Origin of the sequence: Steroidobacter agaridevorans (assembly GCF_009932555.1) — a bacterium.
Lineage (GTDB): Bacteria > Pseudomonadota > Gammaproteobacteria > Steroidobacterales > Steroidobacteraceae > Steroidobacter > Steroidobacter agaridevorans.
Genome location: NZ_BLJO01000004.1, coordinates 529,179 through 586,849, shown reverse-complemented (window position 1 = coordinate 586,849; position 57,671 = coordinate 529,179). Strand labels below are relative to the sequence as shown.

Below are 57,671 nucleotides of genomic sequence, written 5' to 3'. Positions count from 1 at the left end.
GGGCGACGTGATCGGCGACATGAACCGTCGTCGCGGCATGATCCAGGAGCAGTTGGAGCGTGGCACCAACATCGCCGTCGTGGCCACCGTGCCGCTGTCGGAAATGTTCGGCTACATCGGCCATCTGCGTGGCATGACCTCGGGTCGCGCCTCGTACACGATGGAGTTCTCGCACTACGATCCAGTGCCGAAGAACGTCGCCGACGTGGTCATCGAGGAAGCCGCCAAGGCGCGTTCGGCGCCGAAGGCTTAAGCTTCCCGCAGCTCGGGATGAGCCAGGGCGGTGTCGAAAGACACCGCCCTTTTTATTTGCCCGGCCGCATCGCCGGCAGCAATCGATCCCTCAGCCAGAACATCGGCTCGAGCATGTCCGGGCGGTTGAAACGCGTGCCGGTGGTGACCATCACGGCGCGCAGCTCCGGCATGACCATCAGCAGCGAGCCGCCGTTGCCCTGCGCCCACCACAGCTTGGTTTGCGGCAGGTTCGGATCCTTGGTGTGATCCAGCCACCACAGATAACCATAGCGCTGGTTCATTCCGGAAATGCCGGTGCGCTCCTGAGTCATCGCGTCGATCCAGGCTTCGGAAACGATGCGCTTGCCTTTGTATGCGCCGCGCGCGAGCACCAACTCGCCGACCTTCAGCAGATCATCCGGCTCCAATCGCAAGTGCCCGCCAGTGTCGACGCCGCGCTTGCCATCATAGTAACGCCATTCGGCGCGTCGCGCTTCGAGCGGGATGAATAAATATTTCAGCGCGAAAGCATCGGCTGACATGCTCACGGCGTCCGCCAGGATTTCGCCCAGCGCCACCACGTTTCCGGTGCAATAGGAAAATTCCTTGCCCGGCTCGGTGCGCATCTTCAGCTCGCTCCAGAAGGCGACCCAGTCCTGCTGCCGGTACATTTTGTCTTCCTGGCCCGGCGACTTCGGATCCCAATCGTTGCAGTCGAGCCCGCTGCGCATGGTGAGCAGATCTTCGAGCGTCATCGCCGCCTTACGCGGATCGTTTTCGAACGCTGTGCGCAGGCTGGGCAGCAGGTCCATCACTTTGGACTGCACCGAAGGAATCGCCCCTCGATCGATGGCGATGCCGATCAATAGCGCAGTGATGGATTTGGTCGCGGAGCGAAGATCCGGCGGCCGCTTCGCCAACGTCGGATCGACCGTGCGACCGACGATGACGCCGTCGACCTGCATGATGAACGATTCGAACCCCGGATGAACGCCGCTCGCCACTTCAGCGGCGATGGTCTTGGCGGGCTCGAGCGCCGCGTCCGCGTGCGCGAGCGCGAAACAAAGCGTCAGCATTACGGACGTTGAGATCGACTTGAACACCGGCAGCCTCGGCATTTCATCGCGGCGGTCGATCCTAGTCTATGTCGATTGCTGGCACCTTGCCGACCCGGCTGATTCGCAACGCATGCTTCAGCGCGGTAATTGCCGTTTACCAGCTGAAGTCGACATCGACCAACTCCACCTTGCCGCCGCGGCCGATGCGGAGCACGTGCTTCACGGCGGGTACGATGTCTTCCGGATCGTGCACGGCCATGACGATTTGGGTTCCCTTCTCCGCCAGCTGCTCGATGAAACCGAGCAGGGTCGCACGCACGTCGCCGTCGAGGCCGGTGCAAGGCTCATCGAGCAGCAACAATTCCGGATCGTTCATCATGGCCCGCGCGAACAGCGCCATCCGCATCTGGCCATAGGACACCTGTCGCGGGCCGCGAGCCCGCAGATGTTCGATGTTGAAGAACTTCAGCCAGCGATCGGCGGCTTTGCGATCGGCAGTCGTCGGTGCGTCGTTCAGGCCGACACTGGAATAGCGGCCCGAGATGACGATCTCTTCGATCGAAGTGGCCAGGTAATGATCCGCCTGCAGCTCCGGCGACACCCAACCGAGCCGATGTTTCCAAGTCTCGATGTGAGTACCGCGCGGCACGCCCTCACGCTCGATCGTCCCGCCGAGCGCGGGATGCAGGTCGCCGTAGATCATATTGAGCAGCGAGCTCTTGCCCGAGCCGTTGGCGCCCAGAATCGCCCAGTTCTCACCGCGCGCCAACGTCCAGTTGAGATCGCGGATGACCGGTCGGTAGTCGCGATAGATGTCGGCGTTGCGGATGACGAACAGCGGCGTGGACGAGGGCTTCCTCCTCGGCTTCGCCGCTACCAGCACCCTGTGTTTTGCTTTCTGCTCTTTGCGGCCGTGCGCAACCTTCCGTTCATGGCCCACCGGGCCCGCCGAAACGATCCGGCCGTGCTCGATGTGCGCCACGTGCGTCACATTCTTCGGCAACTCTTTCGGCCGATGCGAGGTGATCACCCAATCGTGTCCGCCTCTGGGCTGCTCGAGCGCCTTCTTCAACTTCTCCTTGGCTCGCACGTCCAGGCCATTGAACACCTCATCCAGCAACAGCACCGCCGCGTTGCCAGCAAACAAACGCGCCACCAGCGCCAGGCGGCGCTGGCCATAAGACAACGTGAGAATGCGCCGCTGCCTCAATCCCCACAGACCGAATCTCTTCAATACCCGCGCGACCCGCTCCTTCTGAGCATGCGTCGGCTGCGTCAGCGGAATGTCCTCGTCGAACAACCCCGTCGTTACAACCTGCGTGACCGTGAGATTCCAGTCGTAGCGAACGTACTTGTCCTGCCGCTCCGGTCCGACATAGGCAATCTGCTCTTTCGCCAACGATGCAGTACGACGCTGACGTCCCGTAGGCGTCGGCCAGACTTCGCCGCGAAGCATCTTCAGCAGCAGGGTCTTGCCGGAACCGTTGGCGCCGATCAGCGCCCAGCGCTCGCCCTTGCGCAACGTGAAGCTGACTTCATCGAGCGCCTGGTGCGCTTCGAAGATCAGCGAACAGTCGACGAGCTCGATCAGCGGGACGGACTTGGAGTGTTTTTCAGAGACCACGGGGCGTTGATGTCCGGCGAGTCGCGCACGACCCGGCCGTCTTCTTCCAGTTTCAGCAGATGGGCCAGCAGCGAGCCTTTCGCCACCGGATGCAAGCGGGGATCGACGTCGTCGTAGACGCTGACGACCAAGGTATCGAGGTTCGAGACACCCAGGTCTCCAAGCCGCGCGACCACTTTTGCTTCGCGCTGCAGGCGATGCGCGATGATACGAACGATCTCGGCCTGCGCGTCTTCGATGGTCAGGCCGTGGCCGGGCGCGAGACGGGTGACCGGCAAGGTCTGCAAGCGCTCCAGCGAGCGCAGGTATTCCGTCATGCTGCCATCCGGCGGACCGATGACCACCGTCGAGCCTTGCATCAAATGATCGCCAGTGAACAGCAAGCCCGTGCCTTCGAGCAGATAACAAAGATGGTTCGACGCATGCCCCGGCGTATGCACGACCCGCAACGTGAGCGAATCGATCGTCACTCGATCGTCATCCTGCAACTGTTTGCCCGGCGCGAATGCCGCGTCCTGACGCCCATGCACGGGCGCCGCCTTGCCCATCACTTTCGCACCCGTCGCCTCGGCCAGCGCCCTGGCGGCGGGCGAATGATCCGGATGCGTGTGAGTCGCGAGCACCGCGTCGATACGACCGCCCGTTTCCTTGACGATGCGCTCGACATGCACCGGATCCTCCGGCCCTGGATCGATCACCAGATAACGCTCATGGCCGACCAGATACGTGTTCGTCCCCGGCCCCGTCATGAACCCGGGATTGCGCGCCACCAGGCGGCGCACGCCAGGCGCGATCTCGTCGAATTGTCCGGAGCTGAGCGGCATCGCACTAGGTTATCACCACTGCTATCTGCCCTGCTCGCCGGGAGGCGTCAGTGGCTGCAGCGTCAACGACACACCAACGCACCGATTGACGCGCTCGCGCCGCAAGATTGACCGCCCATCGAGGTTCACGTATTTTGCGTGAAACAAGATTGGATACGTCAGAATGGCCGACAAACAGAACATCACCGTGGCAATCGAGCCTGCACTGCTCAAGCAGGCCCGCGCCATTGCCGCGCGCCGCGGAACGAGCATCAGCGCGCTACTAGCCGATGAATTGCGTCGTCTGGTCGCCGACGACCGCAGCTACGAATCCGCACGACGGAAAGCCCTGGCCTTGATGAAAACGGGGATCGGTATGGCTAGCGGTCGCATGGAAAGCCGGGACGAGATTCATGACCGCAATCGTTTTCGTTGATACAAATATCCTGGTCTACGCGTACGACCCAGCGGCCGGCGAGAAACATATTCGCGCAACTCGCGCACTGGAACGACTGTGGGAAGAACAGCTTGGGCGCGTTTCCGTGCAGGTGCTCCAGGAATTCTATGTAACGGCCACACAGAAGCTGAAGACTCCTCGCGCCAACGCACGTGAGGTCGTTCAAACCTACGCGCCGTGGGTTCAGTCTCCGACGACGCCTGAAATCATCATGCGAGCCAGTGATCTCTCCGAATCTGCACGACTCTCTTTCTGGGATGCGCTAATCGTCGCCTCGGCCGAGCAGGCCGAAGCATCGCAGCTCTACACCGAAGACCTCAATGCGGGCCAGATCATCGCCGGCGTCAAAATCATCAATCCGCTCGTTCAAACTGAGTACGATCTGTCGCCTGCGACGCCAGGCTCCGTGCATGAGCCCACGCCGCCGACGTATGCGCGCCGCCGCCGGGGGCGAGCCGCTGGTTGAAACCGGAGCGATGCACCGGCGCAGCGAGCGAAGGTATCATCGAGCCAGCAAAGAGCTTCCAGAATAGGAGCAAGGTCGAGCGTGACCCTCACCATCATTCTGATCGCAGTCATGGTCGGGCTGGCTGTGTTCATGTTCGGCATGCGCGGCTCGACGAGCTCATCGAATCGCTCCTCGGTCACCGCGGCGCCTCGCGACGCTGTGCGCGCCGTCACGAGCTCGCCCGGCGGCGACGGTCCGCCGTTCGAAACGGAAGCAACCGCCAGTGCCTATGCCGAATGTTACAAGCTCGCTTTCAGCGTTCCCGGTTTCGACTACGCGATCTCCGGTGAGCACGCCGACGTCCTGGAGAAGGTGAACGACCACGCCGCGGCGGCCGTTCATCAGCGAGAGTATTTCCCGCGCCGTCCGATGCTGCTGCCCAAGCTCATGCAGGCGCTGAACGACGATGAAAGCACGCGGCGGGAATTGGTCCGGCTGATTCTCGAAGACCCGGCACTGGCCGGCAGCACTCTGCAACGAGCCAACAGCGCCGCGTATCGTTATTCGCCCGAGCCGGTGGACAGCCTCGATCGCGCCGTCGTCGTGCTCGGCACCGATGGGCTCCGCAGCTTGCTGGCGACGGCGCTGCTACAGCCGGTGTTCCGGCAACCCAGAGGTCACTTCGACAACTTCGCCTCGGTGACTTGGGAACATGCGCAACGGACGGCGGCCGCGTCCGAAGTGTGCGCGCGAGCGATCGGCAATGCCGATCCTTTCATCGCGCAGCTGATCGGTCTGCTCGGCCCGCTGGCGCGCATCGTGCTGTTTCGACTGACGATGGAAACATATCGGGAACACCAGGACCTGCAGCCCCGCGCCGAAGTGTTCATTCGCGCCATGCAGATGGAGGCGCCGAATGTCGCGGGCTTCATCGCGGCGACCTGGGAGCTCTCCGATCCTTCCATTCGCGCCTTGCAGGAACAGACGGACAAAGTGCCCCCGGGACACATGAGCGCGCTCGGCCAGGCCATCTATTTCGGCGAGCTGTGCGGGGCGCTGACATTGCTGACCAGGCGCGGCACTTATTCCGAAGAAGGCGCACAGGCATTACTGATGGAACAAGGCCTGACCCGGCGGATCGTCCAGGAAATCTGGACCGCGGCGAACAAAGCCGTCGAGGAATAGCGCCCGGAACCGTGCCGCGACGGCAGCCGTTCATTGCATATCGCAGTGAATGAGGGGACTGCCATGGCTCACGAGCCTGCAAACATGCGCAAGCGTCCGCCGCCCGGCCTGCACCGAATGCTGAATTACGGGCGCGAGCGGGGTAAAGTAGGTTGGATCCTGCTGTGGCTGCTGGGCGTGCCGATTCCGATCCTGTTCGTGCTGTTTCTGGTTCGGGGCTGCACCTAGCTCATCTTTTCCTACTCGGAGCAAGCTCGCACATGTTGGTCACGTTCCGCTCCACCGCGACTGAATCCATCACCATGTTCGAGGACGTTGCGGTTCAGTTGCTCAAGCTGATGGGCGCCACCGGGCGCATCCCCGGTGCGCTCGGCCCGGACGACGTGCCCCTGGCCCTGCGCCAGCTGGAGCACGCCACCGAGCAGATCAAGGCCGGCACGCACGTCACCCCGGCCCGCCCGGCCGACAACGAAGATGCCAAGAATGAGGACGAGGACGACGAAGACCGCGAGCCGCCGGTGGACCTGGCGACCCGGGCCGTGCCGTTGCTCAGCATCCTGAAGCGGGCCGCGGCCGCCCAGGCCGAACTGGTCTGGGAAGCCAAGGGTAAATAACCCGCCCCACCCCTTCTGTCATTGACCACCGGCCGCCAAGCTCGGTGGTAAACTGGCCCGCTTGGAGTTCTGGAGAGCTATCCAATGGGCCGCATTTTCGAAGTCAGAAAGCACGCGATGTTCGCGCGCTGGAACCGCATGGCGAAGCAATTCGCCCGCATCGGCAAGGACATCACCATCGCCGTGAAGAACGGCGGCCCCGACCCCCACTCCAACCCGGCCCTGCGTCGCGTGATCCAGAACTCACGCGCCGTCAACATGCCCAAGGACAAGGTCGAAGCGGCGATCAAGCGCGCCTCCGGTAAGGACGCGGCCAACTTCACCGAAATCCTGTACGAAGGCTACGCACCGCATGGCGTCGCCGTGCTGGTGGAAACCGCCACCGACAATCCGACCCGCACCGTCGCCAACGTGCGCAGCATCTTCACCAAGCACGAAGGCAATCTCGGCACGGCGAACAGCGTGAGCTTTCAGTTCAAGAAAATGGGCGTGTTCCGCTTGAATCCCGAAGGCATCGATCAGGACGACCTGGAGCTGTACCTGATCGACCACGGCCTGGAGGAGATGGGCGAGAGCACCGGCGAAAAGGGCGAGCCGCAGATCGTGGCCCGCTGCAACTTCCCCGAGTTCGGCCAGATGCAAAAAGCACTGGAAGATCGCGGCATCACCCCGCTGTCCGCCGAGCATGAATACATCTGTCTCACGCCCACCGAGCTGCCCGAAGCGCAGGCCACCGAAGTCCTGGAAATGATCGACAAGCTCGAACAGGACGAGGACGTGCAGAAGGTGTATCACACGCTGGCTTGATGGAGTAACCACGTGTCTTTGGCGCGGCTACAGGTCGCGTTTGGCGACGACCTGTATCAGGCCGCGGAGAAACTGGTCCGCGGCGGCGCTGTCAGCGAGCTGCGGATCCTGCAATCTGGCCTGGTCGTGACCGGTGTGGTCGCCGATGAGAGCGCGGCGGCCAAACGGCAGCGTGTTTACATTCGACACGCGAAGCCGAACGACGCGCAGATCACGGAAGCCGAATGCAGCTGCGGCAAGCCAAGCCCGTGCGTGCACATTGCCGCTGTATCCATCGCGGCGGTGAGCAACGCGCCGAGCGTTGCCTCGCCTCAGCGGCCCACGTCATCACTGCAACGCGCGACCTCAGCGCCTGCCGGGCCGCAGTTACAACAGCGGCTCTACTATCTGTTGCAGGCAACGTCCGCCGGCGAGTTGCAACTCTCGACCTGGGTCGGCCAGACATCGCCCGGCTCCAGCAAACTTACGCGCGGCAGCTCGAGCATCTTCGTGCCACGAGGCAACGACTTCCCTCGCTACGTCGACTCGGAAGATCGGCAGATCCTGCAATCGTTACTCTCGCAGCGAACCGACGGTCCCTGGCTGCTGCGCGACACCGAAGGCACGACCGTGCTGAACCAGGCGATCGCGACCGGCCGCGCCCGCTGGCAGACGCTGGATACTCCTTCGCTGAAAGCAGGCAAGCTGCGACAGGCCAAGCTGTCGTGGCAGCAGCTGGAAAACGGCGATCAGTATTTGCAATGTGAAGTCGCCGAGCGCGGCGACGATGCGGTCGCCACCTTCTTCGATCTCGATGTCGCGACCTACGTCGATCCGGCGAGCAAGGAACTCGGTGCGCTGGCTCTGCCCTGCCCCATCGAGGACTTCCGTCGCTTCTGGAACTCGCCGCCGGTCGCGCCGGAACAAGTCGCGGAACTGAATGAAGAAATCGTGCGCAGCTGCGCCGCTTTGCCGAAGCTGCGTGAATTGAAGGCTGTCCGGCGCTCACGCAAGAGCGTCGGCGCACAGCTGTATCTTTCCGAAGATCCCATCGCGACGTTGTACTTCGTCTACAACGGCCTGCCCGTTTACAGCCGCTCCCTTCCGGACGACATGACTCACGTCCGCATCCTTGCGGACAACAAGCTTCACGAGATCCCGAGGGACCGCGCGACCGAGCGCAAGATCCAGCAGCGCTTCGATACAGCGCTCGCAAACAGCTCGCACGGCCGCGACTTCTGGCTGGCGTTCGTGCTCGACGGCATTCCCAAACTGCGCGCCGAAGGTTGGGACGTCGTCATCAACGACGACTTCCCCTATCGCCTCGCCGATGCGGGCGAGTGGTATGTGGACGCGGACAGCGGGCGCGATCGCGAATGGTTCGACTTGAAGCTCGGCCTCGTCGTCGATGGCGTGCAAGTGAATCTGCTGCCGGCGCTGGTCGACTATCTGCAAGGCGCGCTCGGCACCGGTGAAGCCGGCGTGCATCGCATCGGCGATCAGCTGTTCGTGCAGCTGCCCGACAAGCGCTATTTGCCCGTTCCCATCGATCGGATCAGGCGCATCGCCGATACGCTCGTCGAGCTGTTCGATCACGACGCGCTCAACAAGCAGCAATCGCTGTCGCTGCCGGCATCGCAGGCGAGCCGCCTTGCGCAGCTCACGTCGGAGCCGGAAGCACCGGTGCTGCGCTCGAAGAATGCGGCGCTGCTGGAGTCCGTTGCCGAGCTCAAGAACTTCTCCGCGATCACGCCGCTGCAACCGCCGGCGCGGTTCAACGCGACGTTGCGTCCGTATCAGCAAGAAGGTCTGGGCTGGCTGCAGTTCCTGCGACGCTGCCATCTCGGCGGCATCCTCGCGGACGATATGGGCTTGGGCAAAACGGTGCAGACACTGGCGCATCTCGCGCTGGAGAAGGAAGAAGGCCGGCTGACAAAGCCGTCGCTCATCGTTGCGCCGGTCAGCGTCATCGGCAATTGGCAGCGCGAGATCCAGCAGTTCGCGCCGCACTTGAAACAACTGACGCTGCATGGTGCGCGACGTAAGGAATTGTTCCCCTCGATTCGCAACGTCGACATCGTCATCACCGCGTATCCGCTGCTGCAACTCGACAGTGAGGTGCTGACGGCGCACGAGTTCTACTTGGTCGTGATGGACGAAGCGCAGGTGATCAAGAATCCTCGCGCCAAGGTTTCTCAAGCGGCGCGCGCGCTCAACTCTGAGCATCGACTGTGCCTCACCGGCACGCCCATGGAGAATCATCTCGGCGAGCTGTGGTCGCTGATCGATTTTTTGCAGCCGGGCATGCTGGGCGACGAACGCGACTTCCAGCGCCAGTACCGCACGGCCATCGAAAAGAGCAACGATCGCGATCGCGCGCTCTCGCTGAGCCGGCGCATCGCTCCATTCGTGCTGCGACGGACGAAAGATGCCGTCGCGCCCGAATTGCCGGCGAAGACGCAGATCCTCGAAACCATCGCACTCGACGAGAAGCAGCGCGACTTCTACGACGGCGTGCGCCTCGCGTCGCACCGTCGGGTCCGCGAAACCATCGAGGAACGCGGACTCGCCCGCAGTCAGATCACCGTGCTCGACGCCTTGCTCAAGCTGCGCCAAGCCTGTTGCGACCCGCGCCTGGTCGCTTCGGCGGAGCAGCCCGAAGAAGCCGTTCCCTCGGCCAAGATGGATTGGCTCAGCAACGCCTTGCCGGAAATGATCGAGGAAGGCCGGCGCATCCTGCTGTTCTCGCAGTTCACGTCCATGCTGGAGCTGATCGAGGAGCAGATGCAGGAGCTGGGCATTCCTTATCTGTTGCTGACGGGCGATACCAAGGACCGCATGCCGTTGATCGAGAAATTCCAGAGCGGCGCCGTGCCGCTGTTTCTCATCAGCCTGAAGGCCGGCGGCACGGGATTGAATCTCACCGCCGCGGACACCGTCATTCACTATGACCCTTGGTGGAATCCTGCCGTCGAAGCTCAGGCCACGGATCGCGCGCATCGCATCGGCCAGCATAAGCCTGTGTTCGTGTACAAGCTGATCGCGCAAGGCACGGTTGAAGAGCGCATCGTGCGGCTGCAGGAACAGAAACATCAGCTGGCCAGCCAGCTCTACACCGAAAAGAACGCTGCACCGCTACAGCTGGATGCGGCCGATCTCGAAATGCTGTTCGCTCCATGATCAAAATCGACCCTGGCCTGCAGAAGCAGGTCGACGACCAATTGTTGGAACAAGGCGCGTTCACGGTACTGGAGCTGCTGCTCGCCACCGGACGCCTTGCCTACAGCGACTACGAAAGCTGGCGCCGCCAGGAGATCGAATTCCTCGACGGCGTGCTGATGGGCAGCCCGGAAAAGATCCGCGCCCAGATCGAACAATCGGTGAACTACGCTCGCAGCATCGGATTGGTCGAGCAGCCGCAGGAGTTCACGGCCTGGCACACAGACGCGCCGGCTACCAACAAGCCGCTGCGCATCAGCACGCAGACCGAGCTGCATCGATTGATCGCGGGACGATTCATTCCAGCAAAGCTCGCCCCGCAGATGGATTTGTTCTTCGACAATCCCGTCGCCACGCTCACCAACGGCATCGCTCGCGCATTGGCCGCGATGAATGCCGCCGACGCGCAGCGTCAGTTGGATCGTTTGTATGAAATCGCGCCGACGCACTCAGACCTGGCCGGATACGATCGATTGGTCGGAACGCTCGCGCGTCTGGGCCAGCCAATCGACGATGCGCGCCAGGAACTGGAGTTTCTGCAGGAAACAGCGCCGACAGCCAAGCGATTGCTGGGGTCGCAGTGGCGCGAACTGCTGACGCCGCTGTGGCGACAACTCGCCGATGCATTGATTGATCAGCCGTTCTCCGTCGATGAACCGCATCTTCATCGCAGCTATGCACTGAGTCAGGCGCAGGATTGGGCTGGCGTGAACGCCTGCGTTCAGCAGGATCCAGAGTGGTGGCGTCACCCTGCCCTTTGCCTGGCCGTCGCGCAGAGCGGCGCGTTTCAACATCGTCGCATCGAGTCGCTGACGGGTTGGTTTGCGCTGTGCTGGCACGCACCGTCGGCCGCAGCGGACGCATTGAGCAAGCCACAGCAGCCCGATGCTGGCGTCGGCAAAGCATGGCAGGAATTTCTGGCCGCGGAAGACGATCTGGCCGATGACGACGCGATTGACGCGGCGCTCGCTCCCGGCGATTTCCCTGCGTGGATGCTGTTGCACGAACCCGGTTTGGCGAGACAAATGCCCGTCGATCTTGCCCGGACCGACACCGCCGGCGAACGACACTATCGGTGCGTGCATCGCTGGCTCGAAGCCCGCCGCGCCCAGAAGAAAGATGACGAGCTGGCCGAGCGCAAGGCGCTGCAGGCGGGACATCCTTTGTTGTTTCGTTATCTGAAAAGCGTCGTCGGCTGAGGACCGCCACGCCGCAGCAAATTGCCGCGGCGCGCCTCGCACCCCACGGCGCACGTTACGTATTTGCGCTCCGACTCGACGGCGTATGCTCGCTCGCGCCGAACTACCAGTCAGCTGACATCCAAGGGGAGCGCCATGAACAGATTCCTCGTGCAGTTATCGACCGTGCTCGCTATCGCCGCGAGCACGAGTGCAATCGCCGACGATGCGAAAACCAAACCGGCGGCAAGCGATGCGGAGATCATCAAGAGCGCCATGGCCGCCGCTCCTGCCAAGGTCTCGCAGAACGCTTCGGTCGTGGCGATGGATGCCAAGGGCCAGATGCGCACGCTGCGTAAAGGGACGAACGGCTTCACCTGCATGGCTGACAACCCGGAGACGCCGGGGCCCGATCCGATGTGCATGGACAAGAATGCGATGGAATGGGTGCATGCCTGGATCGGTCACAAGACGCCGATGGGCGGCAAAGTCGGCTTCATGTACATGCTCGCTGGCGGTACCGACGCCAGCAACACCGATCCGTATGCGACCCAGCCAACCTCAGCCAATCATTGGGTGAAGACCGGTCCGCACGTGATGATCGTGGGCGCCGACGCCGGCTTCTATGGTCAGTATCCCAAGGACGCCGACCCCGATACGTCCGTGCCGTACGTCATGTGGCCGGGAACGCCGTATCAGCACTTGATGGTGCCGGTGAAATAAGCGCTCCGGGTCACTCGCACGACTGGCGACAATCTCGCAGTTCGTCCAGGCACAGCTGGTCGGACTCGCGAGCATTCTCGTCGCAATCCTGGCGGCGTTGCGCCACCGTGCCGCCCAGCACGTCGATGCAGGCTTTGTATCGTGTGGTCATGCGAGCCAGGCAGGCTTCGCGATTGAAGGACGAGTCGCAGCGTGACTGCCCGAAGTAGGCGCAGCTGGTTGCGGCGGGATTCGTCGTTGTGATGCGTCCCGGGGTCGCGCCGAAAGCCACTGCCCGCATGCACTCCTGCTTGCCACGACGGCCGAGGCTGCGACACTCGCCATCGTCGCGCTCACACTGGGCGATACATTGCTGACGTCGCGCATCGATGCCGCCACCGGCGGATGCGGATGATGCAGTGTTGGATGGCGTCGCTTTCGCCACTCGCTGCGGCGCTGGTGACGGCGCCGGCGCAGCGGGCAAGGGTGTCGAGCTGATCGCATCGGCCGCCGATTGTTCTGGCGCCGGTGTCGACTGTTCAGGCTCGGGCAGCGCAGCGGCAACGGTTGATGTTTCTTCCGGCGGCGGTGGCTCTGTCGGCGCAGCTCCATCCGTTCCTGCCGCGCCCGATGATTGCGTCGAGCCCGATGCGGGCGTGGACGTTGTTTTAGCGGCCGGCGCCGATGCGACGGCCGCCTCCGGCTGCGGCGCGCGACCTTGATTGCTCACGATCACGAATGCACCGGCAGCTGCGGCCGCGAGGCCCGCGCCGATCAGCACGATGCTGCCATAACGAAACTTCTTCGCCGGCGGCGCTTCGATCTCGGCGAGCAGCTCATTCAGCGACTGGAAGCGGTCTTCCGGCATCACCGCCATGGCGCGCATCAACGCGGCCGCGTACCGCTTCGGCAGATCGCGACGGAGCGTTTCGATGGGCTGCACGGCTCCGGTCGGCAGCGTGCCCGCGAACAATTCATACAACACGACGCCGAGCGCATATTGATCGGTGCGCCAGTCGACTTCCTTCGAGCCGATGCGCTGCTCCGGCGACATGTAGTAAGCGGTGCCGAGCGCCATGCCGGTCTGCGTGAGCTGTGAATTTGCGAAGGCGCGAGCGATGCCGAAATCCATCAGCTTGACCGTGCCGTCTTCCGCCAGCCAGATGTTCTCCGGCTTGATGTCACGATGCACGATGTAACGATGCGCATAGCGAAGCGCGTCGATCAGCTGTCGCGCGATGTCTGTGACCTCGGCAGTGGTGAACGCGCGATTGTTCTGACGGTACTGCTCCATGCGCTGACGCAGCGTGTGTCCTTTCAGCCGCTCCATGGAAAAGTAATAAAGCCCGCCGCTGATGCCGACATCGTGCACGCGTACGATGTTCGGATGAGACAGGCTGCAGGAAACTTTCGCCTCGGCGAGAAAACGATCCTTGGCCGCGATGCTGAACTGCAAGTCCTGGCGCAGCACCTTGATCGCGACGTCCTCTTCTTTCAAACGATCGCGGGCCGCATACACATTGCCCATGCCGCCCTGGCCGAGCAGGTTGCCGATCTCCAGCCGATCCGCGATCACGGCGCCCGGCTCCATGCGAACAAACGTGTCGCCCGACGGCGCAGGTGTCAGCGTCGTCGCGGAGCGCATGACCGTGGCGCTCGCGTCGCTGGAATTGGTGTAGCGGCCGGTGCCGGTGATGTATTCGTAAGCCTCGCTCAGCTTGGCAAGCTCGGCGCCCTGCGTGTTGCGATCGGCATCGGACTGCGCCGACAGCAGCCGCTCCTGGACGACGGCCAACCGCTCGCCGTAGACCCTCGCCACGGTGGCGTGATCCTCGTTTCCCTGCAGACCCAGGCTTGCCAGCGCCGCTTCTTTGTTCATGGCCCGATTGTATGCCCGGCCGGCTGGATCCGTGCCCGGCCTCGCCCTTAAGGGAGGGTCGGAGAGTGATCGAGTGCACATTCCGTCGGGCGGGCGGCCCGGCAATTGGGTAAATTCACGCTTTACCTGTCGTCAGTCGAGTGTATTTCGTGCGGTTCAGCTGTTTCTCGATTCCTTTCGTGGTCACCGGCGCGGCCCTGCTCGCCGGCCCGGCGGTCGCCGCCGATTTTCGTGTCCTGGATTTCGGCGCGCCGTGCGATCGGGTCGTGGCGCTGGAGGAAGCCCGCGGCTCCGGGCCGTTCGATGGCAAGCTCCCTTCCGGCTATCAATTCGCTTTCCGCATTCGCGAGCTGGATCGAGATGCGCTGGCGGTTTATTCCTGCGATGGCGGCAAGCTGTTTCGCGGCGGCTATATCTTCGACGTCAAAGATGAAGCCGACGCCGCGGCTCTGTACGCCACGATCAAAAAGCGCGTTACTCGCGAGCGCGGCACGCCGTCTTACGATTTCGCATCAGCCGCCCACCGCAAGAAAATGAGCGATGCCGGCGCGACGCTGTCTCGCGTCGACATGATGGTCGCCTTCTGGGACGGCCCTACCTCCGAAGCCCACGCCTCCGTCGCCGAGCCCTCCAAGGACCGTGGCTGGCGAGTGAGCTTGAGCTACACGGCGAACAGCCACGTCAAGGAATAAGGGACTCGATGGCGCGCTCAATGCCTGAGCGCGCTGTCTTCGGCGCGACCCGTGGCGCCGGTTTCCAGGAACGATTTGAATCGCAGCAAGTCTTCGTCGATTTGATGCTTTGGATCCCGGGCGAACATCCACGCCGCCGCGTGTCCCACCAGGTTCGCGGGCGGCCGATACCACATTCGCACCTGAATTCGCGTGCCGCCGGTGCTGGTGGGTTCGAAGTGCACCTCACCGGAGCTCTGCACGGACGCTTCGGGCACCGTGCGCCACGCGATGAGCTCGTTGGGAATGTCGTTGGTGATCTCGGCTTCCCAAGTCACGGGAACACCCGCTGGGCCATCGACCACCCATTGGTAGCGCCGGTCGCCGGTCGGCGTGACCTCGCGGACGTGAGTCATGAACTGAGGGAAATTCTCGAGCGCGCGCCAGGCGGCATAGACCTCGTCCACTTCGGCGTACACCTCCAGCGTTTTCTGGATCATGAAGCCCTGCTCGGCGTCCGCGCCGAAGCTGACCAGGCGAGTCAGTGGACGATTGATGACTGCACGAAGGAGCAAGGCGGTACCTGTCGCGCTGAGCGCCGCAGACGCGATGCTCGAGCGAGGCCCCGTGAAACCGCTCGCCAATAAACCCAGTCCCATCGCACCTGCGAACACGCGCGGCGCGGGCGACCAATTTTCCTGGAGATATTCGGGCTCGCGCTCGCCGGGCGACTCGGCCCGGCCTTCCGCCGGGCGCTCATCTTCAGTCGCTTCGCGGTGCACGGCAGATCGTGCTTGACGGTAGAGGCCCGATGCGCGGTTCCGGGCGTCAGTGCGCACTTTCCTGGTGAATTCGCGGCCGGATTTTACGCCTCGAGTCATCTGATCCGTCAGCAGCGCTCTGCGTCGCCGGCCGGAGCGTGGATCCAACAGGAACATCAATCCCGCTCCCAGCGCGATTCCGGCTGCAATGGCGAGGGCGGAGCGGCTGGTCGTCGCACCTTCTGAGTACATGACATCGGTCCTATCGGGAGGTCAGGCCCATAGAACCCACAGCTGGAGCAAAGGTTCAGCTGCTGCCGTTGCGGAAGATGCGTCGGCAATCGACGGAGAAGTGGCGCGCCCGGAGAGACTCGAACTCCCGACCACTGCGTTCGAAGCGCAGTACTCTATCCAACTGAGCTACGGGCGCGGAACCGACATTGTAACGTGACTCCGGGGGCGCTGGCGATAGTGGCCTCTCGCCGCTCGACTTCCCGCCACACTTGTTACTCCCGCCCCGCCGCCGCACGGGGCCATACTCCTCCGCGAAGATTCGAGCAGCATCGATTCGGAGGTTGCAATGACCGCATCACCTGAGAAAGGCCTCAAAGAACTGCAAAGCCTGGACACACCGCCCATCGTGTCGGCGCAGGAGTGGGATGCCGCCCGCGAGCGCATGCTCGCCAAGGAAAAGGAGCTGACCCACGCGCGCGACGCGTTGATGGCCGAGCGACGACGCATGCCCTGGCTTGCCGTCGACAAGAAATATTGGTTCGAGGGCCCGAAGGGCAAGGTGAGCCTGCTCGACTTGTTCGAGGGCCGTCGTCAGCTGATCGTCTATCGCGCGTTCTTCGAGCCCGGCGTGCATGGCTGGCCGAAGCATGCATGCGTGGGTTGTTCGATGGTGGCCGACCAGGTGTCTCACCTCGCACATCTGCACGCGCGCGACACGACGCTGGCCTATGTCTCCCGTGCCCCGCAGGCCGACATCGCGCGACTGAAAAAAGAGAATGGCTGGACCATGCCCTGGTACACGCTCACCGACAGCTTCGACCTGGACTTCGGTGTCGATCAATGGCACGGCCACAACGCGTTCATCCGCGATGGCGAGCGCATCTTCCGCACCTATTTCATCAACACTCGCGGCGATGAGGCGATCGGCACGGTCTGGAGTTTTCTCGACATGACGGCACTCGGCCGTCAGGAAACATGGGAAGACTCCCCGCAGGGCTATCCGCAGAGCCAAACATACAAATGGTGGAACTGGCACGACAGCTACGTGCCGGGCGCTCCGCCCGATCCGAAGTGGATCGAGGTGTCGGATGCCGGCGAGGCCGCCTTCCGGGATAAACAACCGTAACGATGAATCCGCACCGGTGGGCAGGTCGAACCGAACAATCGCCTGCCCGCTTGGCGAGCTCGACACCGAGGATGGGATGAAAGCCGTTCGACTGAAAGCACCCGCGAGCGTGGCCAACCTGTGCTTGATCGAGGAGACTCCGCCGCAGCCCAAGGCCGGCGAAGTGCTGGTGCGCTTGCGAGCGAGCTCCATCAATCCCCACGATGATTTCGTCGTGCGCGGCCTCATTCCATCGGCAGCCGGCCGCATTCCCCTATCGGATGGCGCGGGCGAAGTGGTTGCGTGCGGCCAGGGCGTGACGGCGTTACAGGCAGGCGATGCCGTCGTGAGCACATTCTGGCCGCACTGGCTGTCGGGCGAGATCGACGTAGCAAACCGACGTGATATTCCCGGCGAGCTCATCGATGGCTATGCACGTGAGTACGCCTGCATGCCGGCGCATGCGTTTGTTCGCGCACCGAAGGGCTTCAGCCACGCAGAGTCGGCAACGTTGCCATGCGCGGGAGTCACAGCCTGGAGAGGGCTCGTGACACAAGGAAAGGTGAAGCCAGGCGACACCGTGCTGATCATGGGCAGCGGTGCGGTATCGCTGTTTGCGCTCCAGTTCGCCAAGGCAGCGGGAGCCAGAGTGATCGCTACCTCCTCCTCCGATGCGAAGCTCGAAAGGCTGAAACAACTGGGCGCCGACGAGCTGATCAACTACAAGACCACCCAAAACTGGGGCGAGCAAGCCAAAGCGCTCACCGACGGCCGTGGCGTGGATCATGTCATCGAAGTCGGCGGGCCCGCGACGCTCGCGCAATCGATGGCGGCATGCAGGCTCGGCGGACACATTGCGTTGATCGGCGTGCTGTCGGGCTTCGCGGGCGAGTTGCTCATCCCAGCGCTGTTCTCCGCGCAACTCCGCGTCAGTGGCATTTCGGTGGGCAGCAGAACGGATCTGGAAGACATGATCCGCGCGATCGAAGTGAACGGCCTGAAGCCGGTGATCGATCGAAGCTTCGGCCTGGAGCAGATCGTGGCCGCATTCGAGTACTACCAGGCGCAGCGTCACTTCGGCAAGGTCACGATCCAGATCTGAAGCCGGCATCCGGGGCAAAAACACGCCGGCCGCCCGCCTTAAACCTTTTGCGGGGCTGCCGCGTCCTACCCCGTAACCAAGGCATTTCTGGAACCAACCATGATCGCGAGCCGCGCCGGTTGCGTTGGGCTGCTGCTGGCCGTGCTCGCCACTCGAGCCTTCGGCGTCGACATCGACGGCCGGATCGATGCCGATGAGTGGCGGGAAGGCAGGCACATTACGGACTTTCGCAAGACCCAGCCGTTGAACGGCGAGCCCGGCTCGCTGGCGACGGAGGCCTGGATCCTCGCGACGCCGGACGGCCTCGCGGTCGCGTTCCGGAATTTCCAGCCGCCGAGCGTGCCCAGAAACCTGCAACGCGTCCAGCGCGATTCCGAAGAGCAGGTCGATCGCATCAATGTGATGATCGATTTCGACGGCGACCGGCGCACTGGCTATAACTTCCGGGTGACCTCGACCGCGGGCATCTACGACGCCACCCTCACCAACGAAACCGAATTCAACAAGGACTGGGACGGCAACTGGCGGCACGCTGTCGGCGGCGACGCAAATGAGTGGACCGCCGAGGTCCTGATCCCCTGGCACATCGCGCCGATGCGCGAGAACACCGGCGACGTTCGCACTATCGGCATCTATCTCGATCGGGTCGTCGGCTCGACCGGCGAACGGGTCGCATGGCCGCTGGCCAGCTTCGAGCGGCCACGATTCCTCTCCGACTTCGCGCCGCTCGAAGTCACCAGCTACAAACAATCGCTGCTGGCGGTCACGCCGTATGTTTCCAGCCTTTATGACGCCATCGACAGGGACAACGAGCTCGATGCGGGCGTCGATCTGTTCTGGAAGCCGAATGGACAGCTGCAGCTCAGCGCCACGGTGAACCCCGATTTCGGCCAGGTGGAAGCCGACGAGCTGGTCGTCAACTTCGACGCCACCGAAACGTTCATCAGCGACAAGCGCCCGTTCTTCACCGAGAATCAGGGCATCTTCGAGTTCACCACCCCGTCCGACTTCAGCCAGCTGCTGTACACGCGACGCATCGGCGGACCGACCGATGACGGCCAAGGCGCCGCGGATATCATTGGCGCGTTGAAATTGAACGGCAGCATCGGCGCGACCAAATACGGCGTCTTCGGCGCCGATGAAGCCGACGCCGCCGGCCGCTCATTCGGCGCACTGCGCCTGGTGCGCGACTTCCAAGAGCAGAATCTGGGAATACTCGCAACCCGGGTCGAGCGGCCCTATCTCGATCGAACCGCCAGCGTGGTGGGCATCGATCACAACTGGCGGCCGACGGCGCGTTGGAATGTTCGCACCCGGCTCATCGGCAGTGAGATCGACGAGGCTGGCACGAGCATCAGCGGCGACGGCGCCACGGTCTGGGCGGACTACGAAATGGACCATGGCTGGCGCCAGCAATGGATCGGCATGCACTTCAGCAACGATCTGGAGATCAACGACGCCGGTTATCTCGAGCGCAGCAGCACCAACTATGCGCACTGGCAGCTCAACCGTCGCTTCACCCAGTTGCCCGCCGAGTCGCGTTATGCATCGAAGGACTGGCGCTGGCGAGTCAGCACCTCGTACAACGATGCCGGCCAGCTGATGAATCATCAGTTTCGGATCAGCCGCGAAAGCCGGCTGCGAAATGGCAGCTACGAGTACGGCCAGATCAATATCAACAGCGCAGGCGTCGATGACCTGCTGACGCGCGGCCATGGCGTGGTGAATCTCCCGCCCAACTTCAACAGCTATTTCGAGTACGAGCGACCGCGCCAGGGCAATTGGGCCTATCACGTGGAGCTCGAAGCGAACAGCGGCGGGCTGTCGGGCAACGACAAGGTGGGCTACAGCATCAATCTCGAACCGACCTATTTCATCAGCGACGCCTTGAATGTGTATCTCGGGTTGTATACGAGCCGCACGCCCGACTGGCTGGTGTGGCAGCGGGACAATCTGATCGGCAGTTTCGACGGCGAGGAATCGAACTTCAACGCCGGCTTCAACTGGGTGATGACCAACCGGCACGAGCTGCGCCTGAAGCTGCAAGCCGTCGTAGTGAACGCCGACATCCGTCAGGGCTATCGCGTCGATCCCGCGGGCAATGCCGTGCCTACCGATGAGGTCGTCGAAGACTTCAGCGTGCGCAACCTCGGCGTGCAGCTCCGCTATCGCTTCGAGATCGCCCCGCTTTCCTATTTGTATATCGTGTATGGGCGCGGCGGCTACGAACAGCGAGCGGAGAGCGACGATCGCGGGCGCCTGCTGCGAGATACCTTCAGCTTGCGCGATGACGATCAGCTGCTGGTCAAGCTCAGCTATCGATTCGAATCGTAGCCGGCAATTCACCGCCGGACTTTGATAATGTAGCGGCCGTCAAAGAATCCCGCCGACGCCGCATGATCGATATCGCGATTGCCACCTGCTCGTACCATCCTGACCTGGGGCCCCTTGATCGCGGCGTGATTGCAGAGCTCGCCGAGCTTGGCATTCGCGCCACCCCGCTGATTTGGACCGATGCGAAAGCCAGCCTCGACCCGTTCGCAGCCGTCGTCGTGCAATCGACCTGGGACAGTCATCTCGATCCGCAGGCCTTCGTGACCTGGGCGCGTCGCGTGCACGCCCAGACCGCATTGTTCAATCCGCTCCACCTGCTCGAATGGAATCTCAACAAACGTTATTTGCTGGAGCTCGAGCAGCAAGGCATCCCGATCACGCCGACGCTGTGGGTCTCGGCTGGCAGCTCCGTCGATCTGCGTAACGAAGTGACCGCGCGCGGCTGGACTCGTTTCGTCATCAAGCCGGTCGTATCCGCTGGTGCGACCGAGACGCACGTTTTCGGTCTAGCCGAGATGGAGACGGCGCAAGTAACGGTGGATCGGCTGGTTGCGCGACTGGACCTGATGATTCAGCCCTATCTGCTTGCGTTCGAGACCGAGGGCGAGCGTTCGTATATCTTTTTCGACGGCGTCTTCAGTCATGCGGTTCGCCGGCCACCGACGCTGAAATCCGCGCCGCGCGGCTTCGATCAATCTCACGAAATGCCGCCGATCGAGGCCGAGTTGCAGCTTTCGCGTCAGGTGCTCGCAAAGATCGGCGAGACGCCGGTGTATGCGCGTGTCGATCTCGCAACCAACAACGACGGCGTCGTGCGCTTGCAGGAAGTCGAGCTGGTCGAGCCCTGCTTGTTCACGTCGCTCGCGCCAGGCGCGCAACAACGTTACGCTCGGGCGATCGCACGTCGGCTGCCTAATGCACCAAAGTAGTTAACGGCCACACATACGCCTGACCCAGCACCAGCAAACTCACCAGCAGCGCCAGTGCGATGCTGTGGAAGAAGACGTAGCGCAAGATCTCGCTCTCGTGGCCATACCAACGCGTCGCGGTCGACGCGACGACGATGCTTTGGGCATCGATCATCTTTCCCATCACGCCGCCGGAACTGTTGGCGGCGGCCATCAGCACGGGATTCAGCCCGAGCTGTTCGGAAGTAATTCTCTGCAAGCCGCCGAACAGCACGTTCGATGCAGTATCCGAACCCGTGAGCGCGACGCCGAGCCAGCCGAGCATGGTGCCGAACAGCGGATACAGCCAACCCGTCTGGGCGAAAGCCAGGCCCATGGTCGCGTCGGCGCCCGAGTAGCGCGTGACGTAGCCGAGCGCGAGCATGGCCGCGATGGTCAGCAGCGACAACCGAACGACCACCAGCGTCTGGAAATATTCACGCACGAACTCGCGCAACGAGAATTTCATCAGCACGCTGCTGAGGATCGATGCGACCAGAATCCCCGTACCCGTCATCGACAGGATGTTGAAGTTATAAACGGCCGCTTCGGCGGTGGGCGCGGCCACGACCGGCGGCACTTTCTGCACCAACTCGTGCAACCCGCCCACTGGCAACTTGATGATGAACAACGAGTCCAGCCAGGCTTTGACTTGTGGAATGCCCCACATGAAGACGCACACGCTGAGCACGATCCACGGCAGCCATGCCTTGAACACCTGCTCCGATGTATGGGTCGCCGCTGCCGACTCGGTCGCGACGGTGCCGTCGGGTTCGCCGCGGTTCGTTGAATGCCAGATGCTGGCCGGACGCCACAGCCGAAGAAAAAGCGTCAGCGCCCCCATGGAACACAGCGCCGCGATGATGTCGACCAGCCACGGTCCGTGAAAGTTGGAAACGAGATATTGAGGAATGGCGAACGCCACACCCGCGACCACGATGGCTGGCCAGACCTGCACCATGCCGCGCCAGCCGGCAAACGCCCAGATGAGCCAGAACGGCACGATGATCGAGAAGAACGGCAGCTGCCGCCCCACCATGCCGCTCAGCTCATGCAGATCGAGGCCGGTCACACTGGCGAGTGCGATCACCGGCGTGCCTAACGCGCCGAACGCCACTGGCGCAGTATTCGCGATCAACGACAACCCCGAGGCCGCGAGCGGCGAGAATCCCAGCCCGATCAGCATCGCGCCGGTCACCGCTACGGGCGTTCCGAACCCCGCCGCGCCCTCGAAGAATGCGCCGAACCCGAAGGCAATCAGCAGCAGTTGCAGGCGTCGATCGGGTGTGACTCCGGCGATGCTGTCCTGAAGAATGCGAAACTGGCCGCGCTGCTCGGTCAGTCGATACAGAAAAATCACATTGAGGATGATCCAGCCGATCGGCATGAGGCCGTACGCCGCGCCGAATGCAGCGGCACGCGTCGCCATGCCCGTCGGCATTCCGAACGCGAGGATCGCAATGGCCAGCGAACTGGCGATGCCGAGCAGCGCCGCGACGTGCGCTTTCATTTTCAGGAAGGCGATGCAGCCCAACAGCACGACCACCGGTACGGCCGCCAGGAACGTGGACACAATGGAGTTGCCGAATGGATCGTAACCTTGTGACCACATAGCCGCTCCCGGTTATGAAATATCGGTTCCCGCGAGACCTGCGCCCTGCTGCCGGCGACGAAATGCTTCGAGACCTGCGATCCACGCCGCGACCCAGGCCGCGCCGAACGCGTAGCCGCCGAGCACGTCGCTGAAATAGTGAACCTGCAGAATCACTCGACTGAATCCCACGCAGACGATCAGCGTCATGGCGAGCGCCGCGACGGGCAAATGCCAGCGTGGCTTCGAGTTGATCACGATCAAATAGGCGAGCAGGCCATAGACGATGAATGAGCCCGACGAATGGCCGCTCGGAAAACTCCAGCCATCCGCGGCTGCGAAACCGTGCAGACGCTCGGGGCGAGAACGTTCGAAAATCGCTTTCAACCCCACGTTCAGCAGTCCGCCGCCGGCGGTGGCGACCAGCCATGTGGCCGCCAGCATCCAGCGGCGTCGGAACAGCATGAGCACGGCGATGGCCGCCGCCAGGGGTATGAGAAATTTCTTGTCGCCCAAATCGGTAACGGCCGCGAAGATGCGCAGCTGCTCATCGCTCGCATGCTGGCTCAAGGCGGCGCTCAGCGCGACATCGAACCGGCCGAGATCGTCGTCGACGCCGATCTCGTCCGCGATCTCCACGAAGCCGACGCATGCGGCAATCGCAATCGCCATGCTCAGCAGGACCTGCACTCCCAGCTGCTTCGCTATTTGCCCAGCACCGTGCACGACACGGGGCATCGGCAGACGGTCGGCATGAGGACGAAGGCGGTCGAGTAACTTCTGCAGCAGCGCGACGATTCGAGCGCCATGGCGCTGCAGCCCGGCCCAGAGCAGCCACGCGCCCAGCAGCATGCCGAGCGTGATGACGAACAGCACGACCCAAAGATTGACGGCCAGCAGCTCTGCAAGTTTTTCAGTTGTCATTGTCAGCCTGCGATCTGCTGGCGATCGTAGGCTGTTCGCAGGGATCAGGGAAGGTTCAGCGTCGCCCGATAGTCCTGCAGATCGCGCTCACAATGCACGCGTTCTTCTTCGAGCTGACGGATCTGGGTCTTCAATCGCCCGACCCGCTCACCGAGATTCTTCACGTCCAGCACTGCCTGCGCACGCTCCTCGGCCGTGCCCTCGCTGCTGATCGCCACCGCCGATCGGGTGACGATGTCGGACTCGGCGGCACGTAAGTCACTGCGCCGCGAGTCGAGTTGATGAGAAACGTTCGAGAGCCGCGATTCGAGCGTATAGAGCTGGCGACCGGAGTGATAGGCATCGGCAAAGGCCTGATCGAGATCGGACGGACACAGGCCGGCGTAGCTGCCGCCTTGCGAGCCCAGCCGGAAACCATTCGCCGGCACGCAATACTCGCGCAATCCCTGCGCCCGGCCTTCCTGGTAAGCGGTGAGGTCCGGAGTCACGCCGTGCTTCGCGCATGCCTTGCGATGCTGGCCGATGCGATCGCCGGAATATCCCTGCGCGCCGTCCTCGAAACCGACGGTGCGCCAGTCCACGGTCAGGCATTCCTCCCGATCCATGGTCGCGCAACCGCCGATAGCCAGCAGCAGCATTGCCGCACCAGCACGCGCCATCGACTGGTATTTTGCCGTTCGCATGTGAGTCTGCCCTCGAGGGAGGCCAAGGCGCTAAAGTACCGGGGCGGCAGGGATTGCTACGTGAGCTATGTCACAATCGCCCCTTGTTGAATTGAGCAAGGGCACGGAGCGTCGACCATGACCCAGATCGCACTACTCGGCGTCCCGCACGACGAGAACTCCTCTTATCTCAGGGGCCCGGCCGAGGCGCCGGATCTGATCCGTCGCGAGTTGCACAACGATGCCTACAGCCTGTGGAGCGAAACCGGCGTCGATCTGAGTGCGCCGGGCCGGCTCGTGGATCTTGGAAACATCCAGTTCGATGGCGCCACCGACCCGTGGGATCTCATCGAGCGGTCCGTTGACAAGGCGTTGGCATCGGGCGGCCCGCTGATCTGTCTCGGCGGCGATCATGCGGTGACGTATCCCATCATGCGCGGGGTTCGAAAGCACCATGCGAGCCTGACGATTCTTCATATCGACGCACATGCCGATATCTATCACGCCTACCAGGACAATCCTCGCTCGCACGCCTCTCCGTTCGCGCGAATCATGGAAGAGAAGCTGACGGACCGGTTGATCCAAGTCGGGCTGCGGACCATCTGCGATGAGCACCGCCAGCAGTTCAAACGTTTCAACGTCGAGGTGATCGAAGCCGGGCGCTGGAGCGATTGCATGCGGCTGGAGTTCGAGACGCCGGTCTATATCTCGCTCGATATCGACGGCCTCGATCCCGCCTTCGCCCCCGGCGTGTCACATCGCGAGCCCGGCGGTCCGTCGCCGCGCCAGGTGCTCGATTTGATCCAGTCGATCAAGCAGCCCATCGTCGCCGCCGACATCGTCGAGTACAACCCACGGTGCGACATCTCCAACCAGACGACCCTGGTCGCCGCCAAGATGCTGAAAGAAATTGCCGGGATGATGGTCAAGAACCGAGCCTAAGCCCGACGCTTCGCCGTATGATGCGCTCCTCGGCACAAGCGCCGGCATGACGCCGCGCGTGACATAACCCGCCATCGTCAAGGGTGCACGGATGTTTCATTCAGAATGGCTCCCGACCCGCGCCACTGTCCTCCGCACATTCGCACTTGCGTTCAGCATCGGACTGACCTGGCCAGCATCGGCCGGCACCAACACGTTCACTCCCGTCGGCCCGGAAGGCGGCGGCGTGAACGACCTCGCCTGGCACCCCGCCGATGCAAACATCGTCTATGCAGCGACCAACGGCGGCATCTATCGCTCGACCGATGCCGGCGCGCACTGGCAGCTGGTGCACGATCGGATAAACGAAGCGCCGCGCGCGCTCGCCATTCATCCTTCGCAGCCGAATCGAGTATTTGCCGCCGGGCTCAATTCCCACGTGCTTGCCAGCACCGATGCCGGCGCAACCTGGACCACCCTCGACAATTTCTCTGAACCGGCCTGGGACATCGAATACAGCCCCGACGGCAGCGTGCTGTACGTGGTATCCATCAGGCATATCTTTCGCAGCACCGACCATGGCGCTACCTGGCAGCAGGGCGGCGAAATATCGCCGACCATCAACATGACTCATACGCTGCTCATCGACAGCGCCGATCCGCAGGTGTTGTATGTAACAGCGTCGACCGAAGGCTTTCGGAGCAACGACGGAGGCCAGACCTGGGCCCCCTGGCTCATGCCGGCCACGACCGTGGAGGATTTCGCCATGGTGGGGTCGCGCATCTGGGCGGCGACGTATCAAGGCACCTTCTTTAGTGACAACCGTGGCACGAGCTGGACCGCGGCGCTGGCAGGGACTTCGATGGCAGTGACCGTCGATCCCAACGATCCGCAAATCGTTTATTCGGGCACGCTCCATGGCCTGCAGCGCTCGACCGATGATGGCGCGCACTGGACCCACATTCGCGGCAGCGTGCCCGGCAGCACCAGCGATGACGCGGGAACGACGCGGGCGATCGCCGTCGACGCGTCGGATCCAGACCATCTGCTGATCGCGGGCTCCTCCGGCATCTCGGCGACATCGGATGGCGGTGCAAGTTGGAACGCGAGCCACAGCGGTATTCGTGCACTGGGACAAGCCAAACTCATCAGCGCGCCGGGCTCGGATCGCATCTACGTGCAGGCTCCCTACGAAGGTTTGTTCGCGATCTCCGCCGCCGATGGCAGCAGCGTGGGACTGAACAATCCGCAGTTGCGCCAGCTCGACGGCATCGACGCCGACACGATCGACGCTTACAGCCTGCTGGTGGTGCCGGGCTCGCCCGATCGACTGTTGGCTCCGATCGTTCGAGGCGTGGCGCACTCCGCCGACGGCGGCATTTCCTGGACCGCGCACCACGATCCCGACTTCGTCAACGAGTACGTCACCGAAGTCGTCTCCACCTCCAACGACAATCGAACGCTGCTGGCCATGACGCTGACGCGGGGCCTGTTCGAAAGCGTCGACGGCGGGATCGACTGGACGCCGCTGAACCCGTTGAACGGTTACGAGGTGATGAATGCCCTCGTCAGCGCGCCTTCCAATCCGCGGACGCTCTATTTGATTGCTCGCGTCGAGCTCGCTGGCGGCCAGCTGCCCACGTTCGAAAATGTGTTGCTGCGTTCCTTGGACGGTGGCGCGAACTGGTCGAGACTCGTCACCCCGGATCCACAGTTGGTGGCGGTGGCGGTCGACCCGACCGACGATCGGACGGTTTACCTGAGCTCCCTTCTCAACGGTCTCTCCAAATCGACCGATGGCGGCGACCACTGGGCACGACTGCCGGTGCCGCCACCGTCCCCGCTACCCATCTACGCCATCGCCATCGATCCCCAGAACCCGAGCATCGTGTACTCCGGCGACACGGAGTCCATCCATCGCTCGGTCGATGGCGGTCAGTCCTGGGAGACCTTGCTCGATGATGGGCCGCGGGTCGGCTATTTCTGGTCATTGGTCGTCGATGCACAGCGACCTCACAACCTGTACGCATCCATTGCCGGACAGGGCGTGGAACAAATCAGCATCGAGCCGGATCTCGAGCTCACCGCGACATCGGCGTCGACGCGCGTCGGTTCCGGAATCAGCGCCGCTTATTCGTTCCGCGCAAGCAATGCTGGGCCGTTCGCTGCGACTAACGTTCGCACGCAGGTGCAATTGCCAACAGGTGCAACCAATGTGAGCGCGACGAGCACGAATGGCACGTGCTCGGTGGCAGCCAACGTCGTGACGTGCGTTGCTTCAGCACTCGCCGTCGACTCGCACGCCGACATCACCATCAACTCGACACAACCGAGTGTCGGCAACTACGCGCTGCAGGCCTCGATGGAAGGCGATCAACCCGACACCGCGATGGCAAACAACACCGTGACGACTAACATCACGGTCGTCGAACCAATTGGGGGAGTTATCGTGGAAGGTGGCGGCAGTAACGGTGGTGGTGGCGGTGGTGGCGGCGGCAGCACCTCGCCATGGATGCTGCTCGCCTTGTTGCTGCTGCTGGCCGCACGCCCGGCGCGGCGGCCGCAGCCGGTGGGTTAAGGAATTTCCGGCTCGACCAGTTTGGCGAGCTGCTCGAGCGATTCCTGCCAGCCGAGATAGCAACCGTCCTCCGGGATCACCTCGGGAATGCCTTCCTGCACGATGTTGATCGCCACGCCGCACGACACCGGCGTGATGACGATGGTCGTCGGCATCTCGCCCGGCAGATTCGGGTCGTCGAAGGTGCTGACGTAACTGATCTTCTGGTTCGGCACCAGTTCCTTGTACGTGCCGCCGAAGGAATGCGCCTGCCCGGTGTTGAAGTTGGTGAACGACGCGCGGTACTTGCCGCCCACCTTGGCATCCAGCTGGTCCACCTTGCAGGTGAATCCATACGGCGGCAGCCATTTCGCGAACGCCTGGGGCTCGAGGAATGCGCGATAGACGCGCTCCGGCTTGGTACGAAGTACGCGGTGCAATCGGACTGTGCCTGGCATGACTCTCTCCTGTGAATAATTGGGGGTTCGAGCCAAGGACGGCCCAGCACGGCCGCCGCCGACATCGCCACCCAACTATTCGATCATACCGGCGCCCACAGCGGCGCCCGCGCACAAAACGACGGGCGCGCCCGAACAGCCTCAGTTCGCAGCAGGCAGGAACGTAACGTTCGACGGCTGATTGATCGGTAGCCACGCCTCGCCCGGCGTCAGCTTGCCGCTCGCGGGATCGACGGAGAATACGTTGATCGAATTGGACGCATTGTTCGCCACGAGCAACCAGCGACCCGTTGGATCCAGAGAGAAGTCCCACGGCGTCTTGCCTGTCGCCGAAATGCGCTGGACTTCCGTCAGCTTGCCGGTCTGCTCGTCCACTGCATACACCTGCATGGAATTTGCGCCACGGTTGGACGCGTAAACAAAACGTCCATCGCTGCTCGCTTGAATGTGTGCGGCATTCCTGGCGCCCGCGAACGACGGCTCATCCATCGGCACGATCTGCACCTGCTGCAAGGCGCCGCTCTCGGCATCCCAGCGATACGAAACCAGGTCGGCGCTCAACTCCGTCACCAGGAACACGAATCTTCCACTCGGATGAAATGCCAGGTGTCTCGGCCCCGAGCCGGGCGCCAAAGAAACAAACGGTGGCGTGCCCGGAGTGAGCTGATGTGTCGCCGTATCGAAGCGATAAACGAACACTCGATCCGCGCCGAGATCGGCCGCCAGTACATAGCGATGCGAAGGGTCGACCACTACACCATGCGCATGCGGAGAGGTCTGCCGGCGATGCGGACCGGTGCCGTAGTTGCTTTGCTTCGCATATAGATCGCCGAGACGCCCATCGTTCGCGACTGGGAACCAGCTCACATGCCCTGTGCGGAAGTGAGCAACGAAGATCGACTTCGATTCTGTATCGAACGTGAGATGCGTAGCGCCGCCTCCCCCAGAGGCCACACTGTTTAGCGTGCTCAGCTTGCCGGTGGCCTTATCCGCACTGAAGGCGAACACGTTCGATTCGCTTTGTGCCTCGCCGGTCGGATCGCTAACGGCGTAGATCACGGGAAGGGTTGGGTGCGCGAGCAGCCACGTCGGCCGGTTGACATCGGCCACCACGCCGGCCGGCGTCAACCGCCCGGTCTTCGAATCGAAGCGCGCAGCCGCGATGCCCTGCCCTGGCTCGGTGGATCGGTTGCCAAAATAGACCCAATGCTCCGCAGCGCGCGACGGCGCAGCGGCGAACACCATCGACAGCAGCAAAGCGCGCCACATCGTCATCGACTCCCCCTTTCAACGATCGAACTCACATACGCAAACAGCGGCGCCGTGCAGACACAGCGCCACTGTAGCGACGACCCGTCAGCTCACGGCTTGGGAATGTACAGCGGCATCGCGTCTTCCCAAAGCGTATCGGTGATGGCGTACTTGCCGCTGCCGTCGGCATTCATGACCCAGTTCTGCCCGTCCGGCTGGAACGTGTTCTCGTAAAGAGCCACTTCGTCGCGGAACCCGAACATGCCGGTGCTCCACAGGAGCTTGCCGTCGTAGCGCCAGATCGCATGCCCGTCGTTCGCGCCCGAAGTCGTCAGCCGCTTGAGGCCCGTGCCGTCCGGCTTGATGGTGTACACGTCGAAGTTGGTTGCATCCACTCGACGCGTGAACACGATCTTCGTGCCATCGGGCGACCAGCTCGGCAGATTGTCGGCCTCGGTGGTCAGGACCTGAGTGGTGCGATCCGTGAGGTTCAGAATGCGCAGGCCCTTCACCGTCTCGCTCCACACTCGATACACGATCCTGTTGCCGTCTGCCGAGTAGCTCGGAAAGCCCGAGTGAATCGAGCCGTCGGTCAGCACTTCCAGGCCCGTGCCGTCGATGCGGATGCGCTGGATGCTGGCGACACCGGTGCGACGCTCCTGGAACCACTGGCCGACGCCGAACGCGAGCCACTGGCCGTCCGGCGACCACGTCGGCTGGAACGCACCGGCCAGGCCGCGCGCCACTTGATCCGGCGGCAGACCGCTCATCGTGGAGTCGTACACACGACGACGATTCGCGCCGTCCTGCGCATCCATCACGTCGATGGACGAGTTGATGTGCTTCGCCGTGATGGCCAGGGTCGACTGGTCCTTCGACAACATCGGGAACACGTCGGTGTACTTGTATTCCCAATCGCTATCGAAGCTGTACATCGGCGCGTACTGCGCATACGCCGGCAGGAACGAGACCTTCTCGTAGATCACCTTGCCGTTCGACGAATAACGTGGCGACCGCCAGCCCTTCATCGCGGCCGATGTGCCTGCCGTCGTGTAGATGCCTTCGAGCGGGCCGCCCTTGATGTGATACGCAATGGTCGTGGCATCCAGATACTGCGGGAACACTTTATAGCCACCGCCGGTGGTGTGCTCGGTGCGCGTCCCTGTCGCTACATCGACAGACACGATCTGCGACGACACCGTCGCGATACGCTCCGGCCGACGGGCGCCCCACGTCTCTTCAGTAGTGCTCTCATAGAACACGATGCGCTTGCTGTCCGGCGACCACGACGGCGAGCCCTGCGAATAGCCGGCGCGCGTCGCGACCTGACGCCAGCCCCAGCCGTCGGGCTTGATGACATAGATGCTGTTTTCCTGCGTGCGCTCCCAGCCATTGGGCGCGTCGTGACCACGCCACTCGCTGTTGCGATCCGAGGAGAACGCAATCCACTTGCCGTCGGGCGACCACGCCGGCTTCATGTAGCTGTGCGGCCTGCTGGGATCGAACGGAATCGAGCCGGTGAGATTCTTCAACGCGCCGGTCGCAAGGTTGAGCGTCCAAACATTCGCCCAACCGGTGTTGCGCGAAGAAACAAACGCGATGAACTTGCCGTCCGGCGAGAACACCGCCGAGTCGTCCACGGCCGAATGATTCGTCAGCCGCTGCACGCCCGTGCCATCCACTTTAGCGCGATAGATGTTCGAATTGCCGCGACCGTCGCGCTCCGACGTGAACACGACCCACTGGCCGTCCCTGGAGTACGAGGCGTGATAATCCATTTGCGACGTCGCGAACAGCGGCGTCTCGCCCGTGCCATCCGCATTCGCGATGTACAGGTCGGACTTGGTGGGACCGATCCGATTCAACAGGATGCTGCCCCGGACGCCGCCGCCTTGCGTGACGGCCGCCGGGACCAGATTCCAAGTATCGGCGTCTTCAGCCAGAGCGGCCGGGCCGTACGCCTGGGCGGCGAACAGGGTCACGGCAACTCCACTCAGAATTTTGCTTACGTGCATTGCTTCCTTCCCCCGTGTGTGATCCTTCGGTTCTCGACGCCGGGGATCTTTACACCGCGCCTCCGCCCATCCCTGATTGGATTCGAGTCATTGGATATAACTTCGGCCCGCGATCCGGCAGCGGCGCGCCCGAAGATGTGTAACGATCCCGCTTCGAGATTTCTGGAGAAGACATGGCCCGGATCGTTCTTGGAATGGCGGTGCCCCACAGCGGCATGCTGGGCAAAGCCGCCGAAAGCCTGCTGGAAGACGGCGAGCGCGATCGCAAGAATCCGCAGTTGTGGTTCCGTAACCGCAGCTGGACCTTTCCGGAGCTGGCCGCCGCTCGCGCCCACGAAGGCCTCGAGAAGCTTCTGACGCTCGAAGAACGCCGTGCTCGCATGGCTCGCTGCGGCCAGGCGCTGGAAACACTGCGACGTGTGTATCGCGAGCATCAGCCCGACGTCGCGATCATCCTGGGCAAGGACCAGAAGGAAATATTCATCGATACGTCGCCGTCGCTGGCGATCTACATGGGCGACACCATCCACAACGGTCCGCCGCAACGCGCCGTGTATGCGCCCGACAAAGCAGTGACGTATCCGGCGCATCCGGAGCTGGCGCTGCATCTGATCGAGTCATTCCAGGACGCCGGCTTCGACATGACCGAAGTGCTGAAGTGGCCGGACAACGTCTGGATGAAGCCGCCGGGGCAGGTCGTGCCGCATGCGTATGGATTCATCTATCACCAGATCATGCGCGACGACGTGGTGCCGAACGTGCCCATCGTCATGAACACGTTCTATCCGCCGAATCAGCCGTCGATGCGCCGGAGCATTCAATTCGGCAAGACGCTGTTCGAAGCCATCAAGGCGTGGGACAGCGACAAGAAAGTGGCGCTGATCGCCTCGGGCGGGCTGTCGCACTTCGTGTGGGACGAGCAGCTCGACCAGACCTTCATGAAGTACTTTCGCGAGTACGACTTCGAGGGCCTGGCCCAGATCGACAACAACTCGTATCAGTCCGGCACGTCGGAAGTGAAGCTGTATGTGCCGGTGATGGTCGCCACCTCACAGCTCGGCTTCAAGATGAACGTGGTCGACTATGTGCCCGTGATTCGCACCGAAGCCGGCACCGGCGAAGGCTTCGGCTTCTTCTACTGGTCCGCGAACTAAACCTTACTTGATCTGCGCCGGCGTCAACGCCGGCCGCAGCGCCGACTGAATGCTCTGACTGCCGCTGTTGCGGTTCTCGGTGAGGCGCTTGAGCACCGTCTCCGGCTTCAGCGAGCCCACGACCTGGCGATGGATCAGCTCCATGAAGTTGGCCTGCAGCTGCGTCGGCAGCCAGTTCTCGCGCGTCATCAACCCGATGTAGGGCACCGGCTCGATCGGGCCGAACGGCACCGCCGCCAGCGCGTCCTCCTCATACAACAACTCATAGGAGGTCAGCAGCGTCAGCCGGTCGCTCTGGGACAGCAGCAAACGCACCGTCGGCAGCGAACACGTCGCGATGCGCGCCAACGGTGGCCGGCGGCCTTCGAACAGCTTGTCGTAGCGAATGCGCCGGGCAGCGCCGGGCGTGCCGATGATCCACTCGTGATCAGCGAGATCGTCGAGCGTGACGTGGGATTTCTGATTGAGCGGATGACCGTGGCGCGCGACGACGACATACGGGGTCGCGGCCAACGCCTGATGTTTCAAGTCAGCAGCGACGCGATCCCTCAACAGGCCGATGACGACGTCGACATCGCCGCTGCGCAGATAGCGGAGCATGTCGTCGGCATTGCCGTTCAGAATGCGCACGTTCGCATTCGGATACATCGAGACGAACTCGTTGATCACCGACGCGAGCAGCACGCTGCCCGCGAGCAGCATCGCGCCGATGACGATTTCACCGCCGATGTTGCCGCGAGCGGCTTCGACCTCTTCGATGCCCCACTGAATCTCACGCAGCGCCAGCTTCACCTTCCGAGCGAACTCTGCGGCGGCCGGCGTTGCGACGATGCCTGATGCAGTCTGTGTGTAGAGCGGCGTACGCAGGTTGCGCTCGAGATCGCGGGCGGCCCGCTGCAGCGATGTTTGTGAAACACCGAGCGAACGTGCCGCTTGCGCGAACGAACCGTTCTCGACGATGGCGATAAGACTGCGGATCTGAGTCTTCGAGATGCGACCCGCGATGCGCGCGACCGGAATGGGCCGGCTGGGCACGCCGAGATCGATCAGCGCCTGCTCGAACTGAGCGAACAAGCGCTGCGTGCGGCGATGGAAGATGATGCCGAATTCGTTGAGATAGCTGCCGCTGGCGCGCCGGTCGAGCAGCGTGACGCCCATCTGCTCTTCGAGCTTGGCGATGGCCTGAGTCACCGCCGGTTGGGACAAATGGCATTCGTCCGAGGCCCGCCGCACCCCGTGCAGCTGACCGACGCTGTCGAACACCTTGAGGTGACGGATGCTGGTAGGAAACTCCGTCGGCTGCACACTCGACTCGCTCATGCCACCCCCAACCGAATCTTATACGCCGCAGTCTAGCCCAGGATGGCGCCACCAGCTGTAGTCAATTGTTACGCGGCCGGGATCCGGAACGCCGGTGATAACTGCACCGGATCGACGATCAACTCCAGCACGGCGGGCTTGCCGCTGGCTGCCGCCCGACGATACGCCGCCGGAAAGCCTTCCGTGGTTTCGAGCCGCTCCGCGAATGCACCATAACTCCGGGCCATCGCGACGAAGTCCGGGTTCACGATATCCGTCGCAACAACCCGGCCGGGATAACGCCGTTCCTGATGCATGCGAATCGTGCCGTAGGTTCCGTTGTTGACCACGAGTGCGATCACGTTGGCGCCATGCTGAACCGCCGTGCCCAACTCTTGCGGATACATCTGGAAACAACCATCGCCCGCGAACGCGATCACTTCCCGATCCGGATAACGCAGCTTGCCCGCGATCGCCGCCGGCACGCCGTAACCCATCGCGCCGCTGGTCGGCGCCAATTCGGTTCGAAGCTGTCGATAGCGGAAGTAGCGATGCACCCAGACCGTGTAGTTGCCCGCGCCGTTCGCAATGAGCGCGTCGTCTTTGAGATGCTCGCTGAGCCAGGACACGACAGCCGCCATATCGACGTACTTCGCCGTCGGAGCTGCCGGCGTGCTGAATTTCAGATACGCCTCGCGCGCTTCTCGCAACCACGTCGTGCGTTTGTCGCGGCCAGCCACATCGACGCCGGGCAACGCATCGGCGAAATCAGCCAGGCCGCAGGCAATCGCCAGCTCAGGCTGATACACGCGCCCCAACTCGTTCGCCTCCGGATGCACGTGAATCAGCGCCTGGCGCGGCACCGTCGGTGTCAGCAGCGAATATCCATTCGTCGTGTTCTCGCCAAGACGCGATCCGATAGAGACAACCAGGTCTGCGCTCTTCAACCGTTCCGTCAGGGTCGCATCGGCCCCGAGACCGAGGTGGCCGCAGTAGTTGTCGTGACGATTGTCGACCAGATCCTGACGACGGAAGCTGGCGACTAACGGCAATTCATTCCGACGCGCGAACTCGACGAGATTGCGACAGCTGCTCGCAGTCCAGCCAGTGCCGCCGACCACGAGCAGCGGTTTCGATGCTGCGCCAATCATCGTCGAGAACACATCGAGATCGGTGGCCCGCGGAGCGGCACTAGCAGCGCTGATGGGCTTTGCGTACGCCGGCGGTGTGATGACTTCCGACAACACGTCTTCGGGCAGCGAGAGCACAACCGGCCCCGCCCTGCCCGACATCGCAACTCGATAGGCTCGCGCAATATACTCTGGAATTCGAGCGGCGCTATCGATCTCCGCCGCCCACTTGGCGAGCGGAGCAAACATCGCGCGGAAGTCGACTTCCTGGAATCCCTCGCGATCGCGTGCATGTCGCGCGACCTGACCGATGAACAGGATCATCGGCGTGGAATCCTGAAATGCCGTGTGCACACCTACCGTCGCATGCGTCGCACCCGGACCGCGCGTGACGAAACAAATGCCCGGACGGCCAGTGAGCTTGCCGTCCGCCTCGGCCATGTTGGCAGCGGCGCCCTCATGCCGGGCGCTCACTACCGCTATCTCGGACGCATCGTGTAATGCATCCAGCACGGGCAAATAACTTTCGCCCGGCACGCAATACACCCGATCGACGCCCTGCGCGCGCAGCGCCTCTACCAGAATCTGGCCACCTGTCGCCTTGTCCACTCGTCAAACATCCAGGCTGGCAGTCAAGTCATTGAACAGCTCATCGACCTTGAAACGGCGCGGAATGATTTTCTGCTCGTACGACCAGTCGATCGCCATCTCCAGGCCCTTGCGGTTCGCCTCCAGGCCCAGCGGCGGCAGCCCCGACACTACTGACGACGGCGCGTGCGTGCGGCTCTGTTTGATCATGCGCGCGATCTCACGCACCACATCCGGACGCTGCTTGGTCAAGTCCTCATGCACGACGAACAAATGATTGATGGGGATCACGCCCTCGCGCTCGTACCACTGAGCGGCGGCCTTGTGCGGATCCGGCACCAGCGTGCGAACGCGCGGGTCCTTCGGCATGTCGACGCCTAGAATCGCGGCCGCGACTTCTCCCTTCAACATCATCTCGTCGATCTTGCTTCCCTTGGGCAATTTGCGGCAGTTCGGCGGATCGCTGTATTCGCTCAGATGCGATTCATCGACCGTCACCCAGGTGACCTTGTCGAGATCGACGCCGTACTCGTGCTGAAGAATGCCGCGCACCCACAGACCTGTCGTTTGCGCATACGTGCGCACGCCGACGACTCGACCTTCGATGTCCTTTGGCTGCAACTCGCCGTGCTCGATGTTGAATCCGATGCAGTGATGCTGGAAGCGACCCGAGATCGGCGTCGGCAACAGCACCCACGGCTTGCCGTACGACCTGGCTTGCAGATAAGTGATGATGGCCAGTTCGCCGCAGTCGAAAGCGTTCTCACGCAGCATGGCTTTGAAGCCATCGTGCGCCGTCTTCGGGCCGCAGCAATCCAGAGTCACCAGAGGGGACGTGACGCGGCCGTCTTTCATGGCCAGGGTCACGGGGTAATCGGCGAGGTTGGTTCGCAGCTTCAGCGATTGGGCAGTGGTCATAGGCCGCCACGATGCCCCCGGCGCCGAGCTTGGCGCTAATCCAAAGCGGGTGCTGAGTTATAAGTATTGCGTCGGCCCGGCCAGGGCGTGGATTTCTATTGTAGGACAGGGAGTTAGGATCCGAGGGGCACTCGGCGAGCGCCCCTCGGACCGAGCGACGCTAGCGGTTTGCTTCGACGTGGCGAGTGAAGTTGTCCAGGATCGCCTGCCAGCCGCCGCGTTGTTCTTCGACGGAATGAGTCGACTCGCCGTCGAACGTCACACGCACCTTGACCCCTTTCGGGCTCTCGCTGAACTCGACCTGCGCAACGCGGTCGCCGAACGAATACTCGATCAGCTTGTGTTTCACGATGTTCGTGTACACGCCCGCGAAGTCAAATCCCATGCTGCCGTCTTTGGCTTCCATTCGTGAGGAGAATGCGCCGCCGACGCGCAAATCGACCGTGGCAGCAGTTGTGTGCCAGTCATCGGACGCGGCATTCCATTTCTTGATGTCCTCGGGCGTCGTATAGGCACGCCAGACGTTCTCGATCGGCGCGGCAACGGTGGTTTCGACAGTAATTTTCATGACGGTTTCCTTGGTCTGATGGCTCTCTTCATCGCTCCGACTATCGGTATTTCCTGGCGACCTCATCCAGGAGCGTCCGAAGATCGGATTGCGCATACCACTTGCCCTTCGCCATGACGCCGAGCGGCTCGCGAAGAGTCGAAAGATCCTCGAGCGGATTCTTTGCTGAATAAATCAGGTCGGCTCGGCTGCCAGGTGCGATCGTCCCGAAGGGAGCAGCCGAGCGCACGGAGCGGCGAATGAACTCGCCCGGCACGCGGGTAGCCGCCGCAAGCACCTCGTATCGAGTCAGACCTGCGTGCTCGAGTGCGTAAAGATTCTCATGAACCGAGTAGCCCGGAATCAGGCCTGGAATGGTGGGCGCATCGGTGCCGACAACCAATGGCACGCCCGCATTGCTCATGTCCTTGGTGAAGCGCGAGAGGAAGCTCAGTCTGTCAGTCAGGTCGCCGCTCCGCTTCGCGTAGCCGGCCGATGTCCATTCGATGCGCCGCTGGGGAGACAGATGACGAATCTCGGGCGCTTGCATGAAGGTCGCGACGACGGCCGGGCGCCCCCATTGGCGCGCAATGGTTGCGTATGTATTCAGGTCCGCAGTCACGAAGGCGCCGTAACGCTTGATCGATGCGATCACGCCTGGAATCTGCTCCGGGCTGGGCGGGCGATCGTTCGAACTGGAAAACATCGCGTACAGAAACTCTTCCGTATGAGCCACCAGCACCTGACCCGCGGCGAGCTGACGCTCGAGCCCGACCTGAGAAACACCATGACCGGCGACGGCGATCTGCTGGCGCCTGCCCTCTTCGATGAGAGCCTCGAAGCATTCCGCTGAAAGATCGTTATAGACCTTGATGAAATCGTAGCCGTTGGTCTTGGCGAGACGAACGATCCAGCGCGCTTCATCCGGCGTGGTAATCACGAAATGCCCGTAGCGAGGCGAGCCATCGACGACGAACGCAGCGTAGACCTGCGGCCCCGGAATCTTGCCGCCGTCGACCGCCGGGCGGATCTGCCCCATGAAGGCCGAGGATGCCTCTCCCATGTGGAGTACCGTGGTGACGCCGTTGGCCAGATAAAGCGCCAGGTCTGCAGCCGTATCGGCATGCGTATGCATGTCGGCGAGGCCCGGTGACAGGAACCTGCTTCCCTGGCCATCGATGATCTGCGCGTCTTTCGGCACGTCGACCGAAGCGCCGATCGCGACGATCTTGCCGTTCTCGACCAGCACGGTTTGACCAGGCAGCACCCGATCCGAATCCATCGGCAGCACGTTGACTGCGACGAAGGCTGTGATCGGTGGCTGCTGAGGCGCTTGCGCGCGAGCCGGCAAGCAGCAGAGCACGCTGAGAAAAATCGCCAGGAGGGCGACGTTGTTAGGTGACATCACGCAGCTTCCGTAACGCCTCCAACAAAAACTTGAGCTCCGAGGCCGTGAATAACGAGGTGAAGCGTTCTTCGTGCTTGGCAACGCGTGCCTTGGCCTTGCGCAATAAATTTTGACCCGCAGGCGTGAGATAGAGCTCCTGGCGGCGCCGATCGGCGCTCGATTGTTTCCGAAGCAGCAATCCACGCTCATCGAGACGATCGACGATCGCCATCGTGGTCGCACGATCCATGCCGAGTGCATCGGCAGCCGACACCTGCGCAGTGCCGGGATTGCTATTGATGAGCCACAACATGGCGGCCTGCTTTTGCGTGATGCCCAGGTCGGCCACCGCGGCGATGAAGTGCCGATGCATCGCCGCGTTCGCGCGACGCAACCGATAGCCGAGAAATCCCTCGAGCTCCTCGGTGAGCGGCGGCAACTCGTCCAGATCTTCCGCCAGGTCATCCACCTTCGCTTTCGAGCTGCGCGACATCGATTCTTCCGAAACAAACTGCGACCGCTGCAATGTAGCGGCTTGCGATTTCATTCGCAACACGAATAGTATGTGTCACATACTAATTGGACGAGACGATATGGCTAAGGACGAGCTCGATTGGACTGCCGATCCGTTCCACACGCGATTCGAGCCGAGGGCCGGCGGCTCCGTCCTGCTGCAGCCGCAGGGCACGTTGCCCGCGTACCCGGCACGGCTCATGGATTGGCTGGAACATTGGGCGGGCGTTGCTCCCGCGCGAACGTTGGTCGCTCGGCGCGTTCACGGCGGTGGCTGGAAGAATGTCAGCTATTGCGAAATGCTCGAGTGCGTACGCCGTGTCGCAGCCGGCCTCGCCACACGCAATCTGTCGGACCAGCGGCCCATCCTGATCGTGTCGGGCAACAGCATCGAGCATCTCGTGCTCAGTTTCGCGGCGATGTGGGCGGGCATTCCGTTCTGCCCGATGTCACCGGCGTATTCGCTCGCGTCGGCGGACCTCGGCAAAGCGCGCTATGTGATCGAGCTGCTCACGCCTGGAATGGTCGCCGCATTCGATACACCGTCCTTCTCGAGCACCCTGATGAAGCTCGTATCGCCCGATACTGAAATCGTCGGCGATGCACCGCTCGCCGATCGTGAAGTAACCACGCTGGCCCAGCTCGAGGCGCCTGTTACGAGCGAGCTCGACATCCGTCATCGGAACACGGACCGCGACACCATCACGAAGTTCTTGCTGACGTCCGGCTCGACCGGCCAGCCGAAGGTCGTGATCACGACCAACCGCATGGTCTGCAGCAACGCGATGATGCAGCGGCAATCCATGCCGTTCCTTGTAGACGAACCGCCCGTGGTCGTCGACTGGCTGCCGTGGAGTCACACATTTGGCGGCAGCCACATCGTGGGTTTGGTGCTGAGCAACGGCGGCACGCTCTACATCGACGACGGCAGACCGACGCCGGCCGGCATTGCAGAGACCATTCGCAACCTGCGCGAAATCTCGCCCACGGTGTATTTCAACGTTCCCAAGGGGTTTGAAATGATCGCGCAGCATCTGCGGGACGATGGGGAGCTGCGCAGATGTTTCTATTGGCGGCTGCGCGCTTATTTTTTCGCCGGCGCCTCTCTCGCGCAGCACACCTGGGACGCGCTCGACACAATGTCGCTGCAGGAACGTCGCCTGACAACGCCCATGCTTTCCGGTCTCGGCGCGACGGAAACCGGGCCTGCGGTGACCTTCACAACTCCCGCGATGGGTCGTGCCGGCGTGGTTGGCCTGCCTGCCAGTGGCTCGCTGGTAAAGCTGGCTCCGGTGAACGAGAAACTCGAGATTCGCGTCCGCAGCCCAAGCGTCACACCCGGTTACTGGCGCCAGCCCTTGCTCACAGCGGAAGCTTTCGACGACGAAGGGTTCTATCGCCTCGGCGATGCCGTACGCCTGCTCGATCAAAACGATCCCACTCGCGGCCTGGTGTTCGACGGTCGCATCGGCGAGGACTTCAAACTATCGAACGGCAGCTGGGTCAGCGTCGGCCCACTGCGCGCCGAGCTGATCGCTCAGCTCGCGCCGTTCGTACAGGACGTAGTCATCGCCTGCCCCGATGCAGACTATCTCACCGCGTTGATCGTTCCGGACGTCGCAGCGTGTGCCCGCGCGCTGCGACTCTCGCACACACCATCGCACGAGGAGATCGCCGGCGATGCTGTCATCAAGGGCCTGCTCCGGGCCTGCTTGCGCGTGCATGCCCGGCGAAATGCATCGAGCACACGCCACATCCGACGTGCGCATCTACTGCCTTCTCCCCCTTCCCTCGATCACGGCGAAGTCACCGACAAGGGCTCGATCAATCAGCGAGCGGTGCTGCGCAATCGCTCGCAGCTGGTTGCCGCGTTGTATGCCTCTGTTCGTCGTGGCGACGTCATCGACATCGACGAGCCCAGCGCATGAAACGAGTGACCGCCGTTCTATTGTTCGTCATCGTGCTATTGAGCGCGGCAACCCCGCTCCACGCCCAAACCGTGCTGCGCCTGTCCAACTGGTTGCCGTCACAGCACCCGCTGTTCGAACAGACCATCAAGCCATGGACCGAGCAAGTCACGAAAGCAACAGATGGGCGCGTCGTCATCCAGCTCCTCGCTGCGCCACTGGGGCCGCCGGCGGCACACTTCGACTTCGCTGCAAACGGCGTCGCCGACGTGACTTTCGGCATTCATAGCTACACGCCCGGCCGCTTCACAGCGACGCTGCTTGCGGAGCTTCCATTTCAAACCGAGAGCGCGGAGTACCTGTCGGTTGCTTACTGGCGCGTGCACCAGCGCTATCTCGCGAAGGCGAACGAACATCGCGGCACGAAGCTGCTGGCGATCTTCACCCACGGCCCCGGACAATTGTGGACACGCGACCGCGACTTGAGCTCGATGCAATCGCTGCGAGGCTCGAAAATCCGTGTGGCCGGAGGCTTCGCCCAGGACGGCGCCAAGGCGCTCGGCGTCATCCCGATACAAGCGCCGGTCACGGAAGTCTACCAAGTGCTAGCCGGCGGCATCGCCGATGGCGTCGAGTTCCCGGCCGAGTCCATCGACTCGTTCAATCTCACCGGCGTGCTCGACCGGGGCCTGCTCGTGCCGGGCGGACTGTACAACGTGTCGATGTTTCTGGTTGTCAACGCCGGTCGGTGGAACAAGCTCTCCAAGCAGGACCAGGACGCGATCATGTCCGTCTCCGGCGAACAGCTGGCGCGCACCGCCGGCCGGACATGGGATCGCGCCGACGCCGCCGCCCTCGCGAGCATGCGGAAGGCGGGGAAGATCGAGCTGGCGACACCGAGCGAGCAGCAGATGGCCACGATCAGAAAAGCACTCGAGCCCTACGTGACAAAGACGCTGCAGCAGATCTCAGCCAAGGGAATCGACGCCCGCGCGGCTCAACAAGAATTGCAGAAAGAGATCGCGGCCCTGAAAGCCAGGGGCGGCAGTTGAACGCCCTTCGACCTCGCCCAGCCGGACGAATCGGGGAGTTGTTGCTTGGACTGACGGCGGCCGTCCTGCTGTTCGCGATGATGATCGTCACCGTCGTCGATGTGATCGGACGCTATTTTCTGTCTCGGCCTCTGCCGGGCGCGTTCGAGCTGACCGAGATCCTGCTGGCATTGACGGTATTCATTTCGGCGCCGTTGGTTTGCCTGCGAGAAGAGCACATCACCGTCACCTTATTGACGGACCGCTTGTCGGCGCGAGCTCGCGAGATCCAAGCGATAGTTGCAGCGACGCTGGGATGTTTCATCTTTGGCATCGTTGCGTGGCAACTATTCGAGCATGCGCGCCGCCTTGCTGCCTACGGCGATGTAACGCTATTCCTGCGCATTCCCAAAGGGCCGCTCGGCTATGCCATGGCGGCGTGCACCGCGCTCGCCGCGTTATCGCTCATGCTCGTTGCACACGAGCGCTGCAAGAGCGCGCGCCAACTGATACGCGAGGCGCGATGATCGATTGGATCCTGGGCATTCTGGCGCTGCTCGCGCTGCTCGTCGCGGGCGTTCCGATCGCAATCGCGATGACGATCGTCGCTTTGGTGGGCATGTCCGTCCTGCTCGGCGTCGATCCCACCTTCGCAATGCTCGGGCAGGTGTTCTACGACAACGCCATGAGCTACACGCTAAGTGTCATGCCGTTGTTCGTGCTCATGGGCAACTTCGTCGTCAAGGCCGGGCTCGCCGACGATCTGTACGAGGCGGCGAACGCGTGGCTCAGGCACTACCGCGGCGGCCTGGCGATGGCAACCATCGTTGCCTGCGGAGGGTTCTCGTCCGTCTGCGGTTCATCGCTTGCCACAGCTGCCACCATGGCGCGAGTCTCGATGCCTGCGATGCGCCGCTACGGTTATTCGGACGGCCTCGCAACAGGCACGATCGCCGCGGGCGGCACGCTCGGCATTCTCATTCCGCCGTCGATTGTGCTCGTTATTTACGGCGTCATTACTCAGAGCGACATCGGCAAGCTGTTCCTTGCAGGCATCCTGCCCGGCGTAGTCGGAATCATTGGTTATCTCGTCGCTGTCAGGCTCTCCCTGCTGCGCTCGGACGAGCATGCACAAGAAGCCGAGCCGCTACCATGGAGCACTCGTTTGCGCGCAACCCGCGGGATCGCCGGCGTGCTGATTCTGTTCGTTGGTGTCATCGGCGGAATCTACCTTGGAGCATTCACCGCGAACGAAGCAGCCGGCGTCGGAGCCTTTGGCGCGTTCGTGCTGGCATTGCTGAGACGGCGCCTGGATCGCGCAGCGTTGTATGAGATTCTGGTCGAAACCAGCCGCATGACTGCGATGCTGTTTTTCGTGCTGTTCGGCGGCATCCTGTTCGCGAATTTCGTGAACGTCGCCGGCCTGCCCGCCGACCTGAATCATTGGATCACGCTGTTCGGGGCTGATCCGGTGCCGGTCATCCTCATGATACTGGCGATCTATCTGCTGCTCGGCATGGTGCTCGAGAGCATCTCCATGGTGTTGCTGACGGTGCCCATCTTCTTTCCGATCGTCACCGGGCTTGGCTTCGACGCGATCTGGTTCGGAATTTTTGTCGTCGTCGCGGTCGAAATCAGCCTGATCACGCCACCTGTCGGCCTCAATGTCTTCGTGCTCAAGGCGGTCCTGCCAGAGGTGCCGACGCGTGTGATCTTTCGCGGCGTGCTGCCGTTTGTCCTGATCGATGTCGTGAGGATTCTGCTCCTGATCGGCGTGCCGTCGATTGCGTTACTGATTCCTGCGACGACGTAGCTTTTCGCGCACCTGACGCTTGCGCTTCTATCATTTGTTAGTCGGCGCTCTCGGGCGCAGCGACGCATCGCTGAATGCAGGAACTCCTGTGCGGCTGGTCTGTTAGTCAACAGCCCTGCGGAGAATATCGTGAGTGACGAGCCAGAGCGCCGGATCCCATTGGTCGAGGAGCGGGCGCGCATCGAAAAGCGCGTAGTAGAGCGCAACCGCGTCACGATCCGTACTGCGATGACGGAGAGTCAGCAAGTCCTTTCCGAGACCCTGCGCCGCGAACAGGTGGATATCCGTCGCGTCCCTGTGAACCAGGAAGTCGATGCGATTCCCAGCGTCCGCGAGGAAGGCGGCGTGGTCATTATCCCGATCGTCGAAGAGCGCGCGGTTCTGGTGAAACATCTGGTGCTCGTGGAGGAGTTGCACGTACAGCGCAAAGTCCTGCAAGAGCCCGTCCAGATTCCCGTGAGCTTGCGCGCGACCGAGGTCTTCGTGGAGCCGCAGAATTCACCGAACGGCGAGGACACCTGAGTTATTTGTGGAGAATGTCATGACTACCCGAACGATCACTGCCATCTACGACTCCGAGTCGGAGGCACAAGCAGCCCGCCAGCAGTTGCTGAGCCATGGATTGGACGATGGCGATGTACGCATCGTGAGCCAACAGCTGAGCTCGAGGCGTGTCGGCACCGACCCTGGCGACGACAAGGGACTGTGGGAGTCGATCAAGGATTTGTTCGTCGGCGACGACGATCGGCCGGCTTACTCCGAAGGACTTCGACGTGGCGGCTGCTTGCTGACGGCTCGTGTCACGGATGAAAGAACCGACGAGGCGATCGGCGTGCTGGAAGCCACGAACGCCATAGATCTGGACCAGCGCACGGAGCAGTGGCGAGCCGAAGGATGGTCGGATGAAATTTCCGACGATAGCGATGCCTATCGGATGGAACAGGACACGGCCACCAGCGCCAGATTGGCCGGCGCGACTGGCGACGAACGCTCTATTCCCGTAGCGGAAGAACGACTGCGAGTCGGCAAACGCGAGGTCGATCGCGGTGGCGTGCGAGTTCGATCCTACGTCGTGGAGGAGCCGGTGCGAGAGGATGTCTCGCTGCGCGAAGAGCGGGTCGAGATCGAGCGCCGGCCGGCCCAAGGCGCCGCGGGTGCCGACGTCTTTCGCGAACAAACCATCGAAGCAACCGAACGCGGCGAGGAGGCTGTAGTAGCGAAGGATGCGGTAGTCACGGGCGAGGTTGTTGTACGTAAAACGGCCGAGGAGCGCACCGAAACCGTCGACGACACCGTCCGTCACACCGAAGTGGAGGTCGATGACACTCGCACCAAACCTCGCGGGCCCTCAACGAGGAACAAGCGTTCGACCTGATATGCGGAGTTAACCGACGAGCTCGAGAGGCAGCTGCCTCTCGAGCTATGCCGGCCTCGAGCTAGACTCTGAATCCCATGTGGAACTGCCCTGGCTCCAGCGTCGCCAGCACCCCCGGGCTGGGGGATTCACCAGCGAGTGTTTCCAGACCCGCGGCATCGTGCGCGAAAGCATCGCTGCAATAGGCAACGAGGTACACCTCGTGCCGGATCTCGTTGATCCCCGCCTGGCCGAAGTTGATCAGGCGGCGAAACAGCGCGGCGCGCGGCAGTTCGCTGCCTGGACCCAGGCGAGTCCAATCCTGGGCGCCACTGACAACAGTCCAACCCTCTGACAACAAGCGCACGCGCAGATCGTCGATGCCAAGGACCATTGCGTCCCGGATCAATAGCGACGCCATATAGGATGGCGTCATCTCCTGCCCGCCCAGATGGATGTCCCGCCGCTTGCGGAGATGCGCGACAGCATCTTCAGGTAAGACCGGCATGCGAGCCCCTCTCCAATCCAGCCCTTATCTGCGCCGCCTAGTTGCGAACCAGCAGGTACTCCACTCTGTCCGGCGTCGCACTCGTGTCGTCCCACCGCACGCGAACGGGTGCGCCCGACGCCTTGGCAGCGAGCGCCGTGGCCAGCATGTGCTTGCGACTCGCGACCTCGGCGGCCGTGCCCGCCAGCGTCAGATAGGGTCGGTTGGGAAGACTATTCGTGCCGCCATTTCCCAGGGGCGGAACATCGCCGCTCATCACTTGGAAAAACACGAAGATCTGAGTATCGCTCACTTCGATCTCGATGATCTGCGCGTCGGTGTACCTGACCGTGGCCTGAGCGCTGCCAAAACACAGCAGCCCTGCCGCGATGAATGCCTTCGTCAGCTTGTTCATTTGCTCTCCTTGCAATCCAACGTCCGCCATTAAATCAGCCCCGGATTGTGCACCGGACAGCTTAGGCCGCACCGTGTAAATACACGGGATCGATCTTCAGCGCACTCAGCATCGCCTGCCGCGCTTCGCTCCAGTACTTGGCTCTGGCAGCTTCGCTCGCGTCCACTATTTCCGAGCGCAGCGTGAGGAGCTTTCGATAGTCGTTTTCCGCGATCGTCTCGCCCCCATGCTTCTCGAATTCCTGAGTCGCATCGTCTATCAGTTCACGCGCTTCGCCAGTTCTGTCGACCAGACACAACAATTTGACGAAGCGAACCACCGACGGCCCATGGCCTCGTGAGTAAATGTGAGTGCTCAGGCTGTAGCTGTATCCCTTCTCGGGCGGTGGCGTGTTGGCGATAAGCCCTTCGAGCGTTCGCCGCACGCTCAGCCAGGGCTCGACGCACTGCTGGAGCAGCCCCCGCGCGCGTTCAACGCAATCCTTTTCCTGCGGGTTGAACCGGGTGTGTTGCATGGGAAACGTCGAGTCGAGGATCACGAGCGTGTTGCCAAATGCGAGCGGAAACGCGAACGGCCTCAGCACATTGTCAGACGCGCTCGAGGTTCTGTCGATGCTGAACCCCAGAAGGACATCCACGATCGGCGTGACGAATACGCAGCGCTTCTCAGCGCTCGAGGCTATCGCCAAGCCCTCGGAGCCCTTAGCGATGTCCGGTCCTTTCATCGAGCCTCGCACTATCGGACAACGCCTTGATCAGCGGGTGAACCTCATCCGTGCATGGGTTGACGACGGTGACACCACGCCAGCTAAACCCGTGCTGGAAATCAGCGCTTCCGCTCGTCTATCCAATGACCGGTGTCGCACCAGAACGGGTGCGGTCGGTACACCAGTTCTTTCGGCGCATCGTATAGCCTCTCGGGCAATTCGAAGTGCCTGTAGAACAAGCTCGACTCGATGCGCGCGCCTTGCTTCATCGGATTGCCGCAAGACTTCCAGGGACATACGTCCATGGAAAAATCCTTGTATCGGAATGTTTCCTGACCGGCGACCACGGAGGCCCGCGTCGAGGCATTCTCCATGAAGCCCGCGGCGTTCGGCCACTCTGAGCTTCCGGTGCATATCGGTCGCCGGCTCTTCGACTCCAGCACAAGCTTGAATCGTTCCTCGGACGGCACATCGACCGCCGTGAACGTGTAATCCCGCTCAGCAAGCGGGCCGGCATCACCGTCCTTGCTCGTCGGCGGACCTGAACACGCACCAACGAGCAGGCTCAGCGCTGCGATCAGCCCGAACAATCTCATGGTTGGATGTGCAAGAGACATGCTGTTCTCGGTCAGTGCGCGAACTTGGGATAGACGAGATCCATCAGGTTGTCGGGCTTGTAGTAACCCTCCCTGTTTCCTCGCGACATCTCGAAAGCACGGCGCTGTTCCGGGCTTCCGAATGCGTACGAAGAAACCATATCGAGTGCCAGGTCGATCAGCCTGGCGCCCGAATGCAAGGATTCGTGGCCGACGACCCACTTGAGCATGCCTTCATTGTTGCGGGCCTGCCAGGCGTTCTTGTTGTCCTTGTTTATCCACATCTCGTTGCCACCGACTTCGGCTCTCGCCGCGCCCCCCGTCGTTCCGCCCATCTTTACATAGGTCTCACCGTCCACGGCGTGGGCCAACTTTCCATCCGAGCCGTCACTGCGCAGATCCTTGGCTCCGTTTCGCAAGTTCGTAGCGGCTATACGCAGATCGTCGCCGCCCGGCTTGCCCTTTGCGTCCAATTTATTCGCCTGCTTATCCAACCGCTGCGCCCTACGTTCCATATCGTTGGCCGCTTGCCTCTGAATCCTCTCGAACTTCCGCCACTCCTCTTCGGAGTAGCCGTTGCCCCGACCGTACTGACCGGTGGGATCGGTCTTGTTCATGGGATCGTTGCCGACGTACGCATAAAGATTGAGGTCATCTGCGGATCCGATCGGATCGGTTTGCAGGAAGCGTCCGAGGGTCGGCGAATACACGCGGACCTTGTAGTCGTACATGCCGAGCGCGGCGATCCATTTCTGGCCCGTGTACTGAAAGCGGCCTTGGTTTGAGGAGCCTGGCAGGCCGTAGGTGTCGTAAGTGTTGATGGCAGTCGCACTCCCGGCGCTGTCGCTGACCGACACGATCGAACCGCGCTCGTCCGCGTGCAGCCATCGGCGCGCACCGGTGTCGGCGCCTTCGTACCACACCAGCGGCTCATCGACGCCTGGACCGTACACGTAGCGCCGCGCGACCTGACCGCCGCTGAACTCGGTGGCTAGTTTGTTGCCGACGTAGTCGAAGCTCAGGCCGTCGGCCTGGCTCAGCATCCCGAGCGGGCCATGATAAAAGGAGTTGCCGGCATTGTCCTGAAAGAGCCGATTGCGTGAGTTGTACTGCCAGACCTTGCCTCCGATAGAAGTCAGGTTGCCGCGTGTATCGTAAGTTGGCGCGACACTGCCCGCCTGCGTGTACTGGTTGAGTCCATTCACCGCATAGCCGCGCGAGTCGCTGGACGGCGAGGTCCACGCATACGAGTCATTGGTCGATGTGCGCGTTGTGATCTGGCCGGCAGGATTGCGGCTGAACGTAAGCGCGAAATCGGCGCTCGTGCCCGCAAGGTTGTGGCTAAGCGCCTCGAGCCGTGAGACAGCATCGTAACCATAGCTCGAGCTCGTTCCATTGCCGCGCGTAAGCGACGTGCGACGCCCAACGTTGTCGTAACCAAAAGATGCGAGCTTGAAGCTGCCGCTCGCACAGCTGCCGTTCTCACAGATGGCCGACACCTCACCGGTGACAAGATAGTCGAACGTGGTGAAGAATCCGTCCGCCCACGTCTGCCGGATCAAGCGACCGGCGGAATCGTATTGGAAAGTGTTGTACGACAGATTGCTCGACTGCTGCACAACGCGCCCGAACGGGTCATAGCCGAACCCAGCCGCCCAGCCATTTCCATCGCTCGTTGATATGAGCTGGCCGAAATTGTCGTAACTGTAACTGACGTCCACCTCGGCAACGTTCGTCTTGGGGTTCGTGTCGTAAGTACGGCGATTGAGCGCATCGTAAGTGTGGGAGAGCGTCTGCCCGTCGCGTAACCGATGACTCCTGACATTCCCGGCCGCGTCATGGTCGAACGCTTCATAGTCGCTGCTCGAGCTCACCGCGCCGTTGTTTTTGTCGGGATAGTAAATGCGCATCCGCCGGTCGAAGCCGTCATAGGCGTAGGTGGTGAGGTTGCCGTTGGCATCGGCGACGGTCTCGGCAAGGCCATTCGGCGTATACGTCGTCGACTGATTCGCCTGCACCGCCGTGCCATACGCCCGCTGCACCACCCGGATCTGATTGGCCGCGTCGTAAACAGTGCGGGTAATTCTGTCTGGGCCGAAAGTACCTTGCGGCCCCAGCTGACAGGCGGAGTTCGGCAATGATGAGAAGACGCTCGGGTTCATGCGCACCGCCATACATTCCAGCCGACCCGCAATGTCGTAGCTGTACTGGGTCACGGCTTGGACCGCGCCAGCGGCAATCACGCGCTCCTTGATCTTGCGACCCGCGGCGTCGTAGTCCATTGCGATCTGCTGGAGAACAGCCATCCCGGCAAGCGCGGCATCGGACTGGCTCGTGGCGGTGCCTTGCTCGATCAACATCGGCTGGCCGTCATCGTTGTAGCTGGTTCGCTTTACCCTATGCAGCAGGCTGCCGCTGCCGTCCGGGTCGGGACCGATCGTCGCAACCAGTTCGCGATTGGCGTTGTAAACATAGCGAGTCGTGTCCGCTGAGCCCGGCAGCGGCCCATCGACATAGACGACATTGCCCACTGGATCATAGGTGGTGGTCGTGGTCGCGCTGACCGACCCATCTCCAGCCCGCACCGTCACCGTAGCCGGCAACAGGTTGCCGTCGTAACCGTACTCAGTGACGACCTCATCCGCGGTGTTCTCGCACGCTGCGTTGCCAGGTCCCGTGATCGGGGCTCCAGCCTGCGTGCGGCAAGCCGATGTGCGAACGAGTTTCCAGATCGGCGGACCGGCGACGAGCTGCCCCGATGCGTTCTTGTAATAGGCCGAGCGCTGCTCGTAGCTGAAGCGGGTCTGCGGACGCACTCCATTCGCGCCCGCGGGCAAAGTCTTTCTCAAGACACCGCCATGCTGCGGATCGTAGTAGTAGTCAGTACGCCCGCCGCGACTGTCGACAGTGTATGTCGGTTGGTTGCAAGTCTTCTCGGTGCCCGCCACACACGAGGGCGGATAATTCGCCGAGGAGCTCGTTGGGCTTTGGTTGGAGCCCTGTTTGGGCGTGACCCCAGTTTCGATTTGGTTGTGACGCTGATCGAACGTGGAGACGACCTTGTTGCCTTCGGGGAGAACCACCGTTTTCATGGTCCCCGTGACCAAATCATGCTCGTATGAGGTTGCTCTGCCGAGCGGATCGATGATCATGAAACCCGAAGCATTTGCGGTATTCGGTATTTGCGTCGTGGCGTTCGCTGGATTCGTCGCCGACCTGGACAGAATGCAGCCCCTGGAATTGTATGTAGGGTTGTAAGTCCATGTGCCCGCCGCGGTGGTGATCTGCGAGACCGTCGGCGGCGCAAAGCACGTATTTGGGTAAGGCGAAGATTGCCTGGTAACAGTCGTCGTTCGTCCAGTCGGGCTGGTAATCGTAAACGCAGAAAGATTCGGCCCCGGCTGGGTCACCGTACTCATCCGAGTTGTGCGACCCATCGTGTCGGTTGCATGGAACTGCGACGTCGCAACCTCTGGCCATTGCCGAGTCAGCGTGCAACCGGACGCGCTTGGATCGCAATAGTCGACCGCCAGGTTGATCAGCCTGATCTTGTCATCGACCAGTCGTAGCTGGTAACCCGTCGTGCTCGTGATGGAGCGCGCGCCTTGGTTGCCTGAGTAGCTGTAGAGCAGCTTCTCGCCATTGGGGTAAGTCACCGACGTGAGTCGCGCGACTTCGGTCGGACCGCCGGGTTGGCTGTCCATATAGTAGTTGGGTCGCGCCAGCGACTTGGCGAAGGCCAATACGGTGCCATCACGCTGCGTGAGCAAATACTCCGTGAGTGTCTCGGACATACGCGAGTTCTCAGCCGTCTCGATCGCGCCGTACTCGGCAGCTTCAACGCGCCAGTCCATTTTGAAGTAGTAGTTGTTGTACGAACAATAGCCCGAGCCATCGTCGTAGCACAGCCAGTACACACTGCCCTCGCGCGGCGTGCTCTGATCGGCGCCGCCACTGGAGGCGAGATAGGTGTAGGTGAGCGCCGGTTTGTCGGCCAGACCGATACTGAGCGTGCCAGCGGCCCACACGAACTGACCGGAGCGCAGATCGACATTGACTTGGTCGATCGCCTGAACTTTCGGCGGCGGCGCGTCCGAGGACAATTGCGCCAATGCCGGCGTTATGCACCCCACGAACAACAGAACCGCGCCAACCATCGGCCGGAGAACACTGAACATCCGCCTCACCCTCTCCCTCTTCCTCGTCCTCAAATCAAATCGACTGCAAGCGGCGCGACGCTAGTCCGCCAGAAGCAAGTCCAGCACGGCAGGCAGCCAGCTCAGGTTCTGAACTCGGATCGTGAACGTGCGCGAGTAAGGCGCGTTGATGGCATCGCCGGAATAGCTGACAGTGATCGTATGCACGCCGGGCGCCAGGCCCTGCAAAAAGACGCTCGCCCGACCATCGTAAACCTGCGTGGAGCCGAGGAAGACGCCGTTCTCGGTAAACGTCACGGTGCCGGTCAGAGCGCCGCTGCCGCTCACGTTCACCTCGATGACAGCACCGCCGGACACGATGTTCGCCACGTTGTTCGTCCGGCTGAACTCAAAAACGTCGCCGATCACGAACTGAGTGCGATTGCCCGCCGCGTCATAGCGATAGCTGTGCTGGATGCCATCGTTGGGTCCGCCGGCGCTTTGCACCGAGATGACCCGGCCGAGGGCGTCGTACGAATAGGTGACGGTCTCCTCAGCCCGCACAGGGCTGACAAGCCCGACGCATGCTGCTAGAACCGCGACCCCACCACACCGCTTGAGTACGGTGGCTGAACTGCCACCGCGAGCATTGACTCTTGTCATCACTTATTCGTGCCGCCCATTCCACCGAACTCTGGACACCAACGAGCGTCAGCTTGAAATCAGGGAAGGCGTTGCGCAGCCGCACGACCGCTCGGCCAATCCCGACTTGCGTGGATCGGCGCGGACGAATGCATTGGTTGATGTAGAGCGACGGCTGCCGCGAAGAATCAGCGTGAGCTTCTCTTCCCTGACGTGAGCTTCTGTTCCTGTTTAGTGTTCAGTCCAGTTTCGAGTCCGGCCTGTGTCTATGTCAATAGAGGCAGAAGCGATTCAGGAATTTGCCGAACTCGAAGCCGACCTCGTTGACAGCGTAACGGCGTAGCTCGAAACTACTCGCGGCCAACGAGATAACCATCACAAAATCCCAACGGAAGGGTGCCAAGTATGTTCAAGAATGCGTTCGTTGCGGTGCTGCTGACGACCCTGCTCTGCTCAAATGCCGGCGCCGCCATGTGCGATGGTCCCATCACCAGCGTCGCTGTTCAGAACGATGGGTCACTCTACATTCGCCAGGGGAACAACGGACACTGGCTGCTGTGCAGTGTCAGCGTCGACGGCACTTACCAAGGCGTCGCAACCACAGCCGCCGCTTGCCGCAGTTGGCACGCCCTCTTCATCGCAGCTCAAAAGGCCGGAACCACAGTACGCCTTTACATGCGGGACCCCGCCCAAACCTGCACTCTCGCGGATTGGAATGCCGCCAGCGTGTATTTCGTCGAGGATCTGGGCTGAGTTGCAGTCGAGCTTTCAGGATGATCTAGCGGACAAGGAGTCGTGCAACATGAAACAAAACTCTGGCAGATTCACTCTCTTGATTGCCATGGCATGCATGCTGGGCATCTCTAATGCGCAAGCAGGCCTGGTCGCGAACATCGGTCCGATAACCGACTTGCGAGTCGAAGGCACGTACGCCTTCGTCGGTATGGCGCAAACAACGGGCACATGCGGTAAGCGCTACTGGCTCGACATGAACTCGCCCAGCGGCAGGTCGGCTTACGCAACCGCGATGATGGCTTTTTCGAGCGAGCTCAATGTCTACATCAGGGCGGAGGACGCCGGTACTCGGATCTTTAGCGAGTGCGGCCTCTACGACATCTTCATCTCGAAGTGAGCAGTGTGATCACTGCCTGGCTGCGCGAGCAGCCAGGCAACACGGTTCACATCGAGTTGAGATAAAGACCCCAAACTTTATTCGCTGTCTGCTGCCCGGAACACGACACTCCGTCGTTGATGAACCGCACCGTTACCGATCGCCCGCTGACCATGGCTGTCGTCGCCAGCGCGAGGATGTTCTTCGATCGGTCCTTACCGTTGAGATTTTGTTCGTCATCGGCCGGCCACAGTCCCCAAACGAGACCTGTATCGAACCAAACCCAGGTAGTGCCGTCATTCCAGATCCGAGTTACGTTTCCAGTGCATTCCGTGTAGGCGTGCGCGGCGGTAGATGATGCCATCAGCAGCGATACTGCAACGATAGATCGAAAGCGCGTGATCACTCGGGGCCCTCCTATTTGGCACGCGGCGATGTTATGAACACGCACAAAAGCTGCATAGCGGGGAAAGCCTGAATGGGGATATCACTCCAGCGCCGGATACAACACCTGCGCAGTTCCGGCAAAAATCCACTCTCGATCCTGCTCGGCAACCGCCGCGAGACATTTCTTCGCGACTTCCAGGTCCTGATCGGCGTGCCATCGATCGCGCTATTGATTCCTGCGACGGGCTCGCACTAGAAGGTCCATCGTATCCATGCTGCAAGGAAGCTGCCTGCACGACCGTCCGCTTGCCGGATGACGTTATGTGGCTCGAATGCGACGTAGGTAGCGCCGAGATCGAGCTGCCGAGTGGCCTGCCAACTGACGAGCATGCTCGTCTGCGACCCGATGTCCCGAGATCGACTCCGCGAGGTACCGGTCACCGGCGTCAATAGGGGCGCGTAGAAGGCATCGGCATTTTCATGTTTCCACAATCTGTTCCAGCTCAGCGTGGCGCTCAGGCGATCGGTGAGCGACAGACTCAGGCTCGGTTGAATGTCCAGCAGATTGGCGGGTGTCGCCAGGTTGGCCTCGGAGAAATAGGGAAGCTTGGGAAACAGAGGATTGAAGGTACCCAGTTCGCGATCGTGCGGATTTCGGTCGCCACTGATGGCATCCGCCTTGAGACCGACCCGCGGCGTGAAAGGCAGAGCGGCGAATTCGAATCCAGCATCGATTGAAACAGTCCATGCGCGAATGTTGGCCGCGCCGAACGATCCCCACTGCCAGGCAGCTTCGATGTTCCAGTCCCAGCCGGCGCGCATGCCGAACGCACGCGCACCGATGGTATGACGCAGCTCTCGTGCCAAGCCTTGAGCAAACACTGCATTGGCCCGATCGAGCCCCAGATAATATGTGTCGATCCCGAGGCGTTCTGGACTGGGCAGCCAGGTGGCGTAGAGACCCCAGAATCGCTCCGCCTGCGAGCTGCGATCGTCGAAGATGCCATCCTCGGGCCACACGGGACGCAAGAAGAACGCTGTTGCACGTTGCTGTTCCCCGTCTGTCCACGACGCACTGACGCCATCGAACGCACGCCGAACATTGGGACTCTCGCGCACGGACACGAGGCGCGCAGCACCGAGCGCCATTTCCTGCCGCCCGATGCGCAATGCGAGCTGCCCGCGTGCGAGTGACAACGACTGCTCTACGTAAGCTTCCAAAGCATCGAGCGAATCCTCCTGCGTGGGCGGTGGCGATCCACTCCAGCTCGAAGTGAGGCCGCTCACGATCTTCGCGACGGCGCGAAAGTCGTCGCCGCGACGAAGCTCTCCAGAGACAGACGCTCGGTGCAGCAGATAGTCGTTTTGCGCAGGCGCCGAGAGCCCGAACACGGGATTGTTGGCGGACTCGAAGCGCTCCCGCAGCTCGCCACTAACCTCGAGCGACCAGTTTTGGTCTTGCGCGTGCGAGGGCTCGATCGTCGTAGTGACGATACAGAGCGCTACCAGTAGCGTGCGGGCGCTGCAAACTGCGCTCCCCCACAGCGGCTGGCAGCGCTCGATCATCGCGCGATCACTCGCTCTGCCGCGCAGCTGCCTGCGCCTTGTTGAAGCTCTCCGCTACGGCGGCATAGTTCGGCGAGATGAGACCGTAGAGCTTTGCAATCTCCGGGGCGTCCGGTCGATTCCAGGTCCGATGAACCTCGCTCACAACCGCGTTGGTCGAAGTCGGGACGATGCCGGCCTGCACGAATCTGGCAATCGTCGTGCTCGACGCGAGCAGGCTCGGATCGCCCGAAGCGTCCGTGACCGCATAGACTTTGTAGCCGGCCGCCTTGGCGTCGAGCGCCGGGAACATGACGCAGACACTGGTCCAGACACCGGCCATGATCAGAGTCTTCCGGCCGGTCTTGCGAACGGCGGCGACGAAATCCGGATTGTCCCAGGCGTTCACCTCACCCTTGCGCGGTACATACAGAGCCTTTGGCGCCGCATGCGCAAGCTCCGACATCAGCGGTCCATTCGGGCCGTTCGGTTCCGAGGCCGTGGTGATGACGGGAATCCTCGAGTTTTCGGTGCGCACGATCTTCGCTGGGAGCTGCCGGCTTTTCTTGGACGCCGTTGCTACATGATGGCGAGCGCGCCCTGAGCCAATTCCCATCGCAATCCTTCAAGACGCAGAGCCTGCGAGTCCGGATGCTGAGCTCGCGGAATTGTTCTCAGGAGGCGTCATGTCACTCGCAGCCAAACCCATCGCCAAACGAGTCGAGAATTTCGGTCTGCCCTGGGAGAGCGCCTACGGTTACGGCCAGGCGGTCCAAGTCGGCAATGTGATCTTCGTATCGGGCCAGCTGAGTCACGATGAGAGCGGCAAGCTCGTCGCGCCCGCGCCCATCGATGCGGCGGGCAAGATCCTCGATGCGACGAACATGGAACTGCAGATGCAAACGGCATACGCAAATGCCGCCCGACTCCTGCACCGCTTCGGCGCAGCGCTCGACAACGTGGTCGAGGAGACGCTTTACGTCTTAGACGTGGATGCAGCGTTCGCCGTCGCTGGCAAGGTGCGCAAGGCGGCGTACGGAACCGATCGCCCCAGCTGTGCGAGCACGATTGTGGGGACAACGCGGCTGGCCTTTCCGGAGCAGCTCATCGAGATCAGCTTTACCGCCCTGCTGCCGACCAGCCCGTGACGCCAGATTGCCGACTCGGCGAGTCTCCGGGTCCTTGCGGCACGCGTTCGGTGCTTGCGAATCGCACGCTCGCGGACCGCTCAAAGGACTTCCACCTGGTCGATGTTCGCCAGGTCCTGGCCGGTCGACTCGAATCGGATCGTGTTCGCGGCACCGTTGTTCAGCGTCACGGTGACGTTCTGCAGCACCCACGTCGCCCATGTTCCGGTCGAGTTGAATGTGATGTTTGTACCGACTCCATTCACGACCAGCCGTCCCGCGCGCGCCGTCGAAACGCCGAGAGCGAACCGGATGCGCAGGGTCTTCGCACCGCCGCCGCGGCCGTCGACGTTGTCGATCTGTGCAAAGCCGCCGTTGGTGGACGAGTTCACGTAGCCGGCGCCATTGAATCCGGCATTCTTATTCTCGAAAACAGTGCCGCCGCCCATGGCCCCATTCTCGGTTTGATAGACATCGTTCGTAGGACTGCCCCCGCACATATTCAGCACGCTCGCGGCTTCTCTCAGGCCCTTGCCCGAGCCTGCCGCGTTCAACGCGATACAACGGGAAACCTCAGGCGCGTACGTGGTGTACGTGTACGGGAGTGCGATCGGAAACGTCGCTGTCGTCGTCCAGTCGGTTGCTTTCTGGCACGGCGTGCTGCCGGAACAGGCCGTCCAGCGGATGTTGAAACGCGCGTTATCCGCGGAGCTGCGGGCGTTGTTGTTGCGCAGGTCCCATTGGCCGAGGATGCTCGACTGCGAGAACACCGGGTTCAGCGCATTCTCGAAGAAGTTGTTCTCGATCAGGACGTGGCCGCCCATGCGCGGATTGATGCCGCTGCCCGTGATGTTGTTGTAGTAGTTGTTGTAGACGTGCGTGTAGCCGAAGCGCTGGAATGGCAGACGCGAGCCGACGTTCTCGTATCGATTGTGAGCATACGTCACGCGCCGCTCCGCGCTGTCCGTGTCGCTCGCGCCGATCAGGCCGACCTTCGCATGATCATGAATGAAGTTGTACGAGACGGTGATGAAGCTGGCCGAGTTCTTGATATCGAGCAGGCCATCGAAGGTCGTATCGTCATCCGGCGTGCCCGGGCACTTCATGTTCCGGGTGTACAGCTCGTTGTGATCGATCCAGACGTGGTGCGCATTCGCC

The 57,671-nt window shown here is 62.1% G+C and carries 54 protein-coding genes, 1 tRNA gene and 1 pseudogene (1 of these 56 only partly in view); 28 read left to right on the top strand and 28 right to left on the bottom strand.

Annotated elements, in window-relative coordinates:
• Window positions 1-253: the 3' portion of an elongation factor G gene (gene fusA / locus GYH35_RS17270; protein WP_161811152.1), read on the top strand. 1,904 nt of this gene lie to the left of the window's left edge; the window shows 253 of its 2,157 coding nt (coding positions 1,905-2,157); the start codon falls outside the window, past its left edge; its stop codon occupies window positions 251-253.
• A gap of 52 nt (window positions 254-305) precedes the next feature.
• On the opposite strand, the gene GYH35_RS17265 is transcribed toward fusA, so the two are convergent.
• From GYH35_RS17265 to GYH35_RS17255, 3 genes are all read right to left on the bottom strand, one after another.
• Window positions 306-1,337, bottom strand: coding sequence for a serine hydrolase domain-containing protein (locus GYH35_RS17265; RefSeq protein WP_161829056.1), 1,032 nt, complete (start codon window positions 1,335-1,337; stop codon window positions 306-308).
• Window positions 1,338-1,446: 109 nt separating this feature from the next.
• On the bottom strand, window positions 1,447-2,916 hold the full coding sequence (locus GYH35_RS17260) for an ATP-binding cassette domain-containing protein (protein ID WP_161829055.1): 1,470 nt from the start codon (window positions 2,914-2,916) through the stop codon (window positions 1,447-1,449).
• Entirely contained in the window at window positions 2,880-3,740 is an 861-nt protein-coding gene (locus GYH35_RS17255; protein WP_161829054.1) for an MBL fold metallo-hydrolase, read from the bottom strand. Before GYH35_RS17255 ends, GYH35_RS17260 begins: the two co-directional genes overlap by 37 nt.
• 163 nt (window positions 3,741-3,903) lie before the next feature.
• On the opposite strand from GYH35_RS17255, the gene GYH35_RS17250 reads away from it, so the two are divergent.
• The 9 genes from GYH35_RS17250 (at window position 3,904) to GYH35_RS17215 (ending at window position 12,329) form a co-directional block, all read left to right on the top strand.
• A complete protein-coding gene (locus GYH35_RS17250) occupies window positions 3,904-4,155 on the top strand; it encodes a hypothetical protein (RefSeq protein ID WP_161829053.1) in 252 nt (83 codons plus the stop codon).
• Window positions 4,133-4,642: a PIN domain-containing protein gene (locus GYH35_RS17245; RefSeq protein WP_161829052.1), complete on the top strand. Its 510-nt coding sequence runs from the start codon at window positions 4,133-4,135 to the stop codon at window positions 4,640-4,642. Before GYH35_RS17250 ends, GYH35_RS17245 begins: the two co-directional genes overlap by 23 nt.
• A gap of 81 nt (window positions 4,643-4,723) precedes the next feature.
• The gene (locus GYH35_RS17240) at window positions 4,724-5,809 is read left to right on the top strand and encodes an HDOD domain-containing protein (protein ID WP_161811146.1); all 1,086 of its coding nucleotides are present in this window, start codon (window positions 4,724-4,726) and stop codon (window positions 5,807-5,809) included.
• A 63-nt stretch (window positions 5,810-5,872) separates the two neighbouring features.
• A complete protein-coding gene (locus tag GYH35_RS34620) occupies window positions 5,873-6,037 on the top strand; it encodes a hypothetical protein (protein ID WP_202624376.1) in 165 nt (54 codons plus the stop codon).
• A gap of 32 nt (window positions 6,038-6,069) precedes the next feature.
• Entirely contained in the window at window positions 6,070-6,423 is a 354-nt protein-coding gene (locus GYH35_RS17235; RefSeq protein ID WP_161811145.1) for a DUF1840 domain-containing protein, read from the top strand.
• Between the two features lie 84 nt (window positions 6,424-6,507).
• Window positions 6,508-7,230 (top strand): YebC/PmpR family DNA-binding transcriptional regulator, encoded by a 723-nt coding sequence (locus GYH35_RS17230; RefSeq protein ID WP_161811144.1) that lies wholly within the window; start codon window positions 6,508-6,510, stop codon window positions 7,228-7,230.
• A 12-nt stretch (window positions 7,231-7,242) separates the two neighbouring features.
• A complete protein-coding gene (locus GYH35_RS17225; protein ID WP_161829051.1) occupies window positions 7,243-10,389 on the top strand; it encodes a DEAD/DEAH box helicase in 3,147 nt (1,048 codons plus the stop codon).
• Entirely contained in the window at window positions 10,386-11,627 is a 1,242-nt protein-coding gene (locus GYH35_RS17220; RefSeq protein WP_161829050.1) for a hypothetical protein, read from the top strand. The genes GYH35_RS17225 and GYH35_RS17220 overlap by 4 nt, the downstream gene beginning before the upstream one ends.
• A gap of 135 nt (window positions 11,628-11,762) precedes the next feature.
• Entirely contained in the window at window positions 11,763-12,329 is a 567-nt protein-coding gene (locus GYH35_RS17215; RefSeq protein WP_161811141.1) for a hypothetical protein, read from the top strand.
• Between the two features lie 10 nt (window positions 12,330-12,339).
• Here the strand turns inward: GYH35_RS17215 and GYH35_RS17210 are convergent, their stop codons facing one another.
• Complete coding sequence (locus tag GYH35_RS17210) at window positions 12,340-14,187, bottom strand: serine/threonine-protein kinase (RefSeq protein ID WP_161829049.1); 1,848 nt, start codon at window positions 14,185-14,187, stop codon at window positions 12,340-12,342.
• Between the two features lie 149 nt (window positions 14,188-14,336).
• Between GYH35_RS17210 and GYH35_RS17205 the strand changes: the two genes are divergently transcribed.
• Window positions 14,337-14,879, top strand: coding sequence for a hypothetical protein (locus tag GYH35_RS17205; RefSeq protein ID WP_161829048.1), 543 nt, complete (start codon window positions 14,337-14,339; stop codon window positions 14,877-14,879).
• Between the two features lie 17 nt (window positions 14,880-14,896).
• Here the strand turns inward: GYH35_RS17205 and GYH35_RS17200 are convergent, their stop codons facing one another.
• Window positions 14,897-15,871 carry an SRPBCC family protein gene (locus tag GYH35_RS17200; RefSeq protein WP_161829047.1) on the bottom strand — a complete coding sequence of 325 codons (975 nt, stop codon included), beginning with the start codon at window positions 15,869-15,871 and terminating at the stop codon, window positions 14,897-14,899.
• A 101-nt stretch (window positions 15,872-15,972) separates the two neighbouring features.
• Window positions 15,973-16,049, bottom strand: a tRNA-Arg gene (locus GYH35_RS17195).
• Window positions 16,050-16,199: 150 nt separating this feature from the next.
• Here GYH35_RS17195 and GYH35_RS17190 point away from each other — a divergent pair.
• From GYH35_RS17190 to GYH35_RS17175, 4 genes are all read left to right on the top strand, one after another.
• Window positions 16,200-16,979, top strand: coding sequence for a DUF899 domain-containing protein (locus GYH35_RS17190; protein WP_161829046.1), 780 nt, complete (start codon window positions 16,200-16,202; stop codon window positions 16,977-16,979).
• Window positions 16,980-17,055: 76 nt separating this feature from the next.
• Entirely contained in the window at window positions 17,056-18,060 is a 1,005-nt protein-coding gene (locus GYH35_RS17185; protein WP_161829045.1) for a zinc-dependent alcohol dehydrogenase family protein, read from the top strand.
• A 99-nt stretch (window positions 18,061-18,159) separates the two neighbouring features.
• Window positions 18,160-20,394, top strand: coding sequence for a DUF5916 domain-containing protein (locus tag GYH35_RS17180; RefSeq protein ID WP_161829044.1), 2,235 nt, complete (start codon window positions 18,160-18,162; stop codon window positions 20,392-20,394).
• Window positions 20,395-20,519: 125 nt separating this feature from the next.
• A complete protein-coding gene (locus tag GYH35_RS17175) occupies window positions 20,520-21,323 on the top strand; it encodes an ATP-grasp domain-containing protein (protein WP_202624375.1) in 804 nt (267 codons plus the stop codon).
• On the opposite strand, the gene GYH35_RS17170 is transcribed toward GYH35_RS17175, so the two are convergent.
• From GYH35_RS17170 to GYH35_RS17160, 3 genes are read right to left on the bottom strand one after another with little or no spacing between them, the layout of a single operon-like run.
• On the bottom strand, window positions 21,307-22,953 hold the full coding sequence (locus GYH35_RS17170; protein ID WP_161829043.1) for an L-lactate permease: 1,647 nt from the start codon (window positions 22,951-22,953) through the stop codon (window positions 21,307-21,309). The two genes, GYH35_RS17175 and GYH35_RS17170, sit on opposite strands and share 17 nt — an antisense overlap.
• A gap of 12 nt (window positions 22,954-22,965) precedes the next feature.
• A complete protein-coding gene (locus tag GYH35_RS17165; RefSeq protein ID WP_161829042.1) occupies window positions 22,966-23,856 on the bottom strand; it encodes a phosphatase PAP2 family protein in 891 nt (296 codons plus the stop codon).
• 44 nt (window positions 23,857-23,900) lie between these two features.
• Window positions 23,901-24,539 (bottom strand): DUF2799 domain-containing protein, encoded by a 639-nt coding sequence (locus tag GYH35_RS17160; RefSeq protein WP_161811132.1) that lies wholly within the window; start codon window positions 24,537-24,539, stop codon window positions 23,901-23,903.
• A 117-nt stretch (window positions 24,540-24,656) separates the two neighbouring features.
• Between GYH35_RS17160 and GYH35_RS17155 the strand changes: the two genes are divergently transcribed.
• Together GYH35_RS17155 and GYH35_RS17150 are read left to right on the top strand one after the other, a co-directional pair.
• Window positions 24,657-25,460: an agmatinase family protein gene (locus GYH35_RS17155; protein ID WP_161811131.1), complete on the top strand. Its 804-nt coding sequence runs from the start codon at window positions 24,657-24,659 to the stop codon at window positions 25,458-25,460.
• Between the two features lie 91 nt (window positions 25,461-25,551).
• Window positions 25,552-28,017 carry a DUF11 domain-containing protein gene (locus tag GYH35_RS17150; RefSeq protein ID WP_161829041.1) on the top strand — a complete coding sequence of 822 codons (2,466 nt, stop codon included), beginning with the start codon at window positions 25,552-25,554 and terminating at the stop codon, window positions 28,015-28,017.
• Here the strand turns inward: GYH35_RS17150 and GYH35_RS17145 are convergent.
• From GYH35_RS17145 to GYH35_RS17135, 3 genes are all read right to left on the bottom strand, one after another.
• The gene (locus GYH35_RS17145) at window positions 28,014-28,454 is read right to left on the bottom strand and encodes an SRPBCC family protein (protein WP_161811129.1); all 441 of its coding nucleotides are present in this window, start codon (window positions 28,452-28,454) and stop codon (window positions 28,014-28,016) included. The two genes, GYH35_RS17150 and GYH35_RS17145, sit on opposite strands and share 4 nt — an antisense overlap.
• 141 nt (window positions 28,455-28,595) lie before the next feature.
• The gene (locus tag GYH35_RS17140) at window positions 28,596-29,729 is read right to left on the bottom strand and encodes a lactonase family protein (protein WP_161829040.1); all 1,134 of its coding nucleotides are present in this window, start codon (window positions 29,727-29,729) and stop codon (window positions 28,596-28,598) included.
• 86 nt (window positions 29,730-29,815) lie between these two features.
• Window positions 29,816-31,720, bottom strand: a complete 1,905-nt coding sequence (locus GYH35_RS17135) for a PD40 domain-containing protein (RefSeq protein WP_161829039.1) — start codon at window positions 31,718-31,720, stop codon at window positions 29,816-29,818.
• A gap of 173 nt (window positions 31,721-31,893) precedes the next feature.
• Between GYH35_RS17135 and GYH35_RS17130 the strand changes: the two genes are divergently transcribed.
• Window positions 31,894-32,874 (top strand): DODA-type extradiol aromatic ring-opening family dioxygenase, encoded by a 981-nt coding sequence (locus GYH35_RS17130; protein WP_161829038.1) that lies wholly within the window; start codon window positions 31,894-31,896, stop codon window positions 32,872-32,874.
• A gap of 3 nt (window positions 32,875-32,877) precedes the next feature.
• Here GYH35_RS17130 and GYH35_RS17125 read toward each other — a convergent pair whose 3' ends face one another.
• From GYH35_RS17125 to GYH35_RS17100, 6 genes are all read right to left on the bottom strand, one after another.
• Window positions 32,878-34,194: a LysR family transcriptional regulator gene (locus GYH35_RS17125; protein ID WP_161811125.1), complete on the bottom strand. Its 1,317-nt coding sequence runs from the start codon at window positions 34,192-34,194 to the stop codon at window positions 32,878-32,880.
• Window positions 34,195-34,262: 68 nt separating this feature from the next.
• Complete coding sequence (locus GYH35_RS17120) at window positions 34,263-35,912, bottom strand: thiamine pyrophosphate-binding protein (protein WP_161829037.1); 1,650 nt, start codon at window positions 35,910-35,912, stop codon at window positions 34,263-34,265.
• Between the two features lie 3 nt (window positions 35,913-35,915).
• Window positions 35,916-36,809 carry a substrate-binding domain-containing protein gene (locus GYH35_RS17115; protein ID WP_161829036.1) on the bottom strand — a complete coding sequence of 298 codons (894 nt, stop codon included), beginning with the start codon at window positions 36,807-36,809 and terminating at the stop codon, window positions 35,916-35,918.
• Between the two features lie 160 nt (window positions 36,810-36,969).
• Window positions 36,970-37,377 (bottom strand): SRPBCC family protein, encoded by a 408-nt coding sequence (locus tag GYH35_RS17110; RefSeq protein WP_161829035.1) that lies wholly within the window; start codon window positions 37,375-37,377, stop codon window positions 36,970-36,972.
• A gap of 40 nt (window positions 37,378-37,417) precedes the next feature.
• Window positions 37,418-38,761: an amidohydrolase family protein gene (locus GYH35_RS17105; protein ID WP_235936808.1), complete on the bottom strand. Its 1,344-nt coding sequence runs from the start codon at window positions 38,759-38,761 to the stop codon at window positions 37,418-37,420.
• Window positions 38,751-39,290, bottom strand: a complete 540-nt coding sequence (locus GYH35_RS17100) for a MarR family winged helix-turn-helix transcriptional regulator (RefSeq protein ID WP_161829033.1) — start codon at window positions 39,288-39,290, stop codon at window positions 38,751-38,753. Before GYH35_RS17100 ends, GYH35_RS17105 begins: the two co-directional genes overlap by 11 nt.
• Before the next feature lie 46 nt (window positions 39,291-39,336).
• Here GYH35_RS17100 and GYH35_RS17095 point away from each other — a divergent pair, with 46 nt between their 5' ends.
• From GYH35_RS17095 to GYH35_RS17070, 6 genes are all read left to right on the top strand, one after another.
• Window positions 39,337-41,184 (top strand): feruloyl-CoA synthase, encoded by a 1,848-nt coding sequence (locus GYH35_RS17095; RefSeq protein ID WP_161811119.1) that lies wholly within the window; start codon window positions 39,337-39,339, stop codon window positions 41,182-41,184.
• A complete protein-coding gene (locus tag GYH35_RS17090) occupies window positions 41,181-42,215 on the top strand; it encodes a TRAP transporter substrate-binding protein (protein ID WP_161829032.1) in 1,035 nt (344 codons plus the stop codon). The genes GYH35_RS17095 and GYH35_RS17090 overlap by 4 nt, the downstream gene beginning before the upstream one ends.
• A complete protein-coding gene (locus GYH35_RS17085; protein ID WP_161829031.1) occupies window positions 42,212-42,721 on the top strand; it encodes a TRAP transporter small permease in 510 nt (169 codons plus the stop codon). Before GYH35_RS17090 ends, GYH35_RS17085 begins: the two co-directional genes overlap by 4 nt.
• Window positions 42,718-44,007: a TRAP transporter large permease gene (locus GYH35_RS17080; RefSeq protein WP_202624374.1), complete on the top strand. Its 1,290-nt coding sequence runs from the start codon at window positions 42,718-42,720 to the stop codon at window positions 44,005-44,007. The genes GYH35_RS17085 and GYH35_RS17080 overlap by 4 nt, the downstream gene beginning before the upstream one ends.
• Before the next feature lie 129 nt (window positions 44,008-44,136).
• Window positions 44,137-44,529, top strand: coding sequence for a YsnF/AvaK domain-containing protein (locus GYH35_RS17075; RefSeq protein ID WP_161811116.1), 393 nt, complete (start codon window positions 44,137-44,139; stop codon window positions 44,527-44,529).
• 19 nt (window positions 44,530-44,548) lie between these two features.
• The gene (locus GYH35_RS17070; RefSeq protein ID WP_161829030.1) at window positions 44,549-45,382 is read left to right on the top strand and encodes a YsnF/AvaK domain-containing protein; all 834 of its coding nucleotides are present in this window, start codon (window positions 44,549-44,551) and stop codon (window positions 45,380-45,382) included.
• Between the two features lie 61 nt (window positions 45,383-45,443).
• On the opposite strand, the gene GYH35_RS17065 is transcribed toward GYH35_RS17070, so the two are convergent.
• The 6 genes from GYH35_RS17065 to GYH35_RS17040 all read right to left on the bottom strand — a co-directional run bounded on the left by GYH35_RS17065 (window position 45,444) and on the right by GYH35_RS17040 (window position 52,265).
• Window positions 45,444-45,869, bottom strand: coding sequence for a hypothetical protein (locus GYH35_RS17065; protein ID WP_161811114.1), 426 nt, complete (start codon window positions 45,867-45,869; stop codon window positions 45,444-45,446).
• Window positions 45,870-45,906: 37 nt separating this feature from the next.
• Window positions 45,907-46,263, bottom strand: coding sequence for a hypothetical protein (locus GYH35_RS17060; RefSeq protein ID WP_161811113.1), 357 nt, complete (start codon window positions 46,261-46,263; stop codon window positions 45,907-45,909).
• Window positions 46,264-46,324: 61 nt separating this feature from the next.
• Window positions 46,325-46,987 (bottom strand): hypothetical protein, encoded by a 663-nt coding sequence (locus GYH35_RS17055; RefSeq protein ID WP_161829029.1) that lies wholly within the window; start codon window positions 46,985-46,987, stop codon window positions 46,325-46,327.
• A 101-nt stretch (window positions 46,988-47,088) separates the two neighbouring features.
• The gene (locus GYH35_RS17050; RefSeq protein WP_161829028.1) at window positions 47,089-47,586 is read right to left on the bottom strand and encodes a hypothetical protein; all 498 of its coding nucleotides are present in this window, start codon (window positions 47,584-47,586) and stop codon (window positions 47,089-47,091) included.
• 11 nt (window positions 47,587-47,597) lie between these two features.
• Window positions 47,598-51,743, bottom strand: a complete 4,146-nt coding sequence (locus GYH35_RS17045; RefSeq protein WP_161829027.1) for an RHS repeat domain-containing protein — start codon at window positions 51,741-51,743, stop codon at window positions 47,598-47,600.
• 60 nt (window positions 51,744-51,803) lie between these two features.
• The gene (locus tag GYH35_RS17040) at window positions 51,804-52,265 is read right to left on the bottom strand and encodes an Ig-like domain repeat protein (protein ID WP_161829026.1); all 462 of its coding nucleotides are present in this window, start codon (window positions 52,263-52,265) and stop codon (window positions 51,804-51,806) included.
• 483 nt (window positions 52,266-52,748) lie between these two features.
• Here GYH35_RS17040 and GYH35_RS17035 point away from each other — a divergent pair, with 483 nt between their 5' ends.
• Entirely contained in the window at window positions 52,749-53,096 is a 348-nt protein-coding gene (locus GYH35_RS17035; protein WP_161811107.1) for a hypothetical protein, read from the top strand.
• A 49-nt stretch (window positions 53,097-53,145) separates the two neighbouring features.
• Window positions 53,146-53,475: a hypothetical protein gene (locus tag GYH35_RS17030; RefSeq protein WP_161829025.1), complete on the top strand. Its 330-nt coding sequence runs from the start codon at window positions 53,146-53,148 to the stop codon at window positions 53,473-53,475.
• A 46-nt stretch (window positions 53,476-53,521) separates the two neighbouring features.
• Here the strand turns inward: GYH35_RS17030 and GYH35_RS17025 are convergent, their stop codons facing one another.
• Entirely contained in the window at window positions 53,522-53,860 is a 339-nt protein-coding gene (locus GYH35_RS17025) for a hypothetical protein (RefSeq protein ID WP_161829024.1), read from the bottom strand.
• 72 nt (window positions 53,861-53,932) lie between these two features.
• On the opposite strand from GYH35_RS17025, the gene GYH35_RS17020 reads away from it, so the two are divergent.
• The gene (locus GYH35_RS17020; protein ID WP_161811104.1) at window positions 53,933-54,097 is read left to right on the top strand and encodes a hypothetical protein; all 165 of its coding nucleotides are present in this window, start codon (window positions 53,933-53,935) and stop codon (window positions 54,095-54,097) included.
• Here GYH35_RS17020 and GYH35_RS17015 read toward each other — a convergent pair.
• Together GYH35_RS17015 and GYH35_RS17010 are read right to left on the bottom strand one after the other, a co-directional pair.
• The gene (locus tag GYH35_RS17015; protein ID WP_161829023.1) at window positions 54,094-55,407 is read right to left on the bottom strand and encodes an alginate export family protein; all 1,314 of its coding nucleotides are present in this window, start codon (window positions 55,405-55,407) and stop codon (window positions 54,094-54,096) included. The two genes, GYH35_RS17020 and GYH35_RS17015, sit on opposite strands and share 4 nt — an antisense overlap.
• Window positions 55,408-55,414: 7 nt before the next feature.
• Window positions 55,415-55,903, bottom strand: a pseudogene (locus GYH35_RS17010) (isochorismatase family protein); the annotation flags it as partial.
• A gap of 169 nt (window positions 55,904-56,072) precedes the next feature.
• Here GYH35_RS17010 and GYH35_RS17005 point away from each other — a divergent pair.
• Window positions 56,073-56,534: a RidA family protein gene (locus GYH35_RS17005; protein ID WP_161811101.1), complete on the top strand. Its 462-nt coding sequence runs from the start codon at window positions 56,073-56,075 to the stop codon at window positions 56,532-56,534.
• A gap of 80 nt (window positions 56,535-56,614) precedes the next feature.
• Here the strand turns inward: GYH35_RS17005 and GYH35_RS17000 are convergent.
• A partial coding sequence (locus GYH35_RS17000) for a pectate lyase family protein (protein WP_456115295.1) occupies window positions 56,615-57,671 on the bottom strand: 1,057 nt, incomplete at its 5' end.

Coding starts and splice junctions, on each gene's coding strand:
- GYH35_RS17245 (WP_161829052.1), top strand. CDS start 4,133: ATGACCGCAATCGTTTTCGTTGATACAAATATCCTGGTCTACGCGTAC.
- GYH35_RS17160 (WP_161811132.1), bottom strand. CDS start 24,539: ATGCGAACGGCAAAATACCAGTCGATGGCGCGTGCTGGTGCGGCAATG.
- GYH35_RS17005 (WP_161811101.1), top strand. CDS start 56,073: ATGTCACTCGCAGCCAAACCCATCGCCAAACGAGTCGAGAATTTCGGT.
- GYH35_RS17015 (WP_161829023.1), bottom strand. CDS start 55,407: ATGATCGAGCGCTGCCAGCCGCTGTGGGGGAGCGCAGTTTGCAGCGCC.
- GYH35_RS17030 (WP_161829025.1), top strand. CDS start 53,146: ATGAAACAAAACTCTGGCAGATTCACTCTCTTGATTGCCATGGCATGC.
- GYH35_RS17020 (WP_161811104.1), top strand. CDS start 53,933: ATGGGGATATCACTCCAGCGCCGGATACAACACCTGCGCAGTTCCGGC.
- GYH35_RS17080 (WP_202624374.1), top strand. CDS start 42,718: ATGATCGATTGGATCCTGGGCATTCTGGCGCTGCTCGCGCTGCTCGTC.
- GYH35_RS17190 (WP_161829046.1), top strand. CDS start 16,200: ATGACCGCATCACCTGAGAAAGGCCTCAAAGAACTGCAAAGCCTGGAC.
- GYH35_RS17170 (WP_161829043.1), bottom strand. CDS start 22,953: ATGTGGTCACAAGGTTACGATCCATTCGGCAACTCCATTGTGTCCACG.
- GYH35_RS17130 (WP_161829038.1), top strand. CDS start 31,894: ATGGCCCGGATCGTTCTTGGAATGGCGGTGCCCCACAGCGGCATGCTG.
- GYH35_RS17105 (WP_235936808.1), bottom strand. CDS start 38,761: ATGTCACCTAACAACGTCGCCCTCCTGGCGATTTTTCTCAGCGTGCTC.
- GYH35_RS17055 (WP_161829029.1), bottom strand. CDS start 46,987: ATGAAAGGACCGGACATCGCTAAGGGCTCCGAGGGCTTGGCGATAGCC.
- GYH35_RS17230 (WP_161811144.1), top strand. CDS start 6,508: ATGGGCCGCATTTTCGAAGTCAGAAAGCACGCGATGTTCGCGCGCTGG.
- GYH35_RS17200 (WP_161829047.1), bottom strand. CDS start 15,871: ATGTACTCAGAAGGTGCGACGACCAGCCGCTCCGCCCTCGCCATTGCA.
- GYH35_RS17065 (WP_161811114.1), bottom strand. CDS start 45,869: ATGCCGGTCTTACCTGAAGATGCTGTCGCGCATCTCCGCAAGCGGCGG.
- GYH35_RS17250 (WP_161829053.1), top strand. CDS start 3,904: ATGGCCGACAAACAGAACATCACCGTGGCAATCGAGCCTGCACTGCTC.
- GYH35_RS17220 (WP_161829050.1), top strand. CDS start 10,386: ATGATCAAAATCGACCCTGGCCTGCAGAAGCAGGTCGACGACCAATTG.
- GYH35_RS17125 (WP_161811125.1), bottom strand. CDS start 34,194: ATGAGCGAGTCGAGTGTGCAGCCGACGGAGTTTCCTACCAGCATCCGT.
- GYH35_RS17045 (WP_161829027.1), bottom strand. CDS start 51,743: ATGTTCAGTGTTCTCCGGCCGATGGTTGGCGCGGTTCTGTTGTTCGTG.
- GYH35_RS17210 (WP_161829049.1), bottom strand. CDS start 14,187: ATGAACAAAGAAGCGGCGCTGGCAAGCCTGGGTCTGCAGGGAAACGAG.
- GYH35_RS17115 (WP_161829036.1), bottom strand. CDS start 36,809: ATGACCACTGCCCAATCGCTGAAGCTGCGAACCAACCTCGCCGATTAC.
- GYH35_RS17090 (WP_161829032.1), top strand. CDS start 41,181: ATGAAACGAGTGACCGCCGTTCTATTGTTCGTCATCGTGCTATTGAGC.
- GYH35_RS34620 (WP_202624376.1), top strand. CDS start 5,873: ATGGCTCACGAGCCTGCAAACATGCGCAAGCGTCCGCCGCCCGGCCTG.
- GYH35_RS17150 (WP_161829041.1), top strand. CDS start 25,552: ATGTTTCATTCAGAATGGCTCCCGACCCGCGCCACTGTCCTCCGCACA.
- GYH35_RS17255 (WP_161829054.1), bottom strand. CDS start 3,740: ATGCCGCTCAGCTCCGGACAATTCGACGAGATCGCGCCTGGCGTGCGC.
- GYH35_RS17135 (WP_161829039.1), bottom strand. CDS start 31,720: ATGCACGTAAGCAAAATTCTGAGTGGAGTTGCCGTGACCCTGTTCGCC.
- GYH35_RS17185 (WP_161829045.1), top strand. CDS start 17,056: ATGAAAGCCGTTCGACTGAAAGCACCCGCGAGCGTGGCCAACCTGTGC.
- GYH35_RS17145 (WP_161811129.1), bottom strand. CDS start 28,454: ATGCCAGGCACAGTCCGATTGCACCGCGTACTTCGTACCAAGCCGGAG.
- GYH35_RS17180 (WP_161829044.1), top strand. CDS start 18,160: ATGATCGCGAGCCGCGCCGGTTGCGTTGGGCTGCTGCTGGCCGTGCTC.
- GYH35_RS17095 (WP_161811119.1), top strand. CDS start 39,337: ATGGCTAAGGACGAGCTCGATTGGACTGCCGATCCGTTCCACACGCGA.
- GYH35_RS17110 (WP_161829035.1), bottom strand. CDS start 37,377: ATGAAAATTACTGTCGAAACCACCGTTGCCGCGCCGATCGAGAACGTC.
- GYH35_RS17070 (WP_161829030.1), top strand. CDS start 44,549: ATGACTACCCGAACGATCACTGCCATCTACGACTCCGAGTCGGAGGCA.
- GYH35_RS17050 (WP_161829028.1), bottom strand. CDS start 47,586: ATGTCTCTTGCACATCCAACCATGAGATTGTTCGGGCTGATCGCAGCG.
- GYH35_RS17155 (WP_161811131.1), top strand. CDS start 24,657: ATGACCCAGATCGCACTACTCGGCGTCCCGCACGACGAGAACTCCTCT.
- GYH35_RS17060 (WP_161811113.1), bottom strand. CDS start 46,263: ATGAACAAGCTGACGAAGGCATTCATCGCGGCAGGGCTGCTGTGTTTT.
- GYH35_RS17165 (WP_161829042.1), bottom strand. CDS start 23,856: ATGACAACTGAAAAACTTGCAGAGCTGCTGGCCGTCAATCTTTGGGTC.
- GYH35_RS17100 (WP_161829033.1), bottom strand. CDS start 39,290: ATGAAATCGCAAGCCGCTACATTGCAGCGGTCGCAGTTTGTTTCGGAA.
- GYH35_RS17035 (WP_161811107.1), top strand. CDS start 52,749: ATGTTCAAGAATGCGTTCGTTGCGGTGCTGCTGACGACCCTGCTCTGC.
- GYH35_RS17140 (WP_161829040.1), bottom strand. CDS start 29,729: ATGACGATGTGGCGCGCTTTGCTGCTGTCGATGGTGTTCGCCGCTGCG.
- GYH35_RS17235 (WP_161811145.1), top strand. CDS start 6,070: ATGTTGGTCACGTTCCGCTCCACCGCGACTGAATCCATCACCATGTTC.
- GYH35_RS17215 (WP_161811141.1), top strand. CDS start 11,763: ATGAACAGATTCCTCGTGCAGTTATCGACCGTGCTCGCTATCGCCGCG.